Source organism: Piscinibacter sp., from assembly GCF_047600445.1.
In the GTDB taxonomy this organism is placed as follows: Bacteria; Pseudomonadota; Gammaproteobacteria; order Burkholderiales; family Burkholderiaceae_C; genus Piscinibacter.
This window is the reverse complement of sequence record NZ_JASGKT010000001.1, coordinates 56,811-111,017: the sequence shown is the minus strand read 5'-3', so window position 1 is coordinate 111,017 and position 54,207 is coordinate 56,811. Positions and strand designations below refer to the sequence as shown.

Annotated in this window: 55 protein-coding genes (2 of these 55 running past the window's edge); 19 read left to right on the top strand and 36 right to left on the bottom strand. The window is 70.9% G+C overall.

What is annotated here, in order from left to right; translation table 11 throughout:
* The 3 genes from QM792_RS00545 to QM792_RS00535 all read left to right on the top strand — a co-directional run.
* A protein-coding gene (locus tag QM792_RS00545; protein ID WP_415147221.1) for an RHS repeat domain-containing protein crosses the window boundary here: on the top strand, positions 1-233 show its final stretch. It extends 2,023 nt beyond the left edge of the window; 233 of the gene's 2,256 nt are visible here — the last part of the coding sequence; the start codon falls outside the window, past its left edge; it ends in the stop codon at positions 231-233.
* Between the two features lie 55 nt (positions 234-288).
* On the top strand, positions 289-654 hold the full coding sequence (locus tag QM792_RS00540; protein WP_415147220.1) for a DUF6869 domain-containing protein: 366 nt from the start codon (positions 289-291) through the stop codon (positions 652-654).
* 135 nt (positions 655-789) lie between these two features.
* Positions 790-1,552 (top strand): IS5 family transposase gene (locus tag QM792_RS00535; protein ID WP_415147219.1). Its coding sequence is split into 2 segments (ribosomal slippage): positions 790-1,109 and positions 1,108-1,552, totalling 765 coding nucleotides; the frame shifts between segments, so codons are not numbered across the junction.
* Between the two features lie 21 nt (positions 1,553-1,573).
* Here the strand turns inward: QM792_RS00535 and QM792_RS00530 are convergent.
* Entirely contained in the window at positions 1,574-2,566 is a 993-nt protein-coding gene (locus QM792_RS00530; protein ID WP_415147217.1) for an AEC family transporter, read from the bottom strand.
* A gap of 129 nt (positions 2,567-2,695) precedes the next feature.
* On the opposite strand from QM792_RS00530, the gene QM792_RS00525 reads away from it, so the two are divergent.
* Positions 2,696-4,708, top strand: a complete 2,013-nt coding sequence (locus QM792_RS00525) for an ATP-dependent helicase (protein ID WP_415147884.1) — start codon at positions 2,696-2,698, stop codon at positions 4,706-4,708.
* 32 nt (positions 4,709-4,740) lie between these two features.
* Here the strand turns inward: QM792_RS00525 and QM792_RS00520 are convergent, their stop codons facing one another.
* From QM792_RS00520 to QM792_RS00480, 9 genes are all read right to left on the bottom strand, one after another.
* A complete protein-coding gene (locus QM792_RS00520) occupies positions 4,741-5,556 on the bottom strand; it encodes a LytR/AlgR family response regulator transcription factor (RefSeq protein ID WP_415147216.1) in 816 nt (271 codons plus the stop codon).
* Positions 5,553-6,737 carry a sensor histidine kinase gene (locus QM792_RS00515; RefSeq protein WP_415147215.1) on the bottom strand — a complete coding sequence of 395 codons (1,185 nt, stop codon included), beginning with the start codon at positions 6,735-6,737 and terminating at the stop codon, positions 5,553-5,555. The genes QM792_RS00520 and QM792_RS00515 overlap by 4 nt, the downstream gene beginning before the upstream one ends.
* A gap of 79 nt (positions 6,738-6,816) precedes the next feature.
* Positions 6,817-8,709, bottom strand: a complete 1,893-nt coding sequence (locus QM792_RS00510; protein WP_415147214.1) for a TRAP transporter large permease — start codon at positions 8,707-8,709, stop codon at positions 6,817-6,819.
* Positions 8,706-9,368, bottom strand: coding sequence for a TRAP transporter small permease subunit (locus QM792_RS00505; RefSeq protein WP_415147213.1), 663 nt, complete (start codon positions 9,366-9,368; stop codon positions 8,706-8,708). The genes QM792_RS00510 and QM792_RS00505 overlap by 4 nt, the downstream gene beginning before the upstream one ends.
* Positions 9,369-9,461: 93 nt before the next feature.
* Entirely contained in the window at positions 9,462-10,574 is a 1,113-nt protein-coding gene (locus QM792_RS00500) for a TRAP transporter substrate-binding protein (protein ID WP_415147212.1), read from the bottom strand.
* A 153-nt stretch (positions 10,575-10,727) separates the two neighbouring features.
* Positions 10,728-11,294, bottom strand: coding sequence for a YceI family protein (locus tag QM792_RS00495; protein WP_415147211.1), 567 nt, complete (start codon positions 11,292-11,294; stop codon positions 10,728-10,730).
* 39 nt (positions 11,295-11,333) lie between these two features.
* Complete coding sequence (locus tag QM792_RS00490) at positions 11,334-11,900, bottom strand: YceI family protein (protein WP_415147210.1); 567 nt, start codon at positions 11,898-11,900, stop codon at positions 11,334-11,336.
* A 25-nt stretch (positions 11,901-11,925) separates the two neighbouring features.
* Positions 11,926-12,465, bottom strand: coding sequence for a cytochrome b (locus QM792_RS00485; RefSeq protein ID WP_415147209.1), 540 nt, complete (start codon positions 12,463-12,465; stop codon positions 11,926-11,928).
* Between the two features lie 156 nt (positions 12,466-12,621).
* Positions 12,622-16,203 (bottom strand): indolepyruvate ferredoxin oxidoreductase family protein, encoded by a 3,582-nt coding sequence (locus QM792_RS00480; RefSeq protein WP_415147208.1) that lies wholly within the window; start codon positions 16,201-16,203, stop codon positions 12,622-12,624.
* A gap of 139 nt (positions 16,204-16,342) precedes the next feature.
* Between QM792_RS00480 and QM792_RS00475 the strand changes: the two genes are divergently transcribed.
* On the top strand, positions 16,343-16,894 hold the full coding sequence (locus tag QM792_RS00475; RefSeq protein ID WP_415147207.1) for an Lrp/AsnC family transcriptional regulator: 552 nt from the start codon (positions 16,343-16,345) through the stop codon (positions 16,892-16,894).
* 6 nt (positions 16,895-16,900) lie between these two features.
* Here the strand turns inward: QM792_RS00475 and QM792_RS00470 are convergent, their stop codons facing one another.
* Entirely contained in the window at positions 16,901-18,040 is a 1,140-nt protein-coding gene (locus QM792_RS00470; RefSeq protein ID WP_415147206.1) for a murein transglycosylase A, read from the bottom strand.
* On the opposite strand from QM792_RS00470, the gene QM792_RS00465 reads away from it, so the two are divergent.
* The gene (locus QM792_RS00465; protein WP_415147205.1) at positions 18,039-18,164 is read left to right on the top strand and encodes a hypothetical protein; all 126 of its coding nucleotides are present in this window, start codon (positions 18,039-18,041) and stop codon (positions 18,162-18,164) included. The two genes, QM792_RS00470 and QM792_RS00465, sit on opposite strands and share 2 nt — an antisense overlap.
* Here the strand turns inward: QM792_RS00465 and QM792_RS00460 are convergent.
* Entirely contained in the window at positions 18,156-20,174 is a 2,019-nt protein-coding gene (locus QM792_RS00460) for a site-specific recombinase (RefSeq protein WP_415147204.1), read from the bottom strand. The two genes, QM792_RS00465 and QM792_RS00460, sit on opposite strands and share 9 nt — an antisense overlap.
* The gene (apaG, locus tag QM792_RS00455) at positions 20,171-20,545 is read right to left on the bottom strand and encodes a Co2+/Mg2+ efflux protein ApaG (protein ID WP_415147202.1); all 375 of its coding nucleotides are present in this window, start codon (positions 20,543-20,545) and stop codon (positions 20,171-20,173) included. Before apaG ends, QM792_RS00460 begins: the two co-directional genes overlap by 4 nt.
* Positions 20,546-20,582: 37 nt before the next feature.
* On the opposite strand from apaG, the gene rpe reads away from it, so the two are divergent.
* Positions 20,583-21,263, top strand: a complete 681-nt coding sequence (gene rpe, locus QM792_RS00450) for a ribulose-phosphate 3-epimerase (RefSeq protein ID WP_415147201.1) — start codon at positions 20,583-20,585, stop codon at positions 21,261-21,263.
* A gap of 15 nt (positions 21,264-21,278) precedes the next feature.
* On the opposite strand, the gene napF is transcribed toward rpe, so the two are convergent.
* A complete protein-coding gene (napF, locus tag QM792_RS00445; RefSeq protein WP_415147200.1) occupies positions 21,279-21,773 on the bottom strand; it encodes a ferredoxin-type protein NapF in 495 nt (164 codons plus the stop codon).
* 68 nt (positions 21,774-21,841) lie between these two features.
* Between napF and QM792_RS00440 the strand changes: the two genes are divergently transcribed.
* From QM792_RS00440 to QM792_RS00415, 6 genes are all read left to right on the top strand, one after another.
* Positions 21,842-22,210, top strand: a complete 369-nt coding sequence (locus tag QM792_RS00440) for a chaperone NapD (protein WP_415147198.1) — start codon at positions 21,842-21,844, stop codon at positions 22,208-22,210.
* A 94-nt stretch (positions 22,211-22,304) separates the two neighbouring features.
* Complete coding sequence (gene napA, locus QM792_RS00435; RefSeq protein WP_415147197.1) at positions 22,305-24,851, top strand: nitrate reductase catalytic subunit NapA; 2,547 nt, start codon at positions 22,305-22,307, stop codon at positions 24,849-24,851.
* Positions 24,852-24,962: 111 nt separating this feature from the next.
* Entirely contained in the window at positions 24,963-25,772 is an 810-nt protein-coding gene (gene napG, locus QM792_RS00430; protein WP_415147196.1) for a ferredoxin-type protein NapG, read from the top strand.
* On the top strand, positions 25,769-26,671 hold the full coding sequence (gene napH, locus QM792_RS00425; RefSeq protein WP_415147195.1) for a quinol dehydrogenase ferredoxin subunit NapH: 903 nt from the start codon (positions 25,769-25,771) through the stop codon (positions 26,669-26,671). Before napG ends, napH begins: the two co-directional genes overlap by 4 nt.
* Before the next feature lie 2 nt (positions 26,672-26,673).
* Entirely contained in the window at positions 26,674-27,129 is a 456-nt protein-coding gene (locus QM792_RS00420; RefSeq protein WP_415147194.1) for a nitrate reductase cytochrome c-type subunit, read from the top strand.
* A 10-nt stretch (positions 27,130-27,139) separates the two neighbouring features.
* A complete protein-coding gene (locus tag QM792_RS00415; RefSeq protein WP_415147193.1) occupies positions 27,140-27,778 on the top strand; it encodes a NapC/NirT family cytochrome c in 639 nt (212 codons plus the stop codon).
* 2 nt (positions 27,779-27,780) lie between these two features.
* Here the strand turns inward: QM792_RS00415 and mobB are convergent, their stop codons facing one another.
* A complete protein-coding gene (gene mobB, locus QM792_RS00410) occupies positions 27,781-28,293 on the bottom strand; it encodes a molybdopterin-guanine dinucleotide biosynthesis protein B (protein ID WP_415147192.1) in 513 nt (170 codons plus the stop codon).
* 164 nt (positions 28,294-28,457) lie between these two features.
* Here mobB and QM792_RS00405 point away from each other — a divergent pair, with 164 nt between their 5' ends.
* Positions 28,458-29,654 carry an NAD(P)H-dependent flavin oxidoreductase gene (locus QM792_RS00405; RefSeq protein ID WP_415147883.1) on the top strand — a complete coding sequence of 399 codons (1,197 nt, stop codon included), beginning with the start codon at positions 28,458-28,460 and terminating at the stop codon, positions 29,652-29,654.
* Positions 29,655-29,658: 4 nt separating this feature from the next.
* Entirely contained in the window at positions 29,659-30,795 is a 1,137-nt protein-coding gene (locus QM792_RS00400) for an NnrS family protein (RefSeq protein ID WP_415147191.1), read from the top strand.
* Between the two features lie 14 nt (positions 30,796-30,809).
* Here the strand turns inward: QM792_RS00400 and mddA are convergent, their stop codons facing one another.
* The 3 genes from mddA to QM792_RS00385 are packed head-to-tail and all read right to left on the bottom strand — an operon-like array spanning position 30,810 to position 34,456.
* Positions 30,810-31,568: a methanethiol S-methyltransferase gene (gene mddA, locus QM792_RS00395; RefSeq protein ID WP_415147190.1), complete on the bottom strand. Its 759-nt coding sequence runs from the start codon at positions 31,566-31,568 to the stop codon at positions 30,810-30,812.
* Positions 31,569-31,604: 36 nt separating this feature from the next.
* Positions 31,605-33,767 carry an alpha/beta fold hydrolase gene (locus QM792_RS00390; RefSeq protein ID WP_415147189.1) on the bottom strand — a complete coding sequence of 721 codons (2,163 nt, stop codon included), beginning with the start codon at positions 33,765-33,767 and terminating at the stop codon, positions 31,605-31,607.
* Positions 33,764-34,456: a TetR/AcrR family transcriptional regulator gene (locus tag QM792_RS00385; protein ID WP_415147188.1), complete on the bottom strand. Its 693-nt coding sequence runs from the start codon at positions 34,454-34,456 to the stop codon at positions 33,764-33,766. The genes QM792_RS00390 and QM792_RS00385 overlap by 4 nt, the downstream gene beginning before the upstream one ends.
* 398 nt (positions 34,457-34,854) lie before the next feature.
* Between QM792_RS00385 and QM792_RS00380 the strand changes: the two genes are divergently transcribed.
* Positions 34,855-34,995 (top strand): hypothetical protein, encoded by a 141-nt coding sequence (locus QM792_RS00380; protein ID WP_415147187.1) that lies wholly within the window; start codon positions 34,855-34,857, stop codon positions 34,993-34,995.
* Positions 34,996-35,001: 6 nt separating this feature from the next.
* The gene (infA, locus tag QM792_RS00375; protein ID WP_415147186.1) at positions 35,002-35,256 is read left to right on the top strand and encodes a translation initiation factor IF-1; all 255 of its coding nucleotides are present in this window, start codon (positions 35,002-35,004) and stop codon (positions 35,254-35,256) included.
* Here infA and QM792_RS00370 read toward each other — a convergent pair.
* Together QM792_RS00370 and QM792_RS00365 are read right to left on the bottom strand one after the other, a co-directional pair.
* Positions 35,201-36,463 (bottom strand): YbfB/YjiJ family MFS transporter, encoded by a 1,263-nt coding sequence (locus tag QM792_RS00370; protein WP_415147185.1) that lies wholly within the window; start codon positions 36,461-36,463, stop codon positions 35,201-35,203. The genes infA and QM792_RS00370 overlap by 56 nt on opposite strands.
* Entirely contained in the window at positions 36,454-37,494 is a 1,041-nt protein-coding gene (locus QM792_RS00365; protein ID WP_415147184.1) for a phospholipase A, read from the bottom strand. Before QM792_RS00365 ends, QM792_RS00370 begins: the two co-directional genes overlap by 10 nt.
* Positions 37,495-37,534: 40 nt before the next feature.
* Between QM792_RS00365 and QM792_RS00360 the strand changes: the two genes are divergently transcribed.
* The gene (locus tag QM792_RS00360) at positions 37,535-37,933 is read left to right on the top strand and encodes a YbaN family protein (protein WP_415147183.1); all 399 of its coding nucleotides are present in this window, start codon (positions 37,535-37,537) and stop codon (positions 37,931-37,933) included.
* A gap of 112 nt (positions 37,934-38,045) precedes the next feature.
* Positions 38,046-38,261 (top strand): hypothetical protein, encoded by a 216-nt coding sequence (locus QM792_RS00355; RefSeq protein ID WP_415147182.1) that lies wholly within the window; start codon positions 38,046-38,048, stop codon positions 38,259-38,261.
* 17 nt (positions 38,262-38,278) lie between these two features.
* Here the strand turns inward: QM792_RS00355 and QM792_RS00350 are convergent, their stop codons facing one another.
* The 16 genes from QM792_RS00350 to QM792_RS00275 form a co-directional block, all read right to left on the bottom strand.
* Positions 38,279-39,370 carry a TonB family protein gene (locus tag QM792_RS00350; protein ID WP_415147181.1) on the bottom strand — a complete coding sequence of 364 codons (1,092 nt, stop codon included), beginning with the start codon at positions 39,368-39,370 and terminating at the stop codon, positions 38,279-38,281.
* On the bottom strand, positions 39,367-39,864 hold the full coding sequence (locus QM792_RS00345) for an ExbD/TolR family protein (RefSeq protein ID WP_415147180.1): 498 nt from the start codon (positions 39,862-39,864) through the stop codon (positions 39,367-39,369). The genes QM792_RS00350 and QM792_RS00345 overlap by 4 nt, the downstream gene beginning before the upstream one ends.
* A gap of 14 nt (positions 39,865-39,878) precedes the next feature.
* On the bottom strand, positions 39,879-40,388 hold the full coding sequence (locus QM792_RS00340; RefSeq protein WP_415147179.1) for an ExbD/TolR family protein: 510 nt from the start codon (positions 40,386-40,388) through the stop codon (positions 39,879-39,881).
* Positions 40,385-41,044: a MotA/TolQ/ExbB proton channel family protein gene (locus tag QM792_RS00335; RefSeq protein WP_415147178.1), complete on the bottom strand. Its 660-nt coding sequence runs from the start codon at positions 41,042-41,044 to the stop codon at positions 40,385-40,387. Before QM792_RS00335 ends, QM792_RS00340 begins: the two co-directional genes overlap by 4 nt.
* A gap of 38 nt (positions 41,045-41,082) precedes the next feature.
* Positions 41,083-41,412, bottom strand: coding sequence for a hypothetical protein (locus tag QM792_RS00330; RefSeq protein ID WP_415147177.1), 330 nt, complete (start codon positions 41,410-41,412; stop codon positions 41,083-41,085).
* Positions 41,409-42,149 (bottom strand): tetratricopeptide repeat protein, encoded by a 741-nt coding sequence (locus QM792_RS00325; RefSeq protein WP_415147176.1) that lies wholly within the window; start codon positions 42,147-42,149, stop codon positions 41,409-41,411. The genes QM792_RS00330 and QM792_RS00325 overlap by 4 nt, the downstream gene beginning before the upstream one ends.
* Complete coding sequence (locus QM792_RS00320) at positions 42,136-44,961, bottom strand: tetratricopeptide repeat protein (RefSeq protein ID WP_415147175.1); 2,826 nt, start codon at positions 44,959-44,961, stop codon at positions 42,136-42,138. The genes QM792_RS00325 and QM792_RS00320 overlap by 14 nt, the downstream gene beginning before the upstream one ends.
* A gap of 4 nt (positions 44,962-44,965) precedes the next feature.
* Positions 44,966-46,861, bottom strand: a complete 1,896-nt coding sequence (locus QM792_RS00315; RefSeq protein WP_415147174.1) for a tetratricopeptide repeat protein — start codon at positions 46,859-46,861, stop codon at positions 44,966-44,968.
* Positions 46,862-46,869: 8 nt separating this feature from the next.
* Complete coding sequence (locus tag QM792_RS00310) at positions 46,870-47,454, bottom strand: AraC family transcriptional regulator (RefSeq protein ID WP_415147173.1); 585 nt, start codon at positions 47,452-47,454, stop codon at positions 46,870-46,872.
* A 17-nt stretch (positions 47,455-47,471) separates the two neighbouring features.
* Positions 47,472-48,569, bottom strand: coding sequence for a DUF3570 domain-containing protein (locus tag QM792_RS00305; RefSeq protein ID WP_415147172.1), 1,098 nt, complete (start codon positions 48,567-48,569; stop codon positions 47,472-47,474).
* Positions 48,570-48,671: 102 nt separating this feature from the next.
* Positions 48,672-48,926: a DUF4266 domain-containing protein gene (locus QM792_RS00300; RefSeq protein ID WP_415147171.1), complete on the bottom strand. Its 255-nt coding sequence runs from the start codon at positions 48,924-48,926 to the stop codon at positions 48,672-48,674.
* Positions 48,923-49,456, bottom strand: a complete 534-nt coding sequence (locus tag QM792_RS00295) for a peroxiredoxin family protein (RefSeq protein ID WP_415147170.1) — start codon at positions 49,454-49,456, stop codon at positions 48,923-48,925. Before QM792_RS00295 ends, QM792_RS00300 begins: the two co-directional genes overlap by 4 nt.
* 8 nt (positions 49,457-49,464) lie before the next feature.
* Positions 49,465-50,103: an outer membrane beta-barrel domain-containing protein gene (locus QM792_RS00290; protein WP_415147169.1), complete on the bottom strand. Its 639-nt coding sequence runs from the start codon at positions 50,101-50,103 to the stop codon at positions 49,465-49,467.
* 26 nt (positions 50,104-50,129) lie between these two features.
* A complete protein-coding gene (locus tag QM792_RS00285) occupies positions 50,130-50,906 on the bottom strand; it encodes an SH3 domain-containing protein (RefSeq protein ID WP_415147168.1) in 777 nt (258 codons plus the stop codon).
* Positions 50,903-51,493 carry a hypothetical protein gene (locus QM792_RS00280; protein ID WP_415147167.1) on the bottom strand — a complete coding sequence of 197 codons (591 nt, stop codon included), beginning with the start codon at positions 51,491-51,493 and terminating at the stop codon, positions 50,903-50,905. The genes QM792_RS00285 and QM792_RS00280 overlap by 4 nt, the downstream gene beginning before the upstream one ends.
* Positions 51,490-54,207, bottom strand: partial view of a hypothetical protein gene (locus QM792_RS00275; protein WP_415147166.1) — the 3' portion only. Its footprint extends 261 nt past the window's final position; only the last 2,718 of its 2,979 coding nucleotides appear in the window; the start codon falls outside the window, past its right edge — the gene reads right to left on this strand; the stop codon is at positions 51,490-51,492. Before QM792_RS00275 ends, QM792_RS00280 begins: the two co-directional genes overlap by 4 nt.

The following is a 54,207-nucleotide window of genomic DNA, read 5'->3' as shown; positions in this document are numbered from 1 at the left end:
AGCTTGCGGCGGAGTTGCGCCTTCGATTCGTGCAAATGACGGCGGACGCAGGGAACCTCTATTGCGCGCGGCCCATCGGTCAGTTTTCGTGGTTGGGTCATCAGTTGCAGTACAACCAAAAGCAGAAGCGACTTCAGAAGTTGATCGCCCAAGCGAAAGCGAAGGGCTGCCCAGTGAACCCTGAGTACGAGCGACTCAGCAACATGCCTCCACCCATTTGCCCTGCACGGTGATCAATTGATAGAACCCTTAGGCCAAACTGAATCGCAGCGGCTTGTCGAAGCTTGGTTGAAGTACCACGAGCGTCTGGAGCAGGCGGGCGATCTAACGGGAAGCACAAATGTTGCCGACGAGTACCTATGGGCAATCGAGCGACTTGACGATGTTGTCACCAAGTATCCGGAGGATGGCTGGCGACTTGTCATGGAACTTTTCATGCTTGCTCGTTCGGACTACCAGCTCGCATGTCTTGCGTCGGGTGCGCTGGAGGACTTGCTGGCAAGGCATGGGCGAGATCTCATCGATCGCGTTGAGCAAACGGCCTCAATGAACGCAAGGTTCCGCGAGATGCTTGCCGCTGTCTGGCAGAACGCGATAGCTGACGATGTTTGGGCGCGCGTCAAGCGGGCGGTTGAGTCGTCGGGGAAGGCGTGAAGCTGAATGCCACATCCCACAAACCTTGACATCCTGAGCCGCCTCGGCAGGACCGACGGCATCTTGCCCGTGCAGACGATTAGGGCGTGTTCACACTAATGTCACTCACGGCTGACATGTTGCAGACTGCTGGGCATGGAGATCACGCCCGAACAATTCGCGAAGATCGAGCACTGCTTGCCGACGCAGCGCGGCAATGTCAGCCTCAGCAACTTGCAGGTGGTCAACGCCATCCTCTACGTGGCCGAGCACGGCTGCAAGTGGCGCGGACTGCCCAAGCGCTTCGGCAACTGGCACACGATCTATACGCGCATGAACCGCTGGACCAAGGCCGGCGTGCTCGATCGCATGTTCGAGGAGTTGCAGAAGGCCCAGGTTGTGCGCATCAAGATCGAGGCGGTGTCGCTGGACTCCACGAGCATCAAGGTTCACCCCGACGGCACGGGGGCTCTAAAAAAACGGACCCCAAGCCATCGGCAAGTCCCGCGGCGGATGGAACACCAAGATTCATATGGTTGCCGCGGATGCTCGAACGGCCATAACGTTCTCGCTGTCGCCAGGCCAGGCAGGCGACGCTCCGCAAGGCCGCGAACTGCTCACCCGCCTGGGGCCGCCGAATCGGCCACTGCATCTGCTCATGGACAAGGCCTACGAGGGCAACGAAACCCGACAGTTGGCACTCGACTTGGGCTACATCCCGGTCGTGCCGCCGCTGCGCACCCGCGTCGAGCCTTGGGAATACGACCGTGAGATGTACAAGCGGCGCAACGAGGTCGAGCGCCTGTTCCGGCGCCTGAAGGCCTACCGCCGCATCTTCTCTCGCTTCGAGAAGCTCGACCTCATGTTCCTCGGCTTCATCAGCTTCGTGCTCGTCGCTGATGGGCCGAGAATGTGTTAACAGGCCCTAGGCGCGCTCGGACTAGCCCCGGTGCAGGCCGAACAGCCAGGCGATCAGCGAGAAGCTCACGAACGCCAGCGCGGTGCTGACCATGATGATGCGCGTGATGCGGCCGTTGTCGGCGCCGTAGCGCTCGGCCAGCAGCGACACGTTGCTCGCGCTGGGCAGCGCGGCGGCCAGCACCAGCACGGTCAGCGCGAAGGGCGAGACGTTCGCGCCGGCGGCGTTGGCGAGCAGGCCCGCGCCGAGCAGCAGCAGCGGGTGCGCCAGCAGCTTGACCAGCGCCACCGGCACGAACTCGCGCGCCGGCGTGCGCGTGTGCACCTGCTGCTGCGCGCGCCACAGCACCGCGCCGATGGTGAACAGCGCCACCGGCGTGGCGGAGTCGCCGAGCATGCGCACGATCTCCATCACCGGCGCCGGCAGCTTGAGCGACAGCGCCGAGGCCAGCACGCCCAGCGCGATGGCCCACGGCAGCGGATTGGTCAGCGCGCCGCGCAGCGCGCGGGCCAGCGGCACGGCCAGGCCGTGGCGCGTCGCCGTCTCGCTGCGCGGGCGCAGTTGCGCGAGCGCCAGGCACAGCGAGCTGGTGACGACGATGTCGAACAGCAGGCAGCCGATCAGCGGCCCCGCGCTGGCCTCGCCGAGCAGCCCGAGCAGCAGCGGAAAGCCCATGAAGCCGGTGTTCGGGAAGGCCGCCACCAGCGCGCCGAAGGCGGCGTCCTTCATCGTCACGCCGGCGCCGCCGGGCGTGCGGCGCAGCGTCAGCGCGATGGTCAGCGCCACCAGCAGCAGCGCGCTGCCGCCCCACATCGCGATCAGCACCGGGTCGATCAACTGCGCGACCGGCGTGCCCGCGCCGAAGCGGAACAGCATGCACGGCAGCGCGAAGAACAGCACGAAGCCGTTCAGGCCGGGGATCGCCGATTCGGGCAGGTAGCGGCGCTGCACCGCGAGGTAGCCGAGCAGGACGAGGGCGAAGAACGGGAAGGTGACGGCCAGGATCGCCTGCATGGCGGCGAGTATCGCAGCGCGGCGCCCGCCGTCCGGGCCCGCCGTGGGCCGTCGCTATCATGGCGCGCCCTTCTTGCTGCCCGCCTCGCGCTTCCCGTGTCCGAACCCGCCTCGCTCAACCCGGCCCAGATGGAGGCGGTGCACCACCTCGGCGGGCCCTGCCTGGTGCTGGCCGGCGCCGGCTCGGGCAAGACGCGCGTCATCACGCACAAGGTCGCGCGGCTGCTGCAGGCCGGCTACGCGCCGGCGCAGATCGCCGCGATCACCTTCACCAACAAGGCCGCGGCCGAGATGCGCGAGCGCGCCAAGGCGCTGATAGGCGCGCGCGCCGCCAAGCCGCTGGTGGTCAGCACCTTCCACTCGCTGGGCGTGCGCCTGCTGCGCGAGGACGGCCAGCGCGTCGGGCTGAAGCCGCAGTTCAGCATCCTCGACAGCGACGACGTGCTGGCGATCCTGAAGGACGCCGGCGGCAGCACCGACAACGCGTTGGCGCGGCGCTGGCAATGGGCCATCAGCCTGTGGAAGAACCAGGGGCTGGCCAGCGGCCAGGTCGAGCCGGCCGACGACGACGAACGCGTCGCGCGCCAGGTGATGCAGCGCTACGAGGAGCGCCTCGCGGCCTTCCAGGCGGTCGACTTCGACGACCTGCTCGGCCTGCCGGTGGCGCTGCTGCGCCGCGACGGCGAGGTGCGCGCGAAGTGGCGGCAGCGGCTGCGCTACCTGCTGGTCGACGAGTACCAGGACACCAACGCCGTGCAGTACGAGATGCTCAAGCTGCTGGCCGGCGAGGACGCGATGTTCACCGCGGTGGGCGACGACGACCAGAGCATCTACGGCTGGCGCGGCGCCACCATCGAGAACCTGCGCCGCCTGCCGGCCGACTACCCGGCGCTGAAGGTGATTCCGCTGGAGCAGAACTACCGTTCGAGCGGCCACATCCTGCGCGCCGCCAACGCGGTGATCGGGCACAACCCCAAGCTGTTCGAGAAGAAGCTGTGGAGCGCCTTCGGCGACGGCGAGCCGGTGCGCGTGATCGAGTGCGACGGCGAGGAGCACGAGGCCGAGCGCGCGGTGGCCTTCATCCAGAGCGAGCGGGCCAAGGGTGGCGAGGTGGCGTTCAAGGACTTCGCCGTGCTGTACCGCGCCAACCACCAGGCGCGCGTCTTCGAGCAGGCGCTGCGCCGCGCGGGCATTCCGTACAAGGTGTCGGGCGGGCAGAGCTTCTTCGACCGCGCCGAGATCAAGGACCTGTGCGCCTGGCTGCGCCTGCTGGTCAACAGCGACGACGACCCGGCCTTCCTGCGCGCGGTGACCACGCCCAGGCGCGGCATCGGCCACCAGACGCTGGCCGGCCTGGGCGAGTTCGCCGCGAAATGGAAGACCAGCCTGTACGAGGCGCTGTTCGCCGAGAGCCTGGGCACGGTGCTGAACGCGCGCGCGGTCGGCTCGCTGCACGAGTTCGGCCGCTACGTGGGCGATCTCGAATACCGTGCGCGCCACACCGTCGGCGCCGAGGACGCGAAGGCGCTGCTGACGGGCTGGCTGAAGGACATCGGCTACGAGCAGCACCTGCACGACGGCGAAGACAGCGAGAAGCTCGCCGCGGCGCGCTGGGCCAACGTGCTGGACTTCGTCGACTGGGTCGCCAAGCGCTGCGGCGGCGAGATCGAGAACGACGGCGGCGTGTCCGTCGAGACCGAGAAGAAGAGCGTGCTCGAGGTGGCGCAGGCCATCTCGGTGATCATCAGCCTGGCCGAGCGCGGCGACGAGCAGGACGTGGTGACGCTGTCGACGCTGCACGCCGCCAAGGGCCTGGAGTGGCCGCACGTGCTGCTGGCCGGCGTCAACGAAGGCCTGCTGCCTTTTCGCAGTGACGGCAGCGGGGCCGACGAGACGACCCCGCAGCGCCTGGAGGAGGAGCGGCGGCTGATGTACGTCGGCATCACGCGCGCGCGCCGGACGCTGCTGGTCAGCACGCTGCGTCGGCGCAAGCGCGGCCGCGAGACGGTGGCCGGCGTGCCCAGCCGCTTCATCGCCGAGATGAAGCTGCACGAGGCGCGGCAGAAGGAAGACCCGCGCGCCAAGCTCAAGGCGCTGCGCGAGGCCGCCGCCGCGCGCGCGGCGGGGACCGCAAAAGCGTAGAGCGGCGTGCCGGCGCCGCCGGCCCCGGCGCGCTACATGCCCTTGAACAGCCCGGCGAAGCCGCGGCTCACCTCGAGCTTCTCGGGGTGGCCCTTGACGCTGACGATCTGGCGGCCGCGCAGGTCGCGGGCGACGCCGGCGATCGCCTTCACGTTGACCAGCGTCGAGCGGTGGATCTGCCAGAACAGCTCGGCGTCCAGCTCCTCGGCCAGCTCCTTGATCGGCTTGCGGATCAGCGCTTCCACGCTCGCGGTCTGCACGCGCGTGTACTTCTCGTCGGAGACGAAGAACAGCACGTCTTCCACCGGGATCATCTGGATGCTCTGGCCGACGCTGGCCTGGACCCACTTCAGCCGCGGCGCCGCCGCCGGGTTCATGTGCGCGGCGAGTTTCTGCAGCAGCGGCTGCATGCCGGCCAGCGACGGGCCCTCGCCGCGCTCGCGCTGCGCCAGGCGTTTGCGGATGCGCTCGGCGGTGCGCGCCAGGCGCTCGCGCTCGGCCGGCTTGAGCACGTAGTCGACCGCGCCCTGCTCGAAGGCCTGGACCGCGTATTCGTCGTAGGCGGTGACGAAGACGATCTCGCAGCCGGCCCAGCCGCCGCTGTCGTCGCTGCCGGCGTCGCCCTCGGCGGGCAGTTGCGCGATCGCGCGCGCCGCCTCGACGCCCGTCATGCCCGGCATGCGGATGTCGAGGAACACGACGTCCGGCCGGTGCTGCGCGGCGAGCTGCACCGCCTCGGCGCCGTTTTTCGCCTCGGCGACGATCTCCAGCCCGGGCCAGGCCTCGGCCAGCCGCGCGCGCAACTGCTCGCGCATCAGCCGTTCGTCGTCGGCGATCAGGGCCTTCATGCGCTCATCGTAGCGTCGTCGCTGCCGTCGGCCGGACGCGCCACGTAGGGCACGGTGATCGTCACCCGGGTGCCGCCGCCCGGGTTCTCGGCCACCGTCAGCGAGGCCTTGGCGCCGTACAGCAGCGCCAGCCGCTCGCGGATGTTGTTCAGCCCGATGCCGGTGCCGGCGGTGGCCGCGCGGCCGAAGCCGACGCCGCTGTCGGCCACCGTCACGGCCAGCTTGCCGTGCACGATCTGCGCCGCCACCGACAGCGTGCCGCCCTCGGGCTGGGGCTCCAGGCCGTGCTTGACGGCGTTTTCCACCAGGCTCTGGATCATCATCGGCGGGAAGGCCGCCGAGCGCAGGCCCTCGGGCACGTCGATCGCGGTGGCCAGGCGGTCTTCCATGCGCACCTTGAGGATTTCGAGGTAGGGCGTGATCACCGCCATCTCGCGGCCGAGGTCGCGCACGCCGCCGCCGGCGCCGCTGGCCTCGCGCATCGTCGGCATGCTGGCGCGCAGCAGCGCGATCAGGTTCTTCTGCATCACCGAGGCGCGCTTCGGGTCGGTTTCGATCAGGTGGTCGATCGAGGCCAGCGTGTTGAACAGGAAGTGCGGCTCCACCTGCGCCTGCATCGCCGCCATGCGCGCCTCCACCACCTGGCGCTTGAGCTGCTCGGCCTCGGCGGTCTCGGTGGCCTGCGCCGCCTTCACCTCGGCCTGCAGGCGGCCCTTGTAGGTGATCTTCAGGATGATCGACATCGCGATCCACAGAAAGGCCAGGGTCGGCAGCTCGTCGCCGAGCGTGAAGTAGTCGCGCTGGCGGCGCGGCGCGATGTGTACGGTGATGTCGTCGTCGCGCGCCTCGGCGGTGTCTTCGGCGTCCTCGGCTTGCCCGGCGGCGGACGCCGGTGCCGACGCCGCGCTGGCCGCGCCCGCGGGCGGCACCGCCTTGCGGCTGCGCTCGATGTGCACGATGGAGGGCGGCGGCGCGGCGTCGGCCGGCGTCCACTGCGGGATGCGGATGTTGAACGGCGGCACGTTCTGCGCGACGCCGGCGACCACCAGCAGCAGCAGCGACAGCGCGATGAACTTCCACCAGCTCACCGCCGCCAGCCAGCCGCCGTAGGCGTGGTAGCCGCGCACCACGGCGGCCTTGAAGGCGGCCCAGCGGCCGGGGTCGGAAGGGTGGCTCGTCATCGCGGCCGACTGTACGGCCGCGCCGCACGGCGCGCGAGCCCGTTGCGACAGGCTGCGCGCCGCGCCGACGGGCTGCGGATCAGCCGTACAGGTAGTTCGGCAGCCAGAGCGTCAGGCCGGGCCAGAGGTACATGATCACCATGCACGCGATCACGATCAGCATGTACGGCATCATGCCGGCGAAGATCTGGTTGAGCGTCACGTGCGGCGGGCTCACCCCCTTGAGGTAGAAGGCCGACATCGCCACCGGCGGTGACAGGAAGGCCGCCTGCAGGTTGACGAACACCAGCGTGCCGAACAGCAGCGGGTCGATCTGGAAGTGCGACAGCAGCGGCAGGAAGATCGGCACGAAGATCACGATGATCTCGGTCCACTCCAGCGGCCAGCCGAGGATGAAGATGATCGCCTGCGACAGCAGCAGGAACTGCACCGGCGTCAGGTTCATCGCCATGATCCACTGCTCCACCAGGCTCTGCCCGCCGAGGATGGCGAACACCGCAGAGAACAGCGCCGAGCCGACGAACAGCCAGCACACCATCGCGGTCGTCTTGGCGGTCAGGAACACCGCCTCCTTGATGCGCTGGAAGGTCAGCGTGCGCGCCTGCCAGGCCATCAGGAAGGCGCCGGCCGCGCCCACCGCGGCCGACTCGGTGGCGGTGGTGATGCCGAACAGGATCACGCCCAGCACCACCAGCGTCAGCACCGTCAGCGGCATCACCGAGGTGATCAGCATGCGCAGGATCTCGAACTGCTCGGCGTCGAGGTTGCGGTAGTAGTACGCCAGCAGCAGCAGCGTCGCCACGCACACCGCGGCGAAGCCGCTGTAGAAGCCGTCGGGCACCAGCGTGATGTGCTGGTCGGGCCGGATGTCGGTACCGAGCTGCTGCAGCCCGCCTTCGTCGCCGCCGCCGCTGCGCGCGGGGGCTTCCGAGCCGGGCGGCTCCTGCAGCCCGCCGCTGTCGGCGCCGGGCGGTTCCTGCAGGCCGCCACCCGCGCCGGGCGGCTCCTGCACGCCTGCGGCGGCCGGCGTGGCCGCGACGGCGCTCACCGCCGCCGGCGCGGCCTGCGGCACGTTGTCCTTCAGCGAATAGATCGTCACGTACCACCACACCGTGCCCAGGCACACCAGCGCCAGCAGCAGCGGCACCAGCGCCCGCACCAGGTTGGCCAGCAGCATGCCGAAGCCGACCTGCGCTTCGGCCGGCGCGGCGGCGCGCGAGGGCAGCAGCAGCGCGCGCAGCAGCGCCGGCAGCATGAAGCGCGACTGGTGGTCGCGCAGCCAGGCCACGAACGGCGAGATCGGCACGCTCATCTGCCCGGGCGGCAGCTTGGGCGCCACCTTCGGGTTGAGCAGCGCCCAGCCGAGGATGTAGGCGAGGTACAGCAGCGAGAGGAAGAAGCCGGGGAACATCGCCGCCGCGTAGAGCTTGACCACCGACTGCCCGGCCACCGCCGCGTAGACGATGATCATCACCGAGGGTGGGATCAGGATGCCCAGCGTGCCGCCGGCGGTGATCACGCCGGCCGCCAGGCGGGTGTCGTAGCCGGCCTTGAGCATGGGGCGGAAGGCGATCACGCCCATCAGCACCACCACCGCGCCGACCAGCCCGCTGGCGATGCCCCAGAAGGTGCAGACGATCAGTGTCGTCACCGCCAGCGAGGCCGGCACGCGCCGGAACGCGAGCTGCACGCTGTGGAACATCTTGTCGACCAGCGCGCCACGCTCCATCACGTAGCCCATCAGCACGAACAAGGGAATCGACAGCAGCGTCTCGTTGGTCATCGCGCCGAAGGCGCGCTGCACCATCAGGTCGAACACCTGGTTGTCCAGCCAGTGCGCGGCCGGGTTGTAGAAGGCGATGAAGCCGAAGAACATGCCCAGCCCCATCAGCGTGAACGCCGTCGGGAAGCCGAGCAGGATCACCACGACGATGAGGCCGAGCATCGTCAGCCCGAGTGCCGCGTTGCTCATGACTTCGCTCCGCTGATGCGCTGCTGCGCCGCCATTTCCTCGATGTGCTTCGCGCTCTCGATCGCCGCGCGGCGCGCCTCGTCGTCGACGTACTCGCTCTTGGCGAGCTGCTGCTCGACGACGTCGATCTCCTCGGCGTCCTTCAGCCGCTCGGTCCACTGGCCGGTCTTCAGGCAGGCCACGCAGCGGATCATCTCGGCGATGCCCTGCATCAGCAGGATCGCGCCGGCCACCGGGATCACGAACTTGAACGGGTACACCGGCAGCGGCGTCGCGTTGAAGGTCTGCTCGTGGATGCGCAGCGAGTCGCCGAAGTAGTCCCAGCCGGAGATCGTCAGCGCCAGCACGCCGGGCAGGAAGAAGACGCCGTACAGCACGAGGTCGAGCGCGGCCTGCGTGCGCGGCTTGAAGCTGCCGTACAGGAAGTCGCCGCGCACGTGGCCGTCGTGCGCCAGCGCGTAGGCGCCGCACAGCATGAACAGCGAGCCGTACATCATGTTGTTGACGTCGAAGATCCACGCCGTCGGGGCGTTCAGCGCGTAGCGCTTGAACACCTCGGCGCAGACCACCACCGTGAGCGCGACGATCAGCCACGAGGCGGCCTTGCCGACCCAGGTGCTGATGCGGTCCGCGGTATGCAGGAGCGATTGGACGTTCATCGGAGGTGGGCCGCGAGGCCCGCGCAGACAAGAAATCGGCCATCCGGTCGACGGATGGCCGTGGTGGGGCGGCGTGCTGCCGTTGCGGCGGCCTTACTTCTTGCCGAAGTAGTGGTTGTAGGCCATCTTGTAGTCGACCATGTAGTCGTTCTGCCACGGGATCACGCGCTGCGCGTAGGCGCGCTGCGAGTCGAGCACCTTCTTGAACGTGGGGTTCTCACCCGACTTCTTGGCGACCACCTTGTCCCAGGCGTCGAGCTGCGCGCGCAGGATCGCGTCGGGCGTCTTGTAGAAGCTGACGCCGGCCTTCTTCATCTCCTGGTAGTCGCGCGAGTTGCGCTCGATGGCCTTCCAGCTCATGTCGGCGCTCGAGGCCTCGACGGCGACGTCGATCGCCTTCTTCAGCTCGGCCGGCAGGCCGTTGTACTTCGGGCCGTTGAACAGGATCTCGAACTGCTCGCCCGACTGGTGGAAGCTCTGCAGCATGCAGTTCTTGGCCACGTCGGGGAAGCCGAGCACACGGTCGGAGCTGGCGTTGTTGAACTCGGCCGCGTCGATCAGGCCGCGGTCCAGCGCCGGCACGATCTCGCCGCCGGGCAGCGGGTTGACCGCCGCGCCCAGCTCGGTGAACACGTCGACCGCCAGGCCGACGGTGCGGTACTTCAGCCCCTTGATGTCCTCGACGCGAGCGATCGGCTTCTTGAACCAGCCCAGCGGCTGGGTCGGCATCGGGCCGTAGAGGAAGGACTTCACGTCCAGGCCGAGCGCCTTGTAGATCTCGACGAGCAACGCCTCGCCGCCGCCGTAGTAGTGCCAGGCGAGCACCATGTTCGGGTCCATGCCGAAGGCCGGGCCCGAGCCCCACAGCGCCAGCGCCGAGTTCTTGCCGTAGTGGTAGGCCACCACGCCGTGTCCGCCGTCGAGCGTGCCCTTGGCCACCGCCTCGAGCAACTGGAAGGCCGGCACCACCGCGCCGGCGGGCAGCACCTCGATCTTCAGGCGGTTGCCCGCCATGTCGTTGACCTTCTTGGCGAAGTCGTTGGCGTACTCGTGGAAGATGTCCTTGGCGGGCCAGGTGCTCTGGAAGCGCAGCGTGGTGGTCTGCGCGTTGGACACCATCGGCGCGGCCATCGCGCCGGCGGCCACCGTGGTGGTGGCGGCGGACTTCAGGAAGCGGCGGCGCGGGGCGGGCGTGGGCTTGCTCATCGAGGGGTCTCCGTTGTTGGTGCGGCTGTGGAAGAACGAGCCCTGACTCTCTCGTCCGGCCACCGCCGCATCAAGTGGGTAAAACCCTTCGAACTGCTGTTCAAGATATGAACAGCCGCTGCGCCCGCGCCGCGCGGGATGCCTCGCCGACTCTTATTGCTTGATCGCCTCGATCTGGATCAGCAGGCGGATGTTGTCGGGAATACCCGGCAGGCCGTAGACGAGCCCGTACTGGCTGCGCACCAGCGTGGTCTCGAAGTCGCCGCCGCACACCTCGCGCTTGAGCATCGGGCTCTGGAAGCAGTTGAAGCCGGTGGCCTTGAGCGTCACCGGGTTGCTCTTGCCCGCCAGCGTCAGCGTGCCCGACACCTCGCTGACCTTGTCGCCGTCGAAGACGAACTTGTCGCCGACGAACTTCGCGCTCGGGTGGCTGGCGACGTCGAAGAAGTCCTTGCCCTTCAGGTGGCCGTCGAGCGGGCCGACGCCGGTGCTGACCGAGCTCAGGTCGATGGTGATCTCGGCCTTGCCGGTCTTGGCGGCGCGGTCGATCTGCACGCTGCCGTCCTTCTTCTCGAAGCGGCCGCGCAGCGTCGAGGTGCCGGCGTGCTTGGCCTCGAAGTAGACGAAGGTGTGCGTCGGCTCGACGTGGTAGGTCGCGCTCTGCGCTTGGGCGAGGCCGGCGGCGGCCAGCAGGGCCGTGGCGAGCAGGGTCTTGGTCATGAGCGGGTGTTCTCCTGGGTAGGGTGGTTGGGAAATCGGTCAGATCGGGCCGACGCCCGTCAGCGCGAGCTTGAAGCGCACCTGCACGTCGTCGGCGACCATCGAGGTGTCCTTCCAGTCGCCGTCGCCGATGCGGAAGGCCAGGCGCTTGAGAACGAAGCTGCCGGTCGCGGTGGTGTTGGCGCCGGACTGCGCCAGCGTCACCGGCACGACGACGTTCTGCGCCGTGCCCTTGATCGTCAGCGTGCCGGCCACCTCGTACCTGCCGGGGCCGGTGGCCTTGGCGGCGGTGCTCTTGAAGGTGGCCTGCGGGAATTTCTTCGTATCGAACCAGTCGGGCTTGACGATCTCGGCCTCCGTCTCGGCCGAGCCCAGCGACGCGCTGGCCAGGTCGACGGTGAAGGCGATCGCCGCGGCCTCGGGCTTCTTGGGATCGAACGCCACCTTGGCGTCGAACTTGCGGAACTTGCCGTCCACCGGCACGCCCATCTGCTTGCTGGTGAAGGCGATCTCGCTGCCCGCGCCGACGAGCTGCTGCGCGCCGGCCGGCGCGGCGATGAAGACGGCGGCCAGCGCGAGCGTGCCGGTGGCGAGGAGGGTTCTCATGGTGTGGCTTCTTTCTTGTCGGTGTTCAGGCGCGGCCGGGGCGCATGCGGTTCAGCAGGCCATCGCGGTCGACGAAGTGGTGCTTGAGCGCCGCGCCGACGTGCCCCAGCACCAGCACGGCCATCGTGAAGGCGAGGATCTTGTGCAGAGGCTTGATGGCCTCTGCGAGTTCCTTGTCGGGTGAAACAAAATCCGGCAGCGGCAGCACGCCGAACAGCACCACCGGAAAGCCCGCCGCCGAACTGTAGGCCCAGCCGGCCAGCGGCACGGCGAAGAACAGCAGGTACAGCAGCATGTGGGTGGCGTGCGAGGCGCGGCGCTGCCACGCGGGCATGGGCACGTCGGGCGGCGGGCGGTGCGTGAGCCGCCACAGCAGGCGCAGCGCCGACAGCGTCAGGATGCAGATGCCGGCCCACTTGTGCCAGTTGTAGAGCTTCAGGCGCTGCGGCGACATCGGCAGGCCGCTCATGTAGAGGCCCATGCAGAAGGCGCCGATCAGCGCCAGCGCGAGCAGCCAGTGCAGCGCGATGGCGGGCAGGGTGTAGCGGGTGGAGGTGTCGGGCATGGTCGTCGGGCATGGCGTGAACCGATGCCCGGGACTTTAGCCGCGACCGTTCAATCGCGTTTCACGTCGCTTGACGTGAGCGTTCAAATGGACTGGCGGGTCCTCGAGGCGGCAAAAGGGCCGTCCGGGGCGCCCGCGCCGCGCCGATGTCAACAGTCAAGCGGCGCGCCTGGCCTCGCCGCCGTCGCGCCATTGCCCCATCAGCCCGCTCCACTTGACCCGCGCCGCCGCGAGATGGCGCGCCTTGACGTGGCCGTAGCCGCGGATCTCTTCCGGGATGCGCGCGATCTCGACGGCCAGCGCGAGATTGGCTGCCGACAGCGTGCGCAACACTTCCTCGATGCACTCGCGGTACTCGCCGATCAGCGCGCGCTCGGCGCGGCGCTCCTCGCTGCGGCCGAAGGGGTCGAAGGCCGTGCCGCGCAGGCCCTTCAACTTCGCCAGCACGCCGAAGGCCGAGCGCATCCACGGCCCGTAGGCCTGCTTGAGCGGCTCGCCCTGGGCGTTGGTCTTGGCCAGCAGCGGCGGCGCGAGGTGGTGCACCAGCTTCACGTCGCCGTCGAACATGTCGGCCAGCTTCTTCGTGAAGGCGGCGTCGGTGTGCAGCCGCGCGACTTCGTACTCGTCCTTGTAGGCCATCAGCTTGAATAGGTAGCGCGCCACCGCCTCGCTGAGCTTCGTGCCGCCGAGGCCGGATTCGGCCTGCCGCACCTTGTCGACGAAGGCCCGGTACTGCGCCGCGTAGGCCGCGTTCTGGTAGCCGGTGAGGAAGTCGACGCGCTTGGCAATCACTTCGTCGAGCGAGGGCTTCCTGACGAACTCGATCACCGCCGCCGCCGCGAACAGCGAGCGCACCGCCGCGAGATCGTGCGCACAGCGCCGGCCCCACTCGAAGGCGGCCTGGTTGTTCTGCACCTGCACGCCGTTGAGCTCGAAGGCGCGCATCAGTGCCGCGTGGCTCAGCGGCACGCGGCCCTTCTGCCACGCATAGCCCAGCAGCAGCGGGTTGGTGAAGATCGAGTCGCCCACCAGTTGCACCGCGGCCTGCTCGGCGTCGAAGCTGCCGACCATCTGCGCGCCCACCGCCGCGGCCAGCGCGGCCTCGCAGCTTCCGCCCGGGAACTGCCAGTCGGGGTTGCGCACGAAGGCGGCGGTCGGCGTGCCGTGGGTGTTCAGCGCCACGAAGCTGCGGCCCTCGCGCATCACGCTCATCGTGTACTTGTTGGCGCCGACGATGGCGTCGCAGGCGATCACGAGGTCGGCCTTGGCGGTGTCGACCTTGGTGGTGTGGATCGCCTCGGGCCGGTTGGCGATCTGGATGTGGCTCCAGGTGGCGCCGCCTTTTTGCGCCAGGCCGCCGGCGTCCTGCGTGACGACGCCGCGGCCTTCCAGGTGCGCGGCCACGCCGAGCAACTGGCCGATGGTGATGACGCCGGTGCCGCCGACGCCGCCGACCACGATGCCCCAGGGCTGCTCGGTGACGGGCAGCGCCGGCTCGGGCAGCGGCGGCAGCGATGACAGGTCGCCGCGAATTTCCTTCTTCGCCTTCTTCAAGGCGCCGCCTTCGACGGTGACGAAGCTCGGGCAGAAGCCCTTCAGGCAGGAGAAGTCCTTGTTGCAGGTGTTCTGGTTGATGCGGCGCTTGCGGCCGAACTCGGTCTCGACCGGCTCCACGCTCAGGCAGTTCGATTGCACCGAGCAGTCGCCGCAGCCTTCGCACACCAGTTCGTTGATCACCACCGTCCTGGCCGGCGTCGCCAGCTTGCCGCGCTTGCGGCGGCGGCGCTTCTCGGTGGCGCAGGTCTGGTCGTAGATGATCGCGGTGGTGCCGGGAATCTCGCGGAACTGGCGCTGGATCGCATCCAGCTCGTCGCGGTGGTGCACCGTGATGCCGGGCTCCAGCCTTCCCTTCACGTCCGGGCCGTCGTACTTCTGCGGCTCGTCGCTGACGATGACGATCTTCTTGACGCCCTCGGCGGCGAGGCTCTTCTGGATCTGCATCACCGAGTGGCCCTCGGGGCGCTCGCCCACCTGCTGGCCGCCGGTCATCGCGACCGCGTCGTTGTAGAGGATCTTGTAGGTGATGTTGACGCCGGCGGCGATGGACTGGCGGATCGCCAGCAGGCCGCTGTGGAAGTAGGTGCCGTCGCCGAGGTTGGCGAACACGTGCGCGTCCTTGGTGAACGGCGCCTGGCCGACCCAGGCCACGCCCTCGCCGCCCATCTGGCTGAAGGTGCTGGTGCTGCGGTCCATCCACACCGACATGAAGTGGCAGCCGATGCCGGCCATCGCGCGCGAGCCTTCCGGCACGCGCGTGCTGGTGTTGTGCGGGCAGCCGCTGCAGAACCAGGGCGCGCGATCGCCGGTGTCGATCTTCAGCGCGGCCATGGCCCGCTCGCGCTGTGCGATCACGTCGAGCCGCGCGTCCATGCGCGCCGCCACCTCGCTGCCCGCCGGCGCGAAGCCGAGCTTCCTGAGCCGCTTGGCGATCGCCTTGGCGATGATCGCCGGCGTCAGGTCGGCCTTGGCGCGCAGCAGCCAGTTGTCGCTCGGGTTGGGCATCGACCATTCGCCGCCGGAGAGGTCGCCCTCGGGCTCGTCGAACTTGCCCAGCACGTTGGGCCGCACGTCGGCGCGCCAGTTGTACAGCTCTTCCTTGATCTGGTATTCGATGACCTGGCGCTTCTCCTCGACGACCAGGATCTCCTGCAGCCCTTGCGCGAACTCGCGCGTGATGGTGGCTTCGAGCGGCCACACCACGTTGACCTTGTGCAGCCGGATGCCGAGCTGGCGGCAGCGCGCGTCGTCCAGGCCCAGGTCGGCCAGCGCCTGGCGCGTGTCGTTGTAGGCCTTGCCGCTGGCGATGATGCCGAAGCGGTCGTTCGGCCCCTCGATCACGTTGTGGTTGAGCCGGTTGGCGCGCACGTAGGCCAGCGCCGCGTACCACTTGTGGTCGAACAGGCGCGCCTCCTGCTCCAGCGCCGCGTCGGGCCAGCGGATGTGCACGCCGCCGGGCGGCATCGTGAAATCCTCGGGCAGCACGATCCTCACGCGGTCGGGGTCGACGCTCACCGAGGCCGACGACTCCACCACCTCCTGGATGGTCTTCATGCCGGCCCAGACGCCGGCGTAGCGGCTCATCGCGAAGGCGTGCAGGCCCATGTCGAGGATGTCCTGCACGCTCGACGGGAAGAACACCGGCAGCCCGCAGGCCTTGAAGATGTGGTCGCTCTGGTGCGCCGCGGTGCTGCTCTTGGCGACGTGGTCGTCGCCGGCGATCGCGATCACGCCGCCGTGCTTCGCGGTGCCGGCCATGTTGGCGTGCTTGAAGACGTCGGAGCAGCGGTCCACGCCCGGGCCCTTGCCGTACCAGATGCCGAACACGCCGTCGTACTTCTTCGATTGCGGGTAGAGGTCGAGCTGCTGCGTGCCCCACACCGCGGTGGCGCCCAGCTCCTCGTTGACGCCGGGCTGGAAGACGATGTGGTTGGCCTCCAGGTGCTTCTTCGCCGCCATCAGCGCCTGGTCGTAGCCGCCCAGCGGCGAGCCGCGGTAGCCGCTGACGAAGCCGCCGGTGTTCAGCCCGGCGGCGAGGTCGCGCTGGCGCTGCAGCATCGGCAGCCGCACCAGCGCCTGCACGCCGCTCATGAAGGCGCGGCCGTGGGCCAGGCTGTACTTGTCGTCGAGCGAGGCGCTTTCCAGGGCCTTGCGGACCGCCTCGGGCAGGGGTGCGTTCATGGGGCGTCGCTCCTTGGTTGGGCTCGGACGAGTGTAGGGATTCGCCGCGGTGAAGTGCTTTCTTTCGTTGCCGTGTCAGGCATTGGTCGAGAAACGATCTTGCGTCTGGACGCCTTGAACAAGCAAAATCTCGCCGTCCATGCGCACTCAAGGGAAAACCCCAGATCCGGCGCCGGCACCCGCCGGGCCCGCCGAAGCGCATGGCGCGAACCTCGATCGTTTCGACATCGCCATCCTGCGCGAGTTGCAGCACGAAGCGCGCCTGTCCAACGCCGAGCTGGCCGCGCGCATCGGCCTGTCGGCCGCGCCCACCTGGCGGCGCGTGCGCTGGCTGGAGGAGCAGGGCTTCATCACCGGCTACCGCGCCGAGATCGACCGGCGCAAGATCGGCCTGGGCGTGCTTGCCTTCGTGCGCATCGACGCCGACCGCAACACCGCCGAGGCGACGCGCGTGCTCGAAGAGGCGATCCGCCGCCAGCCCGAGGTGATCTCGTGCCACTACATCTCGGGCTCGGGCACCTTCGAGCTGCAGGTGATGGCCACCGACCTCGACGCCTTCTCGCGCTTCGCGCTCGACGCGCTGATCAGCCTGCCGCACGTGAAGGACGTGCACACCAGCTTCTCGCTCGGCGAGGTGAAGTCGGGCGGCGTGCTGCCGCTGGGCCACCTCAAGGCGGCGGGCGGCGCATGACTCGCTTCAACGTGGCCAGAGCACCCACATGCGCAGCGGCTGCTTCATGCGCCCGGCCTGCGCCTCGGCGTCTTCGCCCCAGCCCCAGAAATAGTCGGCGCGCACCGCGCCGGTGATCGCACTGCCGGTGTCCTGCGCCATCACGAGGCGGCGCAGCGGCGTGGCCGACAGCGGCTCGGTGGTGTCCAGCCACACCGGCGTGCCGTAGGGAATCGACTGCGGATCGACCGCGATCGAACGCCCCGGCGTCAGCGGCACGGCCTGCGCGCCCTTGGGGCCGACGTTCGGGTCGGGCAGCGCCTCTTCCTTGAAGAACACGTAGCGCGGGTTGCTCCACAGCAGCTCGTTCAGGCGCTTGGGGTTGGCGCGCGCCCAGGCCTTGATGGCCGGCCAGGAAGCCTCGCCGGGCTTCAGCTCGCCCTGCTCGATCAGCCAGCGGCCCACCGACTTGTAGGGCTGGTCGTTGTGGCCGGCGTAGGCCACGCGCACCTGGCGCTTGCTGCCGTTCGCCTCGGTCAGCAGCAGCCGGCCCGAGCCCTGCACCTGCAGCAGCAGCGCGTCGAGCGGGTCGGCCACGAAGGCCAGCTCGCGGCCGCGCAGCGCGGCCTGCGCGGCGGGCAGCGAGTCGATCTGGCGGCGTGTCCACCACGGCTTGCGCGCGGCCAGGTCGTCGGGCAGCGCGTGCAGCGGCACGCGGTAGGGCGCGCGCGCCTCGCGCCGCGCCGCCACCAGCGGCTCGAAGTAGCCGGTGGCCAGGCCCTCGGCGTTGCCGTCGAGGCTCTCGACGCGGTAGGGCCGCACTCGCTGCCGCAGCCAGGCGCGCGCCTCGGCGTCGCCGGCCGGCGTGAAGCCGCGCGCCGCGGCGCAGACGCCCTCCCAGCCCGGCGCGGGCTTCTCGCAGCCGCGCTGCAAGGCGGGCCACAGCTCGCGCGTCGTGTCGGCGTCCCAGCCGGGCAGTTCGCTCCAGTCGGCCGGCTGCCAGCGCGCGCGGTTGCGCACCAGGGGCGCACTGGCCGCCGGCGCCGCGGCGGCGGCGGGTTCGGGAGCGGGTGCGCGCGGGGGGTCGGGTTCGGGCGTCACGGCGCAGGCCGCCAGCCCTCCTAGAATCGCCGCGCCCATCAATGCGCGGCATCGAGACATCGTCATGGGGTTGATTCTGCTGGAAGCGCTAGGCGCGCTCGCCGTCCTGCTGCTGATCGTGTGGTGGACGATGTTCTCCGGGCGCCGCAAGGGCGAGCGCCGGCGCGACGACGAGCGCGATTCAGGCTGAGTCCTTCGGCGGGAACAGGAACGACAGCGGCGCATGCCGCAGCCGCGCGCGGATCGCGCGGTAGATGCGGCTGCGGTCGGCCAGGCGGATGCCGCGCGAGCGCAGCGCGACCCGGAAGGCCAGCGCGAAGCTGACCGTCAGGTTCAGCACGCCGGTGGCCGCGATGCCGGCCACGCACCACCAGAACGCGCCCTCGCGCAGCAGCCCGACGCCGAGCGCGCCCAGCGCCGCGGCGAGCTGGCCGGTGGACAGCGTGACGTGGCGCACCTCCAGCGGCAGGGCGAAGAAGCTCGCGACGGCCGGCGCCAGGCCCAGCATCAGGCCCAGCGAGACGTTGGCCGTGAGCCCCGAGACGTTGGCGCGCCACCAGGCGCCCCAGCGCTGCGCGCGCGCCGCGCCGAGCAGCGCGATCGAGCGCGGGTTCCAGGCGATGGCGCTGTCGAGCCGGTGCCACACGAACCAGTTCTCCGCCCAGCCGGCGACGATGGAGCTGGCGAACAGCAGCACGCCGGTGAAGGCGGCGTAGAGCGCCGTCGGGCCGAGCAGCGTGATGGCGTGCAGCACGTGTTCGGCCTCGTGCGGCCCGACCAGCGGCGCGCCGAAGACCGCCCGCGCCGCGAGCTGCGCGGCCAGCACCAGCGGGCCGGCGAGCATCAGGTTGCCGAAGATGCCGGCGGCCTGCGAACGGATCAGGTGCGCCACCTCGTCGACGAAGGCCTCGACGCGCGCGTCGTCGCTGACGTCGTTCAGTTTCTCGGCCATCGCCGGCGCGGTCATCGCCGGCTGCTTGGTCGCCACCGTCCAGTGCATCAGGTGGATCAGCACGAAGCTGGCCGCGTAGTTGAGGCCGGCCGCGAGCCCGGCCCAGAACGCCGCCAGGCCGAGCGCGCCGATCAGGAACTTGACGAAGGTGGTGCCGGCGATCACCGCGCCGCCGCCGGCGGCGGCGCGCAGCATCGCGCGGTACTCGGCGCGGTCGCGCGTGATGTAGTGCTCGCCGGTCTCGGCGCTGCGCTCGGCCACCTTGCGCGCCAGCAGCGAGTAGTGGCGCTCGAACAGGCTGCGGATGCCGCGCCGCGCCTGCGCCTCCTGCGCCAGCGCGGCGATCAGGCGCAGCATCTCGCGCGCCGGCCGCGGCGCGAGCAGCGTGTTCAGCAGCGCCTCGATGCGCTCGCAGCGCGCGCGCAACTGGTCGCTCTCGAACACCACGTTGACCGACACGCCGTACTGCTCGAGGTGCGCGCTCACGCTGGCCGCGGCGCGCCGGCAGGCCTCGAGCGCCGCGCGCAGGTACTGCGCCTCCTGCAGCAGCGCGCCGCCGTCGCCGGAGCGCGCGTGCTCGCCGAGCCGCTCGGCGCTGCGCGCGAGCTGGCGGAACGGGTCGTCGGCGAGCAGCTCGGCGCTCATGCGCTGGCGCAAAGCGCCCGAGTGGCCCGAGGCGCGCACCGCCGCGGCGAGGTAGGCGATGCCGTCGAGCAGCGGCTCGCGCCAGTCGCCGGCCTGCGCGGCCAGCGGCGCCAGCGCGCCGCTCAGGCGCGCCAGCGTGTCGTCGTCGATCTCCGCCAGCCACTGCGCGTCGCGCCCGCTCGGGAACAGCAGCGCGAACAGTTCGCCCAGGTCCTGCGTCTCGGGCGTGATCGGCAGCAGGCGCAGCCGCAGGCGCTGGCCCAGCTCGCCGAAGAAGTTCATGCGCGGCGCGAAGCCGAAGTCGGCCAGCAGCGCGACGGTGTCGACCTCGCGCCAGAAGCGCGCCAGCAGCGCGCCGACCGCGAGGCGGTGCTCGTCGTGGCGCTGCAGCACGTTGAGCAGGTGCTTCAGCCGCAGCACCGGCAGCGGCGTGGCGCGTTCGGCCTCGCCGTCCAGCGGCGCGCGGCGCAGCCACTCCATCAGCCGCACCAGCCAGAGCTGGCGCTCGGCCAGCGGCGCCTTCGGGTCGGCGGCGTTGAGCAGCGCGGTCAGGTCCCAGCCGGCGGCGCGCGCCCGGCCGCCGCCCGCGGCGCCGGCGCTCAATGCAGTGTCGCCGCGGCGGCCAGCGCGAACTCCGGCACCGCGGCGTCGAAGGGCTGCGCGTCTTCCGTCATGCAGAAGAACGTGCCGCGCATGCTGCCGTGCGGCGTGGCGATGCGCGTCCAGCTCGTGTATTCGAAGTGCTCGCCGGGGCGCAGCAGCGGCTGGTGGCCGACCACCGCGAGGCCGCGCACTTCCTCCGTGCGGCCCTCGCCGTCGGTGATGATCCAGTGGCGCGCGATCAGCTGCGCGGCGACGTCGCCGGTATTGCGGATCGTGATCGTGTAGGCGAAGGCGTGCTGGCCGCGGGCCGGGTCGGATTGCTCGGGCAGCGGGCGTACCACGACGGTGTTGGTGAACTCGGGTCGTGCCATGGCGGCGCATTCTAGGAGCGCACCTAGAATTCTTCCCATGAGTACCTACCGCATCGCCCCGAGCATCCTGTCCGCCGATTTCGCGCGTCTGGGCGAGGAGGTGCGCAACGTGCTCGCGGCCGGCGCGGATTGGGTCCATTTCGACGTGATGGACAACCACTACGTGCCCAACCTGACCTTCGGCCCGATGGTCTGCGAGGCGCTGCGCCCGCATGCCGTGAAGCCCGACGGCAGCCGGGCGCCGATCGACGTGCACCTGATGGTGCAGCCGGTCGACGCGCTCGCCGCCGCCTTCGCCAAGGCCGGCGCCGACCTGGTCAGCTTCCACCCCGAGGCGAGCGCACACGTCGACCGCACGCTGCAGTTGATCCAGGCCGAAGGCTGCCGCGCCGGCCTGGTGTTCAACCCGGCCTCGCCGCTGGACGTGCTGGAGTGGGTGATCGACAAGGTCGACCTGGTGCTGATCATGAGCGTCAACCCGGGCTTCGGCGGGCAGAGCTTCATCCCGGCGGCGCTGAAGAAGGTCGAGAAGGCGCGCCGGATCATCGACGCGAGCGGCCGCGACATCCGCCTGGAGGTCGACGGCGGCATCAAGGTCGACAACATCCGCGCCGTGGCCGATGCCGGCGCCGACACCTTCGTCGCCGGCAGCGCGATCTTCGGCCAGCGCGACTACAAGGCCGTCATCGACGCGATGCGCGCGCGGCTGGCGGGCTGACCCGCCGCGCCGCGCTCAGCGCAGGCCGATCGCGCCCACCGGGCAGACGCCCACGCAGTCGCCGCAGCCGGTGCAGGCCTGCGCATCGACGCGCAACTGCGCGATGCCGCCCAAGGCCGGCGCGAAGCGCAGCGCGCGCGCCTCGCAGGCGTCGCCGCAGACGCGGCATTCGACGCCGCGCCGGTTCAGGCACGCGGCGCCGACCTCGACGCGCCAGGCGAAGGCCTGCGCCACCCGCTCGCGGTCGATCGCGTGGCTCTGGCAGACGGCGGCGCACTCGCCGCACAGGCTGCAGCCGGCGCTGTCGAAGCGGATCTCCGGGTAGCCGCCGTCGCCCGCGTGCAGCACGCCGCGCGGGCAGGCGCGCAGGCAGTCGCCGCAGCGTGTGCAGGCGGCGCGGAAGGCGTCGCCGGGCCGCAGCGACCAGGGCGGGCGCGGCCGCTCGGCGGCGCGCGGCGCCTCGGTGTCGGCGATGCGGCCGCGCAGGAATGATCGGCGTCGCGGGTCCATCGTGCTCGATTCAGGGGCGGTCCGGGAGTTGATGCGCATCAAGATGGTGCGCCGGCTGTGCCCGCACAGTGCGGCATCACACAAGAACGGAGCACAGGGTGAGCATTCTCGGCGCAATCGTGCGGACCCGCCCGCGCGATCTCGATGCGGTGCTGGCGCGCGCCGGCGTGCTGCCGGGCGTGGACATCGCGCTGAACCCCGGCGACGGCCGGCTGGTGCTGGTGCTGGAAGACGCCGAGCTCGACGGCACGGCGGCCAGCGCCGCCGCGACGCTGGCCAGCATCGCGCTGTGGCCCGAGGTGCTGGACACCTCGCTGGTCTACGAATACTCCGGCCCCGACGCGCCGCCGGCCGGCGGCGCCGCCGTCGAGGACTACCGAGCCTGGCGCGGCAGCCTGAAGGATTGGGCTGGCGGCTCCAGCGCAGGCGGTTCTTGAACTGCTTCAACGACAAGACCCTGTCGCGAGCACAGGATCGAACCGAAACGAACAGACCCCCCGAAGGCGCCCCGCGCCGCATGGAGAACGCCAGATGCAAGCGACCCGCCGTGACTTCCTCAAGACCCAGGCCCTGACCGCCAGCGCCGCCGCGGCCGGCATCCCGATCACCGCCGTCGGCGCGCCCGCCGCCGCGCCTTCGCGCGACGCCGCGGTGCGCTGGGACAAGGCGCCGTGCCGCTTCTGCGGCACCGGCTGCGCGGTGATGGTGGGCGTGCAGGACGGCCGCGTCGTCGCCACGCAGGGCGACCCCGACGCGCCGGTCAACCGCGGGCTGAACTGCATCAAGGGCTACTTCCTGTCCAAGATCATGTACGGCAAGGACCGCCTGACCACGCCGCTGCTGCGCAAGAAGGACGGCAAGTACGACAAGAACGGCGAGTTCGTGCCGGTGAGCTGGAACGAGGCCTTCGACCTGATGGCCGTGAAGTGGAAGGAAGCACTCAAGAGCGACGGCCCGGCCGGCGTCGGCATGTTCGGTTCCGGCCAATGGACGATCTTCGAGGGCTACGCGGCGGCCAAGCTGATGAAGGCGGGCTTGCGCTCCAACAACCTCGACCCGAACGCGCGCCACTGCATGGCCAGCGCCGTGACCGGCTTCATGCGCACCTTCGGCATCGACGAGCCCATGGGCTGCTACGACGACATCGAGCAGGCCGACGCCTTCGTGCTGTGGGGCTCGAACATGGCCGAGATGCACCCGGTGCTGTGGAGCCGCATCACCGACCGGCGGCTGTCGAACCCGAACGTCAAGGTGGTGGTGCTGTCCACCTTCGAGCACCGCAGCTTCGACCTGGCCGATTCGGGGCTGATCTTCGTGCCGCAGACCGACCTGGCGATCCTGAACTACATCGCCAACTACCTGATCACGAACAAGAAGGTCGACATGGACTTCGTCAGGAAGCATGTCAACTTCAAGAAGGGCGTGGACGACATCGGCTACGGCCTGCGCCCGGCGCACGCGCTGGAGAAGGACGCCAAGAGCAACGGCTATCCCGGCGCCGACGGCAAGCCCAAGGGCAACCCGAACGACTCGACGCCCAGCAGCTTCGAGGAGTTCGCCAGGTTCGTCGGCGAGTACACCGCCGAGAAGGTCAGCAAGCTCTCGGGCGTGCCGGTCAAGCAGCTCGAGGACCTGGCCAAGCTGTACGCCGACCCCAAGGTCAAGGTGATGTCGCTGTGGACGATGGGCTTCAACCAGCACACGCGCGGCACCTGGGCCAACAACATGGTCTACAACATCCACCTGCTGACCGGCAAGATCAGCCAGCCGGGCAACAGCCCGTTCTCGCTGACCGGGCAGCCCAGCGCCTGCGGCACCGCGCGCGAGGTGGGCACCTTCGCGCACCGGCTGCCGGCCGACATGGTGGTCACCAACCCCGAGCACCGCAAGCACAGCGAGGAGATCTGGGGCCTGCCCGAAGGCACGCTGCCCGGCAACATCGGCCTGCACGCGGTGGCGCAGAGCCGCGCGCTGAAGGACGGCAAGCTCAAGTGCTACTGGACCAGCACGACCAACAACATGCAGGCCGGGCCGAACATCAACGGCGAGATCCTGCCCGGCTGGCGCAACCCGGCCACCTTCGTGGTGGTCAGCGACGCCTACCCGACCGTCAGCGCGATGGCCGCCGACCTGATCCTGCCCTCGGCGATGTGGGTCGAGAAGGAAGGCGCCTTCGGCAACGCCGAGCGCCGCACGCAGTTCTGGCGCCAGCAGGTCGACGCGCCCGGCCAGGCCCGCAGCGACCTGTGGCAGTACATCGAGTTCAGCAAGCGCTTCAAGGTCGAGGAGGTGTGGCCGGCCGAGCTGATCGCCAAGAAGCCCGAACTGAAGGGCAAGACGCTGTTCGACGTGCTCTACAGGAACGGCAAGGTCGACAAGTACCCGCTGGCCGATTTGTCCAAGGTGAACGGCAAGTACATCAAGGGCTACGCCAACGCCGAGAGCAAGGAGCTGGGCTTCTACCTGCACAAGGGCCTGTTCGAGGAATACGCCGAGTTCGGCCGCGGCCACGGCCACGACCTCGCGCCCTTCGACACCTACCACGAGGTGCGCGGCCTGCGCTGGCCGGTGGTGGACGGCAAGGAGACGCTGTGGCGCTTCCGCGAGGGCTACGACCCCTACGTCAAGAAAGGCGAGGGCGTGCGCTTCTACGGCAACAAGGACGGCCGCGCGAACATCTTCGCGCTGCCCTACCAGCCCGCCGCCGAGAGCCCCGACAAGGACTACGACCTGTGGCTGTGCACCGGCCGCGTGCTGGAGCACTGGCACACCGGCTCGATGACGCGCCGCGTCGGCGAACTGCACCGCGCGGTGCCCGAGGCGGTGGTGTTCATGCACCCCGACGACGCCAAGGACCGCGGCATCCAGCGCGGCATGCAGGTCAAGCTCGCGTCGCGGCGCGGCGAGATCACCGCGCACGTCGAGACCAAGGGCCGCAACAAGGTGCCGCGCGGGCTGGTGTTCATCCCCTTCTTCGACGAGGGCCGGCTGGTCAACAAGCTGACGCTGGACGCCACCTGCCCGATCTCGAAGGAGACCGACTTCAAGAAGTGCGCCGTGAAGGTGACGCGCGCCTGACATGACCCACCCCCGGAGCACCTTCGGTGCTCCCCCTCGAGGGGGCGCCGCCAGCGGCCCGGCAAAGCCGGTTCCGCGGCGTCCGCTTGAAGAGTGCGCAACAACCGAGCCATGAACGTCAATCGCCGCGAACTGCTGCAAGGCGCCGCCAGCGCCGGCACCGCCGTGCTGATCGCCGGCGGCGCCGCGCTGGTCGGCCGGCCCGCGGCGGCGCGGCCGGCGCAGGCGCTGCGTCCGCCCGGCGCGCTGATGGAGGACCTGTTCCTCGCCTCCTGCGTGCGCTGCGGGCTGTGCGTGCGCGACTGCCCGCCGCAGAACCTGAAGCTCTCGAAGTGGGGCGACGGCCTGGCGCGCAACGTGGCGATCGGCACGCCGTATTTCGAGGCGCGCGACATCCCCTGCGAGATGTGCGAGGACATCCCCTGCGTCAAGGCCTGCCCGACCGGCGCGCTCGACCACGCGCTGACCGACATCACCCAGGCGAAGATGGGCGTGGCGGTGCTGATCGACGAGGAGAACTGTCTGAACTTCCTCGGGCTGCGCTGCGACGTGTGCTACCGCGTCTGCCCGGTGATCGACGAGGCGATCACGCTGGAGAAGTTCAGCAACCCGCGCAGCGACCGCCACGCGATGCTGCTGCCCACGGTGCACGCCGAGGCCTGCACCGGCTGCGGCAAGTGCGAGAAGAGCTGCGTGCTCGAAGAGGCGGCGATCAAGGTGCTGCCGCCGCAGATCGCGCGCGGCGAGCTGGGCCACCATTACCGCAAGGGCTGGGAGGCCGGCAACCAGCCCGGGCGGCCGACGTTCGAGCAGCCGGTGCAGAACCTGCCCGAGCAGGCGGTGCCGGGCGACCTGGTGCCGCTGCGCTCGGGGCGCGACCCCTACGCGGCGCCGCCCGCGGCGTCGGGAGCGGCCAAGTGAGCACGCCCGCCGTCAGCCGCAGCTTCGGCCTGCACCGCGCCGGCGCCGTCAAGACGCCCGGGCGCGAGGCCGTGCGCAGCAAGGGCTGGTGGGCGGCGCACCGCTTCCTGCTGCTGCGCCGGCTGTCGCAGCTCGGCATCCTCGCGCTGTTCCTGGCCGGCCCGCTGGCCGGGCTGTGGATCGTCAAGGGCAACCTCGCGTCCAGCCTGACGCTGGGCGTGCTGCCGCTGACCGACCCCTTCGTGCTGTCGCAGTCGCTGGCCACCGGGCACTGGCCCGAGGCCGCGGCGCTGACCGGCGCGGCCATCGTGGTCGCCTTCTACGCGCTGGCCGGCGGGCGCGTGTTCTGCTCGTGGGTCTGCCCGGTCAACGTGGTCACCGATTCGGCCTCGTGGCTGCGCCGCCGCCTGCGCATCACCACCGGCCGCGCGCCGCGCGGCGGGCTGCGCTACTGGCTGCTCGCCGCCGTGCTGGCGGCCAGCGCGCTGGCCGGCCAGATGGTGTGGGAGAGCGTCAACCCGGTCTCGCTGACGCAGCGCGCGCTGATCTTCGGCGGCACGCTCGCCTGGGGCGCGGCGGCGGCGGTGTTCGTGTTCGACCTGCTCGTCGCGCCGCGCGGCTGGTGCGGCCACCTGTGCCCGATGGGCGCCGCCTACGCGCTGATCGGCAGCAAGAGCCTGCTGCGCGTGAGCGCCGCGCATTCGAGCCGCTGCAACGACTGCGCCGACTGCTACGCCGTGTGCCCGGAGCCGCAGGTCATCGTGATCCCGCTGAAGGGCAAGGACGGCGCCGCGCCCGTGATCACCGAGCGCGAGTGCAGCAACTGCGGGCGCTGCATCGACGTGTGCGGCCCGAACGTCTTCCGATTCACCCACCGCTTCGACACCCGAAGGGACTGACCATGAGAGTCCACGACCTCCTCAAGTACGCACTCGCCGCGGGCATCTTCGCGCTGGGCACCCAGCTCGCCCCGGCCGCCGACGAGCCGGTGAAGCTGCGCGGCCTGCGCGACGGCACGCCGGTGACGCAGGACAACCCGCCGGTGGCCTCGCACCAGGAGCGCGACCACTCGGTGGCCGACCGCGACTTCGTGCAGCAGCCGCCGCTGATCCCGCACAACACCGCCGGCTACCAGATCACCAAGAACTTCAACAAGTGCATGGACTGCCACGCCTGGCAGAAGGCCAAGGCCAGCGGCGCGACCAAGGTCAGCGTCACGCACTTCCGCACCCGCGAGGGGCAGGAGCTGGACAACATCAGCCCGCGCCGCTACTTCTGCACCCAGTGCCACGTGCCGCAGACCGACGCCAAGCCGCTGGTGGAGAACGGCTTCCAGCGCGCCCGCGGGCTGCAGTGAGGTGAATCGCATGGCCGGCAACAACGACGAGAAGGGCAACATCCGCCGCCTCGGCCTGTGGGTGTGGGGGCTGGCCACCGGCGCGGTGGGCATCGCCTTCGTGTTCGGCATCCTGTTCTGGGGCGGCTTCAACACCGTGCTCGAATGGACCAACCGCGAGGACTTCTGCATCTCGTGCCACGAGATGAAGGACAACGTCTACGTCGAGTACCGCAACACGGTGCACTACCAGAACCGCACCGGCGTGCGCGCCACCTGCCCGGACTGCCACGTGCCCAAGGAGTGGGTGCCGAAGATCATCCGCAAGATCCAGGCGAGCAACGAGCTACTGCACAAGGCGCTGGGCACCATCGACACGCCCGAGAAGTTCAACGCCAAGCGCGCGGTGCTGGCCCAGCACGAGTGGGACCGCATGAAGAAGAACAACAGCCAGGAGTGCCGCAACTGCCACAACTTCAACTCGATGGACTACGCCGAGCAGAACCGGCGCGCGGCCAACACCCACCAGGAGGCGTTCAACGCCGGGCTCACCTGCATCGACTGCCACAAGGGCATCGCGCACACGCTGCCGCCGATCGAGCAGTTCATCGGCGCGGAGAAGGAAGGCGCGGCGGCGCTGCCGGCGGCCTCGCGGGCGCCGTCGAAGTGACCTCAGCCTGAGCGCGCCCGCGCGTTGGCCAGCACGAACCCGGCCAGCGCGCCGGCGTCGTGCAGGTCCAGCCACGGCAGGCCGCTCGCCGCGTTCGCGGGCCGCGGCGCGTCGGAGGCGATGCCGACGATGCCCGGCCAGGCCGGCCACAGCATCTCGCGGCCCAGCGACGGGCGCCACACCTCGAGCTTCGGGAAGTCGCCCGACTTGAAGCCCTCGATCAGCACCAGGTCGCAGTGCTGCAGGCGCCCGAGCAGCTCGGGCAGCGAGGGCTCGGCGGCGCCGCGCAGCTCGTGCATCAGCGCCCAGCGGCCTTCGCCCAGCAGCAGCACCTCCTGGCAGCCCGCTTCGCGCAGGCGGTACGAATCCTTGCCGGGGCGGTCGACCTCGATCGCCTTGTGGCTGTGCTTGACCAGCGAGACCGCCAGCCCGCGCGCGGTCAGCAGCGGGATCAGCCGCTCCAGCAGCGTGGTCTTGCCCATGCCGGAGTGGCCGGCGATGCCAAAAACATTCATCGCACGATTGTCGCCGCGCGTGTGAACCGTGCTTGACGGCTCTCAACGCGGGCCGGCCGCGCCGCCGCGACAGTCGCAGCCTGGAGGATCGACTGCCCATGCTGTTGAAGACCGAGACCCAGACCCAGACCCCCCAGACCGGCCACGACGCCATCGACCCGCGCATGCGGCCGCATTTCGAGCGCAGCGGCCTGGCGGCGCTGCGCCTGCGCGGCCGCGCGCTGCTGCCCGTGGTGCAGGGCGGCATGGGCGTGGGCGTGTCCGCGCACCGGCTGGCCGGCAGCGTGGCCGCGCTCGGCGGCGTGGGAACGATCTCGTCGGTCGACCTGCGCCGCCACCATCCCGACCTGATGGCGCGCACGCAGGGCCTGGCCGCGCGCCCCGGCATGGACGCCGACACCAAGGCGCGCATCGACGCCGCCAACCTCGAAGCCATCGAGCGCGAGATCGTCGCCGCGCGCCGGCTGTCGCAGGGGCGCGGCCTGCTGGCCATCAACGTGATGCGCGCGGTGGCCGAGTACGCCGCGTCGGTCAGGCGCGCGCTGGAAGCCGGCATCGACGCGGTGGTGGTCGGCGCCGGCCTGCCGCTGGACCTGCCCGACCTCGCCGCCGAGCATCCCGACGCGCTGCTCGTGCCCATCCTGTCGGACGCGCGCGGCGTGCAGTTGATCGTCAGGAAGTGGGAGCGCAAGAAGCGCCTGCCCGACGCCATCGTCATCGAGCATCCGCGCCTGGCCGGCGGCCACCTCGGCGCGGCGAAGATCGCCGACCTCGGCGACCCGCGCTTCGACTTCGAGAACGCGATCCCGCAATCGCGCGAGTTCCTGCGCAGCGCCGGCATCGAGCGCGAGGTGCCGCTCATCGCCGCCGGCGGCATCCGCCGCTTCGAGGACATCGCGCGGCTGCAATCGCTGGGCGCGGCCGCGGTGCAGCTCGGCACGCCCTTCGCGGTCACCGCCGAGAGCGATGCCAGCGAGGCCTTCAAGCAGGTGCTGGCCGGGGCCGGGGACGAGGACATGGTCGAGTTCACCAGCGTCGCCGGCCTGCCGGCGCGCGCGGTGGCCACGCCCTGGCTGCGCGCCTACCTGAAGATCGAGCACAGGCTGCAGGCCGTCACCCACGTCAAGGCACGCTGCACCAAGGCCTTCGACTGCCTGGCGCAATGCGGCCTGCGCGACGGGCTGAAGGGCTGGGGCCAGTTCTGCATCGACAACCAGCTCGCCGCCGCGCTGCGCGGCGACCTCAAGAAGGGCCTGTTCTTCCGCGGCGCCGGCGCGCTGCCCTTCGGCGAGCAGATCAAGAGCGTGCGCGAGCTGATGGAACGGCTGCTGACCCGCGCCGAGGCCGCGCAGCCGGCCTGAGGCGATGCCGCACCGCCTCGGCTTCTCGGCCGCGGCGCTGGTGCTGGCCTGCGCCTGCCTGTGGTGGCTGGCCTGGCTGCTGGCGCGAGCCGCCGGCCTCGCCTGGCCCTGGGCCGTGCCGCCCGGCCTGGCGCACGGGCTGCTGTTCGGTTTCGGCTTCATGCCGCTGTTCTTCGCCGGCTTCCTGTTCACCGCCGGGCCCAAGTGGCTGCGCGTGGCGCCGCTGCCGGCGCGTGCGCTGCGCGTGCCGGTGGGTTTGCAGACGCTGGGCTGGCTGGTCTTCATGCCGGGTGTGCATGGGCATGCGTGGCTGGCGGCGTTCGGTATCGCGCTCGCGGCGCTCGCCTGGCTGCGGCTGGTGGGCCGCCTCGCCGGCCTGCTGCGCCGCTCGGCGGCGCCCGGGCGAGTGCACCTGCGCCTCATCGCCGCGGCCTCGTGGCTGGGCGGCGCGCTGCAACTGGCCGCCGCCGCCGCGCTCGCCGCCGGCCGCGACGACATCGCCCGCGCCGTGTTGCAGCTCGGGCTGTGGGGCTTCGTCGCGCCGGTGTTCGTCACCGCGCTGCACCGCATGCTGCCGGTGTTCGACGACGACGTGGCGCCGCGCCTGGCGGCGCGCGCGCCGCACTGGCTGCTCGCCACGCTGCTGGCGCTGTGCCTGCTGCAAGGGCTGTTCGCGCTGGCCGAGCCGTGGCCTGCGCTGCGCATCGGCGTCGATGGCGCCGCCGCGCTGCTGCTGCTGGCACTGGCGGCGCGCTGGCTGCGCCTGCAAGGCGGCGCGCGGCTCAGGCTGATCGTGATGCTGCAAGCCGGCATCGTGTGGCTGGCCGCCGCCTTCGCGCTCGCCGCGCTGGGCCTGCCGCGCGCCGCGCAGCACGCCTTCGCGGCGGGTTTCCTGGCCACCATGATGATGGCCATGGTCACGCGCGTGGCCAGCGGCCAGGCCGGCCGCTCGATCGCCGCCGACGGCCCGGCCTGGGCGCTGTTCGTCGTGCTGCAGGCCGCCGCGCTGCTGCGCGTGGCGGCGGCGCTGGCTGGCGAGCCGTCGCTCGTGCTGGTGCTTGCGGCGGTGCTGTTCGCGCTGGCGATGCTGGGCTGGGCGGCGCGGCTGTGGGCGTGGCAGCGGCCGCGCCGCGGCGGCTGAGCGGGGCGTGCGGATCAGGGCTGTGTGTGCCTCTTGTCGCCGCGTGCGCCGGGCTTCGGCAGCAGCATGCCGACCTGCTCGCGGTAGGCGAGGTAGCGTTGGCCGAACTGCGCGATCAGGTCGCGTTCCTCGAACCAGATGCCGAGCAGGATGTAGCCGGTGCTGCCCGCGGCGAACAGCAGGTGGCCGGCGCTCATTTCCGGCGTGGCCCAGAAGGCGAGCAAGAAGCCGAGGTAGATCGGGTGCCGCACGTGGCGATAGAACAGCGGCGTGCGGAACTCCGGCGCCGGCAGCGCGCGACCACGCAGCGCCGTCCATGCCTGGCGCAGCCCGAACAGCTCGAAGTGGTTGATCAGGAAGGTGCTGATCAGCAGCACGCCCCAGCCGAGCCAGAACACGGCTTGCAGCACGAAGCGGCCGGCCGGGTCGTTCACCGACCACAGCAGCGGCTCGGCGATCGGCCGCCACTGCCACAGCAGCAGCGCGAGCGCGGCGCTGGCGGCGAGCACGAAGGTGGCGCGCTCCATAGATTCGGGAATCACGCTGGTCAGCCACCGCTTGAAGCCGCGCCGCGCCATCACGCTGTGCTGTACGGCGAACAGCGCCAGCAGCGCGAGGTTGATCACGAGCGCTTCGAACAAGGGCGCGACGGCGCCGCTGTCGATGGTCTTGGGCAGCAGCGGCAAATTGCCGACGAAGCCGATCGCATAGACGAAGGTGGCGAGGAAAAAGACGTAGACCAGCACTGCGTAAAGAACGGCAAGGATTGCCATGAGAGGCCTCCGGTTCGTGAGCGGTGACGGCGCGAGTCAGCCGCGGTTGTCGAGCACCTGCGCGATGCGCAGCGCGGCGCGCGCCGCGCCGTCGGTTTCCACTGGCCGGTAGCGCACCGGCTGGTGCATCGCCTCCAGCGCGCGCCGCGCCAGCGCCTCGGGGTCGAGCGTGGCGGCGTAGTCCATCGAGCGGTCGGCGGCGTAGTTGGCCAGGCGCCGGCGCACGTGCACGCACTGCTCGAAGTGGCGCTGCAAGGGAAAGCTCAGGAAGGGCCGGCGCGTGGCCACCAGTTCCATCGTGGTCGACAGGCCGCCCTGCACCAGCGCGAGGTCGCAGCAGGCCAGGTGTTCGAACAAGTTGTGCACGTAGGGCCGCAGCTCGAGCCCGCGCTGCGGCGCGAAGCCCTCGGTGTCCAGGCGCGGGCCGGTGACCAGGATCAGGCGCAGCTCGGGCAGCTCGCGCTTCATGCGCGGGAACGCCGCCGCGATGCGCCGCAGCAGGTGCGCGCCGACGGCGGTGCCGCCCACCGCGGCGATCGCGATCTTCTCGTCGCGCCGGTAGCCGAGCCGGTCGCGCAGGCGCTCGGTGTCGGCCAGCGCGCTCGCGTCGAACGGCAGGCAGTAGCCGCAGTAACAGAAGTTGCGATCCGTCCACTCGCGGATGCCCGGCAGGCCGGGGCCGAAGGGCTGCTCGGTCACGTCCTCGCGGTTGCCGACGAAGATCGCCGCGTCGCGCAGATAGGGGTAGCGCGCCACGTGCTCGATGTCGTCGGCGTTGCGGTCGGCGCACAGCGCGGCCTCGCGCGCGTTGCCTTCCTCCATCGGCAGGCAGCCGACGAAGTCGGTGAGGAAGACGTAGGGCTGGCGCTTCAGCTCGGGGTTCTCGTGGTAGTGGTAGTCCACGTCCCAGGCCTCGTCGCCGATCACGATGTCGTAGTGCTCGGCCTCCATCAGGTCGAGGAAGGTCATGACGTTGTGGTTCATCACCTCGTCCATCGTGCGCAGCGCGAAGAAGGCGTTCAGGTCGTGCTCGCCGGCCACCCGCTCGAAGTGGCGGCTCTCGTTGGCCAGGCGCCGCGTGATCGGGTGGATGCGCTCGCCCTCGCGCTCGAGGTAGCGCGCCGCCGGGTCGACGGTGAACCAGTCGATCGCCAGGTCGGGCTGCAGCTTGCGCAGCTCGCGCGCGATGGCCAGGTCGCGCTGCGCGTGGCCGAGCCCGATCGCACTGGAGATGAAAAGCGCGCGGCGCGGGCGCTTCATCGCACGGGTCCAGAGGCGCCGCTGCGGCGCGCCGGCGATGAACTCGCGCAGCGCGCGGTTGAACAGCACCGGGTCGCGCGCCGCGGTGACGTGGCCGCCGCCGCCCACCATGAGCAGCTTCGCGCCCGGCACCAGCGCGTGGATGGCCTCGCCGCGCGCATGGGCCACGCGCCGGTCGTCGTCGCCGTGGATCACCAGCGTCGGGCATTGCACGCGGCGCGCGAAGCCGCGCACGTCCTGCCCCATCCAGGCCTGGCGGCACCAGCCCAGCCACTCGGCGTTGGTGGCCCAGGCGTAGTGCACGCCGTCTTCATACGGTTTGGTCGAGTGCGGTTCGCTGAAGATCGTGCCCATGAACCAGTCGACGTAAGCCGGCCAGTCGCCGTGCAGCAGTTCGCCTTCGGCCTGCACGCGCTGCGCGAGCTTCGGATCGCTGACGAGCGAGTCGGCGAAGCCGCCGGCCGTGACGACGTGCGTGATGCGCCGCGGCTGCTCGGCCGCCACGCGCAGCACCGTCATCGCCGCGGCCGAGATGCCGACCAGCGCGACGCGTTCGGCGCCGGCCGCGTCGAGCACCGCGACGAAGTCGTCGTGGAAGTGCTCGAAGCTGTAGGCGGCCTGCCCCGATGGACGATCGGAGCGGCCGCTGCCGCGACCGTCGGTGGTGATCACGCGGAAGTGCCGCGAGAGATAGGGCACCGCGCTCTTGAGCATCTGGCTGTGCACGATCTGGAAGGCCGGCGCGAAGGCGAGCCACGGGCCGCCGTCGCCCCACACCGCGTACCAGAGCTTCACGCCGCCGCGCTCGACGAAGCCTTCGTGCGCCGGCTGCACGGTCTCGTAGGGCGAAGCGCCGGCATGCGGCACCGCGCCGGGCTCGGGCAGGGGGCCGGCGATCAGGCTCAGGCGTTCGGGCGGCGGGCGCTTGCTCGTGCTCATGGGCGGCTCCGGCGCGGCTTGCCGGCCTTGGCGGCCTTGGCGTCCAGCGCTTCGAGCAGCCAGCCCACGGCGTCCAGCGCCGCGCGGTGCTGCGTCTGCTCTTCCTTCACGCCCAGCAGGTCGGCGAACTCCATGCCGAGCCAGAACTCCGAGACCCAGCAGGCGATCACCTCGGCCGTGAACGGCGGTGGCAGCTTGCCGCCCTCGGCCTGCCACGCGGCCAGCGCTTCGCGCACGCCGACGAGCACCAGCTTCTTCCAGGCCAGCAGGCGCGGCAGGAACTTCTCGCGCAGTTCGGCGTTGGACAGGCTGGCGGCCCACAGTTCGGCCTGCAGGCGCACGAAGCCCGAGGCGAGGTCGTCCTCGTAGAAGCGCCGCGCCGCGGCCCATTTCTGCGCGAAGCCGCCGCTGCCTTCGTACATCGACGCCTGGCGCGCCAGCAGGCGCTGGTTGACCGCGTCGAGCACGGCGATGACCAACTGGTCCTTGCTGCGGAAGTGGTAGTTGATCAGCGCGTGGTTGACCCCCGCGTCGCGGGCGATCTCGCGCACGCTCAGCGCCGCGTAGCCCTCGGCCACGAGGCGGCGGAAGGTGGCGTCGAGGATGCGCTCGCGCGTCTGCGTGGCGTCACCGTCGTGCAACGACTGCGAGGCGGGCCGGGCTGGGCCGGCGCCGATCTTCGAGGGCATTGTTCACCGATTGGTTTAAACGAGTGTTTAAATCTTAGGTGACTCTTGGCAGGTGTCAAGCCCGCCTGCGGATCAACGGCCCAGCCGCTCGTGGCGAGGTGCTCGGTCGAGCGATGGGCCCGCGTGGTAAACTGCGCCGCTCATCGCGATGGTGTACCTGCTGTGAAGCATGAAGCCCATCGCCGGGATCGCGAGTCGATCTCCCCGCCACGCACGCGCTGAATGCGCGCCGTCCACGCCGGTCCGCCAGCAGCTCGCGCTGCGGCATGCCGGCCCCACAAGGAATCTCCATTCAATCCTCCCTCCAGATCGGGAAGTACCTCGTTTCTCCCCTGACCCGTCCCCTGGGCGGCGGCCGTTATGCCGCCGCCGTCTCCATCCGCAGCGGCCGCGGCAGCATGACGCACGACCGCGTGATGCGCTTCGTGCCCGCCTTCGACAGCCGCGAGCAGGCGACCCGCTTCGCCACCGAGCAGGCGCTGGCCTGGATCGGCCGGCCCGCGCCCGCCTTAGCCCCATCCACCACGTTCCCGGAGTGATACCGCATGGCCAAGGAAGAACTCATCGAGATGCAAGGCGTCGTCAACGAAGTCCTGCCCGACTCGCGCTTTCGCGTGACGCTGGACAACGGGCACGCGCTGATCGCCTACGCCGGCGGCAAGATGCGCAAGCACCACATCCGCGTGCTGGCCGGCGACAACGTGTCGCTGGAGCTCTCGCCCTACGATCTGTCGAAGGGCCGCATCACCTTCCGCCACCTCGAGCGGCGCGGTCCGCCGGCCGGCACTCCGCGGCGTTGAGCGGCTGGCGCCGCGCCAGCAGTCCGTAGATCGCCAGCCCCGCCAGCAGCGCCGCCGCGGCCGTCTCCAAGGCCAGCGCGAAGCCCTCGGCCGGGCTGCGCGTGCGCGCCAGCAGCCAGGCCACCATCGGCGGCCCGGCGATCTGGCCGAGGCCGTAGGCGGCCGTCAGCAAACCGATCAGCGCCGAGGTGCCGTGCGGGCGCAGCCGGCGCGCCTCCTGCATCGCGAACAGCGTGATCGCGGTGAAGGGCAGGCCGAGCAGCAGGCTGCCGAAAGCGAAGCCGGCGAGCGTCGGCAGCCACACGCTGAGCAGCACGCCGGCCGCCTGCATCGCGTAGCAGGCCATCAGCAGGTGGCGGCGGTCGATGCGCGCCGGCACGCGCAGCGTCATCAGCGCGCCGATCGCGACGCCGAGGCCGAACAGCGGCCAGAACAGGTCGAGCCACACCGAGCCCGGCAAGGCCTGGCGCGCGATCACCGGCAGGAAGGTCGCGGTGACGATGTAGCCGAAGCCCGCCAGCCCGTAGGCGAGCGTGAAGGCGGCGATGGTGCCGCGCGGCGGCGCCGCGTCGTGCATGTCGTCCGCCGCCGGGGCGGCCACCGCGCCGCGCAGGTGCGGCCAGGCGATCGCGGTCAGCAGCGCGGCCAGCAGCGCGAACACCGCCCAGCCGGTGGTCGCGCCCACGCCCTGCGCCACCATCGCGCCGGCGGCCAGCCCGCTGGCCGAGATGCCCAGCCCGGGGCCGACGAAGATGATGCCGGTCAGCGCCGGCGCGCTCAGCGCGGCCAGCCGCGCCAGGCACCAGCCGGAGACGTAGACGAACACGAAGGCGCTGGCCACGCCGGCGAGAAAACGCGCCGACGGCCACAGCGCCGGCAGCGGCAGCGCCATCGCGAGCGTCAGCAGCACGGTGGCGACCAGCCCGGCGCGCACCGCCGCGGTGTGCGCGAGCGCGCTCCGCCCCCAGCGCCGCCACAGCGCCGGCTGCAGCGCGCAGGCCATCGCGCCGAGCCAGTAGCCGAGGTAGTTGGCGGTGGCCAGCCAGCTCGCGCCGGGCAGGTCGACGAGGCCGTCGTGCAGCATCATCGGCAGCAGCGGCGTGAAGGCGAAGCGCCCGATGCCCATCGCCGTGGCCAGCGCCAGCAGGCCGGCCAGCGCGATCGCCAGCGGCCGCACGGGCGCGTTCGGGGCGGCGCTCAACGCCATCCCGCGATCGTCACGCCCAGCCCGGCCTTGGTCTGGCGCAGGTTGTAGTCGATCAGGCTCTCGCCGTAGCCGCTGAAGATCTGGAGCTGGCCGTGCAGCGCGCCGGCCAGCGGGAACACGTAGTCGAGCTGCGCCGAGCCGCGCGAGCGCCCGCCGCCGCGCAGCGAGTGGCGCACCTGCAGCGCCAGCGCGTGCGTGCCCCAGTAGCGCGCCAGGCGCAGCTCGGCGCGGCCGACGTGGTCGGCGATGTCGGGGTTGTCGTCGTCGTCCGCGTCCTCGCGGACGCGCCGCCAGGCGCGCAGCTCGGCGATCCAGTCGTCGCGCTCGGCCGCCACGCCGCCGATCACGCGGTTCCAGCTTCGCGACAGCGGCAGCGCGCGGCCGTTGGACTGGTGGTTCAGCGACAGCGAGGCCATGCGCAGCGTCCAGCCCGGCAGCTCGAGCTTCAGCGGCGCCACCACCATCAGCTCGGGCTCGTAGTTGGTCTCGCGGAAGGGGCGCGAATCGGCGCCGTTGTAGACCTGCCAGCGCGAGGACTGCGTGTAGCCGCCCCACAGGCTCAGCGGCGTGCCGGCCAGCGAATGCGCGAACTTGGCCTTCAGGCTGATCTGGTACTTGGCCTCGACGGCCTTGAGCACCATCGGATCGCCCACCTGGTTGCGCGGCGACGGCGACTCGGGCGCGCGGTTGATGCGGTCGGTCCAGGTGGCGGGCAGCAGGTAGACCGGCTTGTAGGCGCGCGGCGCGAACAGCGCGCCGCGCTGGCCGTCCAGGTCCCAGCGCGTGCCGAGCGTGGTGTCGTCGTCGGACAGGCTGGCGCTCGGTGCCGCGGCGCTCGCGGCGGCGGCCGGCGCCGGCGCCACGGGCAGCAACGCGGCCTCGCCGCGGCCGTGCAGCCGGTCGTAGCAGGCCAGGCGCGCGGCCGGCTCGGCCATCGCGACGCAGTCGGCGGCGCTGTCTTGCGTGGTTTGCGCGCCGACCCACGACGGCGCGAGCAGCAAGGCGCAGGAAGTCAGCAGGGCGAGTCTCATGGGCACGGAGTATCCGGCACGCCGCGGCGACAATGCCGCGATGAGCAGCCTGCCGTCCCCGCCGCACCGCCCGCCGTGGCAGCGCGCCTGCTGGACGGCGGCGGGCTTCGCGAGCCTCGCGCTGGGCATCGTCGGCATCTTCCTGCCGCTGCTGCCCACCACGCCCTTCGTGCTGCTGGCGGCGTTCTGCTTCTCGCGCGGCAGCGAGCGCTTCGAGACCTGGCTGCTCGCGCATCCGCGCTTCGGTCCGATGGTGGCCGACTGGCGCGCGCGCCGCGCGGTGCCGCGCCGCGCCAAGCAGCTCGCCTGGACGATGATGAGCGTCGGCAGCGCCTGGGCCTGGTGGATGATGCCGTCGCCCTGGCGCTGGCTGCCCGGCGCGATCTGCCTGGCGGTGGGCCTGTGGATGGCCGGGCTGCCCGACGGCGATCCGCGCTGAGCCCTTGTCGGGCCTTGTTGGCGCCACTGTGGCGCCGTCCCCGTTTCAGGGGATGGGCACGCCGGTAACCCGCGGTTACCTTCGCTGCACCGCTCCACCACCGGTGACATCCATGACCACGCTTCGCGCCTCCAGCCTGCCGCACGCCTGCCTCGTGAGCCCGGGGCTGCCGGCGCGCCGCCGCATGCCGGCGCCGACGCCGCTGCCGACGCTGGCGCGGCCCGGGCTCGCCGAGCGCATGGCCACGTGGTTCGCCGCCGCGCGCCGCGACGAGCCGGCGCTGCCGCCGCGGCGCAGCGCGCAGGTGCTGGTGTTGCGGCGCGCCTGACTACTGCTGACGACTGACTAGGACGGCAGGAAGTCCAGCGGGTAGGTCACCGTCATCGGATTGACGTCCTTCGCGCCGAAGTCGAAGCTGCGGATGCGCGCCAGCAGCTTGGCTTCGAGGTCCGCCGCCTTCAACTCGCTCGACTCGACGCGCACGTCGGTCACCTGGCCCGAGGGCGCGATCGACAGCTTCAGCACCACCTTGCCTTGCAGCGAGGGGTCGTCGCGCAGCGCGCGGTTGTAGATCGCGTAGATCGCACCCTTGTTGCGGTCGAACACGAGGCGGATCTCCTCCAGCGAACGCGAGGCCTTGCCGCCGCCGCCCTTGGCGACGCTGCCGCCCGAGCCGCCGCCGCCGCCCACGCCGGTGCCCGTGCCGCCCTTGCCCGAGCTGCCGCCGCCGCCCGGCCCGCCGCCGCCTCCGCCGCCGGCCACGCCTTCGACCAGCGTGGTGGCGCGCCCGGCCAGGCCGCCGCCGCCGGTGTCGCGGCTGTAGGCGGCGGTGTTGATGCCGCCCGAGCCGCCGCTGGCGTTGGAGGTGATCAGGTTGCGGTCGGGCAGGCCCGGGTCCTTGCCCGCGCCGACGCCCACGCCGACCCCGGCGCCCACGCCGGGCCCGGCCTTGATGTTCGGGTTGAGCTGCACCGCCACCGGCGCGCCGCGCAGTTCGGCGAGCTGGTCTTTCATCGCCAGCAGGCCGACGCCGGCGGCCTTGCGGCGCGCGCCCTCGATCTCGCCCGGCGGCTTGCCGGGGATGGGCCGGCGCGCCTCCGGCGCCACCGCCTTGGGCAGCGGCTTGGCGTCGGGCAGCGGCTTGGCGACCTCGGGCCGGTCGGCGCTCTTGGCCTGCTGCTCGGCCGGCGTCACCGGCGCGGGCTTGGGCGGCGGCGGCGTCTCGCGCTGCTCCAGCACCAGCTTGGCCAGGCGCTGCGGCACCTCGGGCGGCGCGGCGCGGTCGACCTGCGGCTTGGGGCTGAACAGCAGCACCAGGCAGACGATCGCGCACACCGCCAGCACGATGTTGAGGATGCGGCGGAAGCGCGCCTCGTCCTCGGGCGCCACCGCCCAGGGCAGGATCTTCGGACGGAAGGAAATGGCCGCCGCGCTCATGCCTTGCCCGCCTTCTGCGTCACCGCGAACGACACGTCGCTGTAGTTGGCGCGCGCCGCGGTGAACATCACCTTGCGCAGCAGCCGGTAGGGGATTTCCTTGTCGCCCATGATCGTCACCGACTGGCTCGGCGGCGCCTCGTTCTCCTTGCGCAGCACGGTGCGCCCGGCGTGCAGGTCCAGCTCGGCCTTGAGCGCCGGGATCAGGTCGCCGTCGCCGCCCATCGCCTCGGCCACGCTGGCGACCTTGCGGCCGTCGACCAGGATGTCGGTGGCGCTGACCGTCACCACCAGCATCTCGCGCGGCATCTTCTCGGCGGTCGACTGCGGCAGCTTGATGGCCTGCGCGGTCGACAGGATCTCGACGCCGGTGCTCGACATCAGGAAGAAGATCAGGATCGTGAAGATGTCGATCAGGGCCACGAGGTTCATGTCGAGGCCGGAATGGTTGCGCTCCTTGCGGGCGGCGCGCTTTTCGAGTGGCGTCAGCTTCACGCTCGGCCCCTGTGCTATTTCTTGGCGACGCTCAACGGCGCGTCGCCGATGGAGATGTCGGGGAACAGCTCGACCGCCGCGTCCTTGGCGTGCGGGTCGACCCCCGGCGGGACGCCCTCGCGCAGCGTGTCCATCACGTGCACCAGCACGTCGTAGGAGGTGTCGGGCTGCGCCAGCACGGTGGCCGCCTTGGTGTCCGGGAACTTCGCCTTGACCTGATGCATCAGCGTGGCCAGCGAGGCCAGGTCGTAGCCCTGGGCATCGTTCGGGATGTGCTGGATCAGGCCGCCGATGCGGTCGCCGACGTCCAGCGCGTCGGGGCGGATCACCACCTCGAGCTTGAGGTCGTCGACCTTGAGCTGCTCGACGGCGCCCGAGTTCTGCGCCGGCAGCGACAGCTCGATGACCGCCAGGCGCGAGAACACCGCCGTCGACAGCAGGAACGGCACCAGCACCACGATCACGTTGATGAACGCGGTGACCTCGAGATGCGCAACCGGCTTGCGCGGCCGACGCACTCTCATCGCGTGGCGGCCGGCGCCGCGTCGCTGCGCACGCGCTGCACCACGTTCAGGAAGCTGATCTTGGCGGCCTCCAGGCCGTCGACGATCTCGCTGGTGCGCGCCTGCAGGAAGGCGTGGATCAGCAGGAAGGGAATGGCCACCGACAGCGCGAACGCGGTGTTGTTCATCGCGATCGAGATCGAGGCCGACAGCAACTCGGCCTTCTCGGCCGGGTTGACCGCCGCCACCGCGGTGAAGCCCTTGATCAGGCCGATGATGGTGCCCAGCAGGCCGACCAGCGTGATCACGTTGGCCAGCGTCGCGATGTAGTGGGTGCGCTTCTCGAGGCGCGGCACGATTTCCATCATGCCTTCCTCCATCGCGTTGTCGATGTCCTCGCGGCGCGCCGGGCTCTGCATGCGCTCCAGGCCGTTGGCGACGATCTTGCCGATCGCGGCGTCGGAGCCGGAGGCGACGTTCAGCACGTCCTTGAACTTGCCGTTCTGCAGCATCGGCAGCACCTTGGCCCACAGGCGGCGGTTCTCGGCGCGCGCGCGGCTGAGGAAGACGAAGCGCTCGATGGCGATGGCCAGGCCGACCGCCATGATCGCGATGCTGAAGTAGATGGCGACGCCGCTGTCCTGGAAGAACTTGACGGCAAACTCGAACACGCTCATGGGTGACTCCTGTGAAGACTCTCTTGGATTCGGGTGGGTTATTTCGGCGCGATCTGCGCGTCGTACTGGACCTGGCGGCGGAACACGTCGCGGTCGACCGGCGCGAGCGCCTCGTCGAGCACGCCGCCGCCGGGGCGGCCGGCCAGGTCGCCGGGCAGCGGCTTCTTCCACGGCACGATGTACAGCACCTTGGGCAGCTCGCGGTTGCCGATGATCTGCTGGCGGTCGATGGCGGCGCTGTCCTGCACCGGCGCGGCGGCGGCCGGCGCCGACGCGGCTGCTGCCGGGGCGGCCGGCTTCTTCGCGCCCTGCGCCAGCGCCGCGCCGCAGGCGAGCGCGAGCAGGGCGGAAGCGATCGCGTGCTTCATGACTGCTCCTTCTTCGCCGGCGCGTTGCCTTGCGCCGGCTTGCGGTTCTTCAGGTCGGTGACCCACTTGGCCACCGTGGCGTCCTTGCCGCCGGACAGCTCGGCGTAGCGTTCGTAGGCGGCCAGCGCGCGCGCGCCGTCGCCCAGGTAGAGGTCGAACAGGATGCCGAGGTTGAGCTGCGCGGCGGCGTAGTTCGGGTCCAGCGACAGCGCGCGCTCGTAGGCCTCGCGGGCCTTGGCGAACTGGCCGGCGTGGCGGCGACTGATGCCGAGCTGGTTCAGGTAGACCGGCTGGTCGGGGCTGGCCTCGACGGCGCGCTCCAGCGCGGCGACCGATTCGTCGAACTTGCCGGCCTGGCGGTAGATCAGGCCCAGGTTGGCGTGCGGCCCGCCCAACTCCGGGTTGGACTGCGCCAGCGCCTTGAAGGCGCGTTCGGCCTCGTCGCCGCGACCGGCGCGCAGCAGGCGCAGCGCGTCGTCGAAGGCGCGCTGCGCGGCCGGCGTCACGGCCGCCTGGGGGCGCAGCAGCTTCAGGTTCGGCGAGAAGGTGGGGCCCGGATCGGCCGGCGCCGATGCCGCGGGGGCCGCCGACGCGGCCGGCGCCGCCGGCTCGGGCGTCAAGGCCTTGGCCACCGGCGCGACCACGGTGTCCTGGATCGCCTTCATGCCGCTTTCGATCGTCGAGCAGCCCGAGGCCGCCAGCGCCGCGGCGAGGATCCATGCATCAGCGGATCGCATCGACCACTCCTTCCGCGCGTTCGGCTTTCCCGTAGCGCACCGGGCGCAGCTTCGCCAGCGCCTCGAAGCTCTGCTTCACCCACTTGTCGTAGATGCCCTGCGAGGTCCGCTTCGTGTTGGTTTCGTGCAGCTCGATCGCCTTCTCCTCGAAGGGGAAGGCCTGCTCCTCGAGCAGCACGTCGTACTGCTCGCGCTCGGCCTTGGAGAGCTTCTTCGGCCGCTCCGACTTCAGCATCGCCTGGCCGAAATCCTGGTACAGCGCGGCGATGTGGAAGGTCGACGCGGTGACCACGTCGGCCACGCCGTAGTCGGCCGCCGCCGCGTAGGCCTTCAGCGCCGTTTCCATCTTCGCCTTCTTGGTCTTCAGGTTGCGCGCCAGCGGCTCGACCAGCGCCACGCGGCGGTACTCGGCCGCCGCCGGCTCGGCCAGCGCCAGCGTCGCGCTCGCGCCGAGGTAGCGCGTGCGGTCGCTGCGCGCGCTGCCGCCGGTGAGATCGGCCTGCTGGATCTCCTTGAGCAGGGCGGTCTCGCGCCTGAGGTCGCCGTCGGCGTGCGCGATCTTGGCCAGGCGCGCGCGCGCCTCCAGGTTGCGCTCCAGCGGCTGCGGGTACTGCCTGAGGTAGCGTTCGTAGGCCTTGGCGGCGTTGGCGCGCGCGAGGCGGTTGTCGGCGCCCTTCTCGTGCAGCTCGGCCGCCTGCCACTGCGCCTCGCGCGCGACGTTCGGGTCCTTGCTGGTGGCCGCCACGCGCTCGAACTCGCCGGCCGCCTGGGCCCACTGCTTGCGCTCCAGGTAGGCCAGCGCGAGCTTGTTGCCCACCTCGGCCTGCAACGGGTGGTTGGGGAAGCGGCTGCGGAAGTCTTCCAGCGAGCGCGAGGCGCCCTCCCAGTCCTGCATCGCCAGCATCGCGGCGGCGGCGTCGTACTGCGCGGTGGCGCGCACCGTCGTCGAGGCCGGCGCGACGGCGGCGACGCGGTTGAAGTGCCCGATCGCCGCGGCGTTGTCGCCCGCCGCGCGTGCCTTCTCGCCCTGCTTGTAGACCGCGGCGGCGAGGCGCTCGACCAGTTCGCCGCGCGCCGGGTCCTTCTCGGGCACCAGCGCCAGCACCTCGCGGTAGCCCTTCTCGGCCTCGTCGAAGCGGCCCTTGTCGAAGGCGCTGTGCGAGACCACCGTCCAGGCCACGCGGCGCTGCGCCGGCGCGGCCGGCGGGTCGAGCCGCAGCACCTGCTGCGCCACGCTTTCAGCGCGCTCGGGGTCGCGCAGCGCGAACAGCTTCTCCGAGGCGTTGGTCAGCACGGTGCCGGTGCGCGCGTCCTTCGGGAAGGTCTTGGCGAAGCGCAGCGCGCTGTCCACGCCGTCGCGCTGCAAGGCCGCGAGCTGCTCGCCCTGCGCCGCCTTCTCCTGCCCGGCGTAGGCGAGCAGCGCGGCGTAGCCGGCGTCCGCCGCCTTGGCGTGGTCGGGGTAGCGGTAGGCGACCTTCTCGTACTCCACGGCCGCTTCGGCGAGGCGCTTGTCCTCGTACAGCAGCTCGGCGAGCAGGAAGTTGTTCTGCGCGGTCTCGGGGTCGTCGGGGTAGGCGGCGATGTAGGCGCGGTACCACTTCACCGCCTCCTGGTAGTCGGCGCTCGCCTTGCTCTTCTGCGCGCTGGCGTGGTAGTGGCGCGCCAGCTCGGTCAGGTGCGTCTTGACCAGCGGCTGCGCCTTGGCCCAGCCGGGCGGGTTGGCGAGGCGGAATTCGCTGTCGGCGCCGTAGCGCGAGACGTAGTCCTTCTTCGCGTCCAGCGCCAGCGCCGGGAAGCCGTTGTCCTGGTAGATCTCGATCACGCGCGCCTGCAACTGCGGCGCCTGGCCGTCCAGCGGGTGCAGCCGCGCGAAGGCGCCGAAGGTGTCGGCGGCGTCCTTGACGCGCTCCTGCTTCAGGTACAGCTCGCCGAGCTGCTCGTAGACGCGGTATTCGTAGGAGCGCCGCTTCGGGTCGTCGATGTAGGCCGGGATGCTCTGCGCGCCCTGCAGGTTGGCCAGGCTGATGCTGGTGACGCGGAAGGTGTCTTCCAGCAGCTCGCGGTCGGCGCGCGTCAGCCCGGGCAGCGTCTCCAGGCTGCCCTCGGCGCCCAGGCCGAGCGCGCGCGCGTCGAGCACGCCGAAGAAGGATTGCAGCGCCTCTTCCAGCTTGCCCTGCTTGAAGCGCGACCAGCCCTGCATGTACAGCGCGCGCTCGTTGAACTCCGAGCGGTACGGCGTGGCCAGCACGCTGGCGTAGGCCTGCTCGGCGCGCGCGTAGTCCTTCAGCGAGAACAGCAGCTCGCCGCGGCGGAAGTTGGCTTCGTCGCGGTACAGCGTGTTCGGGTAGTTGGCGACCAGGTGGTCGAGCGTCTTCAGCGAGGTTTCCAGCTCGCCGGCCTGCTCCTGCGCGCGCGCGAGCTGGTAGTGGATGCGGTCGTTGCCGCGGTCGTCGGGGTAGGCCTTGAGGAAGTCCTCGTAGCGCTTCACCGCGGCGCGGTAGTCGGGGTTGCCGCCGGCCGTCTCGCCGGTGGCGGCGCGCTGGTCGGCGATGTCCATCTCCAGGTCGCCCAGGCGGCGCATCGCCTCGGCGCGCTGCGGCGCCTTGGGCGCCACCTCGAGGAAGCGGCGGTAGGCCGCGATCGTCTGCGCCTCGTCGGCGACGATCTCGCGATCCTTGGGCACCTCGACCGTGCGGCCGGCCAGCGAGGCCAGCGTCGGCTCGTCGTCGCCGGGGTAGCTCTTGGGCTTGCTCGCGCAGGCCGCGAGCCCGGCGAGCATCAGCGCGGCGAGCGGACGCAGCGCGAAGCTCATGGCGTCATTGGGCCGGCGCATCGCTGTCCTTCTTCTGCGACCCGGAGGTGGCGCGGTCGTACATCTGCGCCACCGCGAAGCGCGCCTGCTGCGAGTAGACGCCCAGGCGCTCCTTCTGCTGGCCCAGCTCGGCCGCGGCGATCTCCTGCACCTCGCGGCGCTGCTCGTCCGACAGCGCGGCCACGCGCGGCATCAGCGCCCTGATGCGCTGGCCCAGCTCGGCGATGCGCTTGGCGAAGGCCTCGTGGCGCGCCGGCTCCTCGACCTGCGCGCGCGCCACGGCCGCCTCGCGCTCGCCGGCCAGCGCCAGCTCGGCGTCGATGGTCTTGATGTCCTTCTGCGCTTCCCACGAGCGCGCCGGGTACTCCTGCGCCAGGCGCCAGGTCAGCGCGCCCGACACCAGCCGCGTGCGCTCGCGGATGCGCTCGGCCTCGGCGGCGTCGGCCACGTCGGCCAGGCCCTGCCTGAGGCCGCCGATCACTGCCAGCAGTTCGTGTTCCTTCGTGTTGGCGAAGGCCTGCGGGTCCTGCTCGCGCAGCGCGCGCTCGACCTCGCCGGCCACCGCGTCGCGGCGCTGCTGCAAGGCCTGCAGGTTGACGGCGCGGGCCTGCGCCTGCACCGCCGGCAACCGCTCGGCGTAGGCGCGGCGGCGGTTGTCGAGCATGTCGCCGAACACGCCGAGCTTGTCGTCCCAGTCCTTCAGGTTGTGGTCCAGGAAGCGCAGGTCGCGCCAGTTCTTGAACGCCTCCTGGAATTCGTGGCCGGCCATCACCTGCGCCAGGTGGCCGGCGTGCGGCATCTCGGGCAGCGTGCGGATGCTCCAGAACCAGCCCATCTCCTCGCCGGGGTTGCGCTCGATCAGGCCGTCGAGCAACTGGCCCGAGCGCATCGCGGCGATCGACTCGTCGAGCCGCACGGCCTCGCCGTCGTAGGCGGCGATCGCGTTGTTGTACTGCTCGGTGGCCTCGCCGTAGGCGCCCAGCTCGGCGTAGGCGTAGGGGATCGCGATGCGCGCCTCCAGCACCGCGGCGTCGCTCGGGTCGCGGCCGGCCAGCTCGAGCCAGGGCACCAGCGCGAGCTTGGGCTCCTTCAGCTCGGCGGCGGCCCAGCCGAAGCCGAGCAGCGCCTTGTTCGACTGCATGCCGTGCAGGCGCACGCGCTGCAGCGCGTTGCGCGCCTCGTCGGGCTTGCCGCCTTGCAGCGCGGCGAAGCCGAGCGCGAGGTTGGCCTTGTCGCGCAGGGCACGCATCTCCTCGTCGGGCGCCGGGGCGCGGCCGAGCGCCTCGAGCAGCTTGACGCCCTTGTCCTCCTCGCCGCTCTTGATCTGCGCGACGCCGAGGTTGAAGCGCGCGTACTGGCCCAGCGGGCTGCGCTGGTCGACGCTTTCCAGCAGCGCGGCGGCGCCGGCATGGTCGCCGCGCGCCATCATCAGGTTGGACTGCAGCAGCAGCCGGTCTTCCTCGAGCGCTGCCGGCAGCGCATCGCCGACGCGCGCGATGGCGTCCTCGGCCTCGGCCAGCAGGCCGCGCTGGTAGCGGATCTTGGCGAGGTAGAACCAGGCGCGGTCGCGCACCGGCGCGGCGGTGCCCTGGTCGATCAGGCGCGTGAAGATCTCGCCCGCCTCCTGGTGCAGCCCGTACGACAGCAGCATGCCGCCGCGCAGCACCTCGGCCTCGTCGTCGTGCGGCGCGATGCGCTGCAACTGCTGCGAGGCCATCAGCGTCGTGATCGAGGTGAAGTAGCGGTCCTGGAAGAAATGGAACAGCGCGTCGCCGTAGTGCGGCGCCTCGACCGGGCGCGCCGACTCGTTGGCCGGCACCGGCCAGGGTCTGGGCGGCGCGGCGCCGGCGGCCGCGCAGGCGAGCAGCGCGGCGGCGGCCAGCAGGGGTTTCACGGACATGCGCACGCCTACTGCCAGACCTTGACGTCGAACTCGGGCTGCAGCTTGCCGGTGGAGTCCTTGATGCGCAGCTCGATGTACTTGGGCTCGGTGCCCTTGTCGAACTTGATCGTCGCGCCGCGCTTGTAGTCGCGCTCGTGCGGGCCCTGGCCGGTGAAGAAGGCCACCAGCTCGTGCGTGCCGGCGCGCAGGTTGCCGAGGTAGATGCGCTGCACGCCGCCGCGGTGCAGCGCGGTCACTTCCAGCGGCGTGTAGAGGTAGTTGGCCACCGGCTTGTCGTCGAGCCGGATCTGCACCGAATCGAGCTGGAACAGCTTGCCCACGTCCATCGAGACGAACAGGGCCACCTGCGTGTTGGCGGGGAACAGCAGTTCCTCCTCCAGCACCAGCAGGTCGCGGTTCAGGCGGATCACGTCGCCCTTGACCTCCTGGACGCGCGTGTCGAGCGCGCCCGATGCCGGCGCGCTGGCGGCGGGCGCCGCGCTGGCCGGTGCGGCCGCCGGCTGGGCGGCGGGTTGGGCGAGGGAGGGCAGCGCGGCGAGCGCCAGCGCAAGGCCGGCGAGCGCGCGGTGGAGGCGGTGGAAGAGCGGCATGGTGTTCTTTTGTCGACTCAGAAGGTGGCCGTCACGTACAACTGCAGCAGGTTGGCGTCGAAGTCGTAGGCCTTGCCGGTGCGCAGGTCGGTGAAGTTGCCGTAGTTGAAGCGGATGCGCTCGATGGCGCCGACGATCTTCAGCTCGTACTGGCCGGGCACGCGCCGGGCCGTGTAGCTCAGCTTGCCGCCCAGGCCGAAGCTGCGGAAGGCGCTGAGCTGGCGGTTGCGCGACAGGTACAGCGTCTCGCTGGTGGCGTTGTCGGAATAGAACAGCGCCTGCCCCTGCTTGTAGAAGCGCACGAAGCCGTCGGCCAGCCAGTCGCTGCCGACGTAGCGGCTGTAGCCGGCCTCCAGCGTGTGCGCCTTGATGTCCCAGGTGTCCCAGAAGTAGCGGTACTCGACGCGCGCGGCGTTGCGCTCGCCGAGGTCGCCGATCAGCTTGAACTTCAGCGCGCGGCTGGTGCGCGTGCGCGGGTTGCGCTCGGCCACCGTGGCGCCGTAGACGCGCGCCACGCGATAGGGGTTGCCGAGGTAGCCGTCGTCCGACACCACCTCGAGGTTGGCGCTGCCCAGCAGGCGCGGCGTCAGCACCTGCGTGATGCCCAGGCGGTACTGCCAGTGCTTGGCGCTGTCGGAGAAGCTCGGCTCGCCGGCCTTGAACACCTTGTCGACGCCGCGCGTGAAGCCCAGCGCCACGGTGGTCATGTTGCCGTAGACCTCCTGCGCCACGTCGATGCTGACGCTGTCGGCCTGGTAGTCGGGCTCCTTGCTGCGGTAGACGCCCAGCGTCATCAGCGAGTCGCGGTAGGCGTAGTCGACGCCGAAGTCGTAGGCCTTGCGCGTCTCCTTGAAGGGGCTGGCGGTGGTGACCACGTCGATCGAGGCATTGCTGACCGCGTCGACGTAGTACGAGCCCGACAGCGAGACCTTGTCGGCCAGGCTCTTGCGCACCAGCAGCGCCGGCCCGTCGGCGGTGACGCCGCCGCCCTTGTAGAGGTGGTACAGGCCCTCGGCGCGGTCTTCGGGCAGTTCGATCGCCTTGGCGCCGCCCACCGCGAGCAGGCTGCCGAACAAACCCGCCACTCGTTGCCAAATGCCGGAGAGTCCGGTCATGCGGGCCCGATACGCGTCGAGCGGCCGCCGCGGAACCGGCTTTGCCGGGCCGCTGGCGGCGCCCCCCTGGGGGGCGCGCCACGGGCGCTCCGGGGGGGGCTGTCAATTGCAGCCACAGCCGCCTCCTTGCGCCGAGTTCGCGCCGCGCGCCGCCTCGCGCACCACCAGCACGTGCTCGCGGTGCCGCGCGGCCAGGCCGTCGCTGCCGGGTTTCATGATCGGGTCGGCCAGGCGCTCGCGCTCGTAGGGCTTGACCCAGGGCTCGGGCAGCGAGGGCATGCGCCACGACGAGCAGCCGGCCAGCAGGGCCGTGGCGCCCAGCGCGGCGAGGAAGGCGGAGCGTTTTGTGTCCATCATGCCTTCAGCAGCTCGCGCACCTGCTGGTCGTAGGTCAGCTCGTAGCCGTCGCGGTAGCCGCGGTGCACGTGGCGCAGCTTGCCGTCGCGGTCGATCAGCAGCGTGGTCGGCATCGTGCTCAGGTCGTACAGCTTGGCCACGCGCTTCTCGCCGTCGAGCAGCACCGGGAAGGTGATGCCCAGCTTGGCGGCGCTGTTGGCGGCGTTGCGCGGGTCGTCGTCGATGTTGACGCCCAGCAACTGGAAACCCGAGGCGCGGTACTTGTCGTACAGGCGCACCAGGTGCGGCATCTCGACCTTGCACGGTCCGCACCAGGTGGCCCAGAAGTTGACCATCACCACCCGGCCGCGCTGCTCGAGCAGGCGCAGGTTGGCGCCGGCGGTGGTGGGCAGCGTGAAGTCGGGCGCCGGGCCGTTGCCGACGGCGGCGCGGCCGGTGCCGCACACCGCCGCGCCGGCCGACAGCGCGAGCGCGCTGCCGAGCAGGCGGCGGCGCGACGGTGAGGCGGGAAGAGTCGATGCGGGGTTCATGGCGGGGTTCAGAAGTAGTAGGCGAAGCCGGTGGTCAGCTCGATGTTCTGGGTGTTCTGGCGCGCGCCCAGCAGGTCGTAGCTGAAGATGTGGTCGCGCACGTCGACGCGCACCGCCCAGCGGTCGCTGAACAGCACGCGGAAGCCGAAGCCGACGTTGAAGGTCTGCTTGCGCTGGTTGGCGAACTTGGTGCTGCCGACACCGCCGATCACGTAGATCGACGAGGCCTTGGCGTACTTGCTGCCGAGGAAGATCTCGCCCGGGAACAGGTTGTAGCCGGCCGAGACGTTGTAGTAGCTGAGCTTCTTGTCGGTGTCGGCCAGCGGGCCGGAGCCGGGGAAGATCTCGGTGAAGGTCTTGTCGCTGACCTTGGTCTGCGCGTAGACGCCCTCGACGAAGAAGTCTTCGCTCAGGTGGTAGCCCAGGCGCACGCCGCCCACCGCGCTGGCGCCGAAGCTCTGCGTGGCGTAGGTGCCCACCAGCAGGCCGACCTCGAAGTCCTTGGACGGGAACTGCGGGATGCGCACGTCGCGGCGCTGCACCTCCGGCACGATCACCTGCTCGTTGGCGGGCTGCGCGGGCGCGGCGGTCTGGGCGAGGGCCGGGGCGGCGAGCGCGGCGGCGAGGAGGGCGAGAGGCAGGCGCATGGTGGGTGTTGTTCTCGAAGTCGGGCTCAGAAGAAGAACGACAGGCCGCCGGTCAGCGCGCGGTACTCGCCCGAGCGGTTGTCGTTCAGGAAGGCGGTGTAGATCGAGTAGTCGGCGCGCAGCACGAAGCGCTCGGTCAGGTAGTAGCGCACGCCGATCGAGGCGTTGGCGAGCTTGGCGTCGGTGGTGGTCGCCGAGACCAGGCTGGTGTTCGGGATGTTCTTGAAGTTGCCCACGCCGGCCGCGAAGAAGGGCGAGATGCGCTGGTCGGAGAAGGGCTCGAGCTGCAGGTTGACGTGCCAGAAGGTGGTGCCGGAGTACACGCCCTGCACCTGCCCGAGCGTGGCCTCGATGCCGATGGACTCCGACAGCTTGTAGCCGGCCCAGAACTTGAGCATCGGCTCCTTCTTGAAGTGGCCCCAGGCGGCGCCGAACTCGACGCGGCGCCGCAGGTAGTCGTCGAAGGCGATGTCGCGGAAGCTGCGCGCCACGCCGGCGTCGGTCAGCGTGGTGGCGAGCTGGCGGCGGTGCACCCAGCCCTCGCGGCCGTTCTCGGCGCGCACCTTGTACCAGTCGGTGTAGCGCAGCTCGATCTCGACCCACTCGGAGCGCGCCGCGACGTGGTGGATCGGGTAGCCGCGGCCCGGGCCGGTGCGCATTTCGAGGTAGGGGTCGGTGACCTGCAGGCGCTCGGTGCGCGGCGCCTCGTCGGCGGCGAGGGCGGGCAGCGCCGCGCCGGCGGCGGCCATGCCGAGCGCGAGCGCGGCGAGGGCGCGTGCCCCCCGGTGCGAGGGCCGCGTCATTGGTCGAGGCACTCGCCGCTGGCGGAGAGCATGCTGTTGCCGGCGACGCTGAACTCGTCCTGGCCCTGCGGCATGGGCCGGCCGATCCAGTAGGCGATGCGCTTCGCGTTGGCGTCGTCGAGGTCGAAGAAGATCCGGCCGCCGCCGTGCAGCGTGGTCAGCAGCGGCTTGGCGAGCAGGCGGCTCTCGGCGGGCGCGCCGATCACCGTCGCGCCCTGCGAGGAATAGAAGTTCTTGTACATGTCGGTCGCGCGCACCGCGTCGGGCGTGTTGGCCGGGTCCGCCAGGTCGACCGGCTGCGCCGCGCCGATCAGGCGCAGCGCACCGCCGGTGCCCTTGGCGTCGTCGTGGCAGCCGACGCTGGCGCAGGTGTTGGTGGTCACCACGCCATTCTGGTTGACCGACAGCGGCATCAGGTAGATCGGATTGATGCAGCGCTGGAAATAAATGAACGACAGCTTCTGGCCCGTGGTCTGCCCCGGGTTCGCGACCGAGTCGGGGTTGGCCAGCGGGTTGCCGCCGCCGCCGCAAGCGGCGAGCAGCGCGGCGGCGATCAGGGACAGGCTCGGGGACGGGCGTGGGGTCATGGATTCCCGCAGCCGCTGGCGATCCAGGCGGCGATGGTGTTGTACTTGGCGCTGCCGGCCGGCAGCAGCGCCGTCGCCTGGCCGCTCGCACCACTGGGGTGCGGCACGGTCGATGGGCGGCGCAGCAGCGCGTTGGAGGGCCCGTTGCAGACGTCGGAGATCATCGTGAGGCTGACGTTGTAGTCGCCCTCGACACTGCCGGCAAGCACGAAGCGGTTGCCGGCGAAGGTCTGCGCCGTCTGCGCCGCGCCCGAGTTGCCGGTCGGCTGGTGGCAGCTCGCGCAGTCGGACTGCAGGATCGGGAACACGTCGCGCTCGAAGGCCGCTTCGCTCAGCGTGGTCAGCCGCACCGGGCTGCCGTTGGCCACCAGGTCGTTGTAGTACAGGCCGCCGAGGTCCATCCACTCCGACACCAGGCGCTTCTCGGCGAGGTTGAGCATGGTCGAGTGGTCGGGCGCGCCGGCCGGCGGGTTCGGGTGCGTGGTGCGCGCCTCGTCGCTGGCCTTCAGGTTCTCTCCGAACAGGATCTCGCCGAGGCGGCTGGCGCGCGCCATGCCGAACACGCCGGGCGCCATCGTTTCGACCAGCGCCGCGCCGCGCACGATCTCCGGTTCGCCGTCGCGCATCTGCGTCTGCGGCAGGCCGGTGCTGGGGTCGATCACCGGGTCGCCCAGCACCAGTTCCTCGTAGGAGACGGTGCGGCCGGTACCGGCGATCGAGGCGCGCAGGTCGAGCTTGGCGGTGTCGGCGTGGCAGGTGGTGCAGGTGTTGGCGCCGCGGTCGCGCGTCCACAGCGGCTGGATGTGGTCGGGGTAGTTGATGAAGCCGTTGACGGGCGCCGGCGTCTGCAGGTCGTCGGCGGCGTTGGCGTTGCCAGCGTAGCGGATCGTCACCGGCGCGCGGGCGCTGCCGCCGGTGGCCCAGACGTCGCTGAACTCCATGTCGGCGACCAGCTTCAGGCGCGCCGGGTCGAGGCGCGTGCGCAGCGAGGCGAGCGTCTCGCCCGACTGGTGCTGGCTGGCCAGCGCCGGGTTGAGCGCGGCCGGCAGCGTGTCGACCACCGTGCCGGAGTTGATCGAGGCGCCGCGGCGCGGGCTGTGGCAGCCCAGGCAGGTGCGTCGCTCGCCGGGGCGCACCTGGATCCAGTTCAGGTGCGTCTGGATGCCGCGGCCCTTGTTGTCGATCACCGTCAGCGCGATCGGCGTGTCGGCCGGCACGTGCAGCTTGAACGAGCCGTCGGGCTCGATCGGCGCGTAGCCGAGGATCTGCTGCGGCTCGAAGTCGGTCTCGCCGAGCGCCTCGCGGATGCCGGTGCTGCCGGCCTGCGGCGGCACCACGCGCGTGGCGCGGACGAAGCGCATCGGCGAGCAGCCGTAGGCGGCGTCGGCGGGGTTCTTCAGCTTCAGCAGGTCGGCCACCTGCGCGCGCGTGTCGGCGTCGCTGGCCGGCGCGGTCTTGGCGATGCCGGCCGAGCAGCCGGCCGGCAGGTCGGAGGCCGCCAGCATGGTCTCGCCGTTGCGGTCCAGGCCGTCGGTGTCGTAGACGGAGCGCACCTCGATCTCGCCCAGGCCCTGCGCGGCCAGCGTGGCGTCGACGCTGGTCGGGTCGGTGGCGTTCGGCTCGGGGCGCGCCTCGATGGCCACCGGGTCGACGTACATGAAGCCGGCCGGCGGCGTGGCCACCGGCAGGAAGGTCTGCTTGGCCGGGTCGAACATGTAGATGCTGTAGGCGGCCGGCGCGTTGTCCTGCACCGGGGCGGCGGCGATCTGCTCGCGCGTCATCGACTCGTCTTCCAGCAAGGCGCGCTCCTCGGCGGTGAGGTTGGCGCAGGGGATCACCGTGCCGTTGCGCGTCACCTCGCAGGGGCGGTAGCCGAGCAGCACGCGGTCGGTGCCGTCCCACAGCGGGTAGGGCGTGGTGATGCGGCCGTAGGGCGACAGGCCGCGCTCCTGGTTGAGCGGCTTGTCGGTCACCTCGGCCTGGCCGCCGAAGGCCGACACCGTCTTGTTGGCCGGCGTGTTGTGCTCGGAGTAGTTGGCCGCGTCGATGAACATCAGCGAGCCGCCTTCCTGCGTGCGCGACAGCGCCATCAGGTCGGAGGAGACGAAGCCCTTGTACTTGCCCTTGGGGTCCATCTCGCGCGGGTTCAGGAAGCTGTTGCCCGGGCTCTGCGCGCCGTACAGCACGAACATGTCGGTGCCGTCGGGCTTGACGCGGAAGATCGCGAAGCGGTTGCGGATGCCCACGTGCTCCCAGCGCGAGAACATGATCTCGCCGTTGCTGCGCACCACCGGGTTGCGGTCGTGGCTGGCGTTGGCCGAGATCTGCGTGATCGAGCCGCCGTCCTTGTCCATCGTGTGGAGCTGCAGCACGCGCTCGCGCTCGTACTCGTCGAGCGCGTAGTGGGTCTGGCCGCCTTCCACCGACTTGGTCTTGCCCTGGCGGTTGGACGTGAACACGAAGCCGCGCCCGCCGGGCAGATAGGCCGGATCGACGTCGTCGTCGGTGGTCGAGGTGGTGATGCGGCGGTAGGTGCCGCCGGCCAGCCCGCCCGTGCTCATGTCGTATTCCCAGATGTTCCAGCGCCCGGTGCAGGCCGGCGCGCCGTCGATCTGCGCGGTGTTCGTGGTCGGACAGCGCATGGTGAACACCACCTTCTTGCCGTCGTACGACACCTCGGGGTCGGAGGCGTCGCCCTTGCCCTGCGTGAAACG

What these genes read in the sequence shown, in the direction of transcription:
- QM792_RS00530 (WP_415147217.1), bottom strand. Translation starts at nt 2,566, where the DNA reads ATGCAGGCGATCCTGGCCGTCACCTTCCCGTTCTTCGCCCTCGTCCTG.
- QM792_RS00525 (WP_415147884.1), top strand. Translation starts at nt 2,696, where the DNA reads ATGGAGGCGGTGCACCACCTCGGCGGGCCCTGCCTGGTGCTGGCCGGC.
- QM792_RS00520 (WP_415147216.1), bottom strand. Translation starts at nt 5,556, where the DNA reads ATGAAGGCCCTGATCGCCGACGACGAACGGCTGATGCGCGAGCAGTTG.
- QM792_RS00515 (WP_415147215.1), bottom strand. Translation starts at nt 6,737, where the DNA reads ATGACGAGCCACCCTTCCGACCCCGGCCGCTGGGCCGCCTTCAAGGCC.
- QM792_RS00510 (WP_415147214.1), bottom strand. Translation starts at nt 8,709, where the DNA reads ATGAGCAACGCGGCACTCGGGCTGACGATGCTCGGCCTCATCGTCGTG.
- QM792_RS00505 (WP_415147213.1), bottom strand. Translation starts at nt 9,368, where the DNA reads ATGAACGTCCAATCGCTCCTGCATACCGCGGACCGCATCAGCACCTGG.
- QM792_RS00500 (WP_415147212.1), bottom strand. Translation starts at nt 10,574, where the DNA reads ATGAGCAAGCCCACGCCCGCCCCGCGCCGCCGCTTCCTGAAGTCCGCC.
- QM792_RS00495 (WP_415147211.1), bottom strand. Translation starts at nt 11,294, where the DNA reads ATGACCAAGACCCTGCTCGCCACGGCCCTGCTGGCCGCCGCCGGCCTC.
- QM792_RS00490 (WP_415147210.1), bottom strand. Translation starts at nt 11,900, where the DNA reads ATGAGAACCCTCCTCGCCACCGGCACGCTCGCGCTGGCCGCCGTCTTC.
- QM792_RS00485 (WP_415147209.1), bottom strand. Translation starts at nt 12,465, where the DNA reads ATGCCCGACACCTCCACCCGCTACACCCTGCCCGCCATCGCGCTGCAC.
- QM792_RS00480 (WP_415147208.1), bottom strand. Translation starts at nt 16,203, where the DNA reads ATGAACGCACCCCTGCCCGAGGCGGTCCGCAAGGCCCTGGAAAGCGCC.
- QM792_RS00475 (WP_415147207.1), top strand. Translation starts at nt 16,343, where the DNA reads ATGCGCACTCAAGGGAAAACCCCAGATCCGGCGCCGGCACCCGCCGGG.
- QM792_RS00465 (WP_415147205.1), top strand. Translation starts at nt 18,039, where the DNA reads ATGGGGTTGATTCTGCTGGAAGCGCTAGGCGCGCTCGCCGTCCTGCTG.
- QM792_RS00470 (WP_415147206.1), bottom strand. Translation starts at nt 18,040, where the DNA reads ATGACGATGTCTCGATGCCGCGCATTGATGGGCGCGGCGATTCTAGGA.
- apaG (WP_415147202.1), bottom strand. Translation starts at nt 20,545, where the DNA reads ATGGCACGACCCGAGTTCACCAACACCGTCGTGGTACGCCCGCTGCCC.
- rpe (WP_415147201.1), top strand. Translation starts at nt 20,583, where the DNA reads ATGAGTACCTACCGCATCGCCCCGAGCATCCTGTCCGCCGATTTCGCG.
- napF (WP_415147200.1), bottom strand. Translation starts at nt 21,773, where the DNA reads ATGGACCCGCGACGCCGATCATTCCTGCGCGGCCGCATCGCCGACACC.
- napA (WP_415147197.1), top strand. Translation starts at nt 22,305, where the DNA reads ATGCAAGCGACCCGCCGTGACTTCCTCAAGACCCAGGCCCTGACCGCC.
- napG (WP_415147196.1), top strand. Translation starts at nt 24,963, where the DNA reads ATGAACGTCAATCGCCGCGAACTGCTGCAAGGCGCCGCCAGCGCCGGC.
- QM792_RS00420 (WP_415147194.1), top strand. Translation starts at nt 26,674, where the DNA reads ATGAGAGTCCACGACCTCCTCAAGTACGCACTCGCCGCGGGCATCTTC.
- QM792_RS00415 (WP_415147193.1), top strand. Translation starts at nt 27,140, where the DNA reads ATGGCCGGCAACAACGACGAGAAGGGCAACATCCGCCGCCTCGGCCTG.
- mobB (WP_415147192.1), bottom strand. Translation starts at nt 28,293, where the DNA reads ATGAATGTTTTTGGCATCGCCGGCCACTCCGGCATGGGCAAGACCACG.
- QM792_RS00405 (WP_415147883.1), top strand. Translation starts at nt 28,458, where the DNA reads ATGCGGCCGCATTTCGAGCGCAGCGGCCTGGCGGCGCTGCGCCTGCGC.
- QM792_RS00400 (WP_415147191.1), top strand. Translation starts at nt 29,659, where the DNA reads ATGCCGCACCGCCTCGGCTTCTCGGCCGCGGCGCTGGTGCTGGCCTGC.
- mddA (WP_415147190.1), bottom strand. Translation starts at nt 31,568, where the DNA reads ATGGCAATCCTTGCCGTTCTTTACGCAGTGCTGGTCTACGTCTTTTTC.
- QM792_RS00390 (WP_415147189.1), bottom strand. Translation starts at nt 33,767, where the DNA reads ATGAGCACGAGCAAGCGCCCGCCGCCCGAACGCCTGAGCCTGATCGCC.
- QM792_RS00385 (WP_415147188.1), bottom strand. Translation starts at nt 34,456, where the DNA reads ATGCCCTCGAAGATCGGCGCCGGCCCAGCCCGGCCCGCCTCGCAGTCG.
- QM792_RS00380 (WP_415147187.1), top strand. Translation starts at nt 34,855, where the DNA reads ATGACGCACGACCGCGTGATGCGCTTCGTGCCCGCCTTCGACAGCCGC.
- infA (WP_415147186.1), top strand. Translation starts at nt 35,002, where the DNA reads ATGGCCAAGGAAGAACTCATCGAGATGCAAGGCGTCGTCAACGAAGTC.
- QM792_RS00370 (WP_415147185.1), bottom strand. Translation starts at nt 36,463, where the DNA reads ATGGCGTTGAGCGCCGCCCCGAACGCGCCCGTGCGGCCGCTGGCGATC.
- QM792_RS00365 (WP_415147184.1), bottom strand. Translation starts at nt 37,494, where the DNA reads ATGAGACTCGCCCTGCTGACTTCCTGCGCCTTGCTGCTCGCGCCGTCG.
- QM792_RS00360 (WP_415147183.1), top strand. Translation starts at nt 37,535, where the DNA reads ATGAGCAGCCTGCCGTCCCCGCCGCACCGCCCGCCGTGGCAGCGCGCC.
- QM792_RS00355 (WP_415147182.1), top strand. Translation starts at nt 38,046, where the DNA reads ATGACCACGCTTCGCGCCTCCAGCCTGCCGCACGCCTGCCTCGTGAGC.
- QM792_RS00350 (WP_415147181.1), bottom strand. Translation starts at nt 39,370, where the DNA reads ATGAGCGCGGCGGCCATTTCCTTCCGTCCGAAGATCCTGCCCTGGGCG.
- QM792_RS00340 (WP_415147179.1), bottom strand. Translation starts at nt 40,388, where the DNA reads ATGAGAGTGCGTCGGCCGCGCAAGCCGGTTGCGCATCTCGAGGTCACC.
- QM792_RS00335 (WP_415147178.1), bottom strand. Translation starts at nt 41,044, where the DNA reads ATGAGCGTGTTCGAGTTTGCCGTCAAGTTCTTCCAGGACAGCGGCGTC.
- QM792_RS00330 (WP_415147177.1), bottom strand. Translation starts at nt 41,412, where the DNA reads ATGAAGCACGCGATCGCTTCCGCCCTGCTCGCGCTCGCCTGCGGCGCG.
- QM792_RS00325 (WP_415147176.1), bottom strand. Translation starts at nt 42,149, where the DNA reads ATGCGATCCGCTGATGCATGGATCCTCGCCGCGGCGCTGGCGGCCTCG.
- QM792_RS00320 (WP_415147175.1), bottom strand. Translation starts at nt 44,961, where the DNA reads ATGAGCTTCGCGCTGCGTCCGCTCGCCGCGCTGATGCTCGCCGGGCTC.
- QM792_RS00315 (WP_415147174.1), bottom strand. Translation starts at nt 46,861, where the DNA reads ATGTCCGTGAAACCCCTGCTGGCCGCCGCCGCGCTGCTCGCCTGCGCG.
- QM792_RS00310 (WP_415147173.1), bottom strand. Translation starts at nt 47,454, where the DNA reads ATGCCGCTCTTCCACCGCCTCCACCGCGCGCTCGCCGGCCTTGCGCTG.
- QM792_RS00305 (WP_415147172.1), bottom strand. Translation starts at nt 48,569, where the DNA reads ATGACCGGACTCTCCGGCATTTGGCAACGAGTGGCGGGTTTGTTCGGC.
- QM792_RS00300 (WP_415147171.1), bottom strand. Translation starts at nt 48,926, where the DNA reads ATGATGGACACAAAACGCTCCGCCTTCCTCGCCGCGCTGGGCGCCACG.
- QM792_RS00295 (WP_415147170.1), bottom strand. Translation starts at nt 49,456, where the DNA reads ATGAACCCCGCATCGACTCTTCCCGCCTCACCGTCGCGCCGCCGCCTG.
- QM792_RS00290 (WP_415147169.1), bottom strand. Translation starts at nt 50,103, where the DNA reads ATGCGCCTGCCTCTCGCCCTCCTCGCCGCCGCGCTCGCCGCCCCGGCC.
- QM792_RS00285 (WP_415147168.1), bottom strand. Translation starts at nt 50,906, where the DNA reads ATGACGCGGCCCTCGCACCGGGGGGCACGCGCCCTCGCCGCGCTCGCG.
- QM792_RS00280 (WP_415147167.1), bottom strand. Translation starts at nt 51,493, where the DNA reads ATGACCCCACGCCCGTCCCCGAGCCTGTCCCTGATCGCCGCCGCGCTG.